60 protein-coding genes (2 of these 60 running past the window's edge) are annotated in these 55658 nt (G+C 72.5%); 14 read left to right on the top strand and 46 right to left on the bottom strand.

The genetic code is table 11. The features are described from left to right. Nucleotides 1-142: the 5' end (the start) of a proline--tRNA ligase gene (locus BAY60_RS12940; RefSeq protein WP_112281192.1), read on the bottom strand. The gene continues 1607 nt to the left of window position 1, outside the view; only the first 142 of its 1749 coding nucleotides appear in the window; its start codon is at nt 140-142; its stop codon lies beyond the left edge, outside the window. Between the two features lie 190 nt (nt 143-332). On the opposite strand from BAY60_RS12940, the gene yaaA reads away from it, so the two are divergent. Beyond that, the gene (yaaA, locus tag BAY60_RS12935; protein WP_112282349.1) at nt 333-1076 is read left to right on the top strand and encodes a peroxide stress protein YaaA; all 744 of its coding nucleotides are present in this window, start codon (nt 333-335) and stop codon (nt 1074-1076) included. Here yaaA and BAY60_RS12930 read toward each other — a convergent pair. Next, nucleotides 1063-2187, bottom strand: a complete 1125-nt coding sequence (locus BAY60_RS12930; protein WP_112281191.1) for an NAD(P)/FAD-dependent oxidoreductase — start codon at nt 2185-2187, stop codon at nt 1063-1065. The two genes, yaaA and BAY60_RS12930, sit on opposite strands and share 14 nt — an antisense overlap. 232 nt (nt 2188-2419) lie before the next feature. On the opposite strand from BAY60_RS12930, the gene BAY60_RS12925 reads away from it, so the two are divergent. After that, nucleotides 2420-3379, top strand: coding sequence for a serine protein kinase RIO (locus BAY60_RS12925; protein WP_112281190.1), 960 nt, complete (start codon nt 2420-2422; stop codon nt 3377-3379). Nucleotides 3380-3575: 196 nt separating this feature from the next. Beyond that, nucleotides 3576-4928 carry a DEAD/DEAH box helicase gene (locus tag BAY60_RS12920; protein WP_112281189.1) on the top strand — a complete coding sequence of 451 codons (1353 nt, stop codon included), beginning with the start codon at nt 3576-3578 and terminating at the stop codon, nt 4926-4928. A gap of 12 nt (nt 4929-4940) precedes the next feature. Here the strand turns inward: BAY60_RS12920 and BAY60_RS12915 are convergent, their stop codons facing one another. Next, a complete protein-coding gene (locus BAY60_RS12915) occupies nt 4941-5678 on the bottom strand; it encodes a PIG-L deacetylase family protein (protein ID WP_112281188.1) in 738 nt (245 codons plus the stop codon). A gap of 44 nt (nt 5679-5722) precedes the next feature. Between BAY60_RS12915 and BAY60_RS12910 the strand changes: the two genes are divergently transcribed. After that, the gene (locus BAY60_RS12910) at nt 5723-6910 is read left to right on the top strand and encodes an 8-amino-7-oxononanoate synthase (protein WP_112281187.1); all 1188 of its coding nucleotides are present in this window, start codon (nt 5723-5725) and stop codon (nt 6908-6910) included. A 10-nt stretch (nt 6911-6920) separates the two neighbouring features. Here the strand turns inward: BAY60_RS12910 and BAY60_RS12905 are convergent, their stop codons facing one another. Together BAY60_RS12905 and BAY60_RS12900 are read right to left on the bottom strand one after the other, a co-directional pair. Beyond that, nucleotides 6921-7940, bottom strand: coding sequence for a hypothetical protein (locus tag BAY60_RS12905; protein WP_112281186.1), 1020 nt, complete (start codon nt 7938-7940; stop codon nt 6921-6923). 2 nt (nt 7941-7942) lie between these two features. Then, nucleotides 7943-8455: a SigE family RNA polymerase sigma factor gene (locus BAY60_RS12900; RefSeq protein WP_112281185.1), complete on the bottom strand. Its 513-nt coding sequence runs from the start codon at nt 8453-8455 to the stop codon at nt 7943-7945. Between the two features lie 153 nt (nt 8456-8608). On the opposite strand from BAY60_RS12900, the gene BAY60_RS12895 reads away from it, so the two are divergent. Next, nucleotides 8609-8812, top strand: coding sequence for a DUF3072 domain-containing protein (locus tag BAY60_RS12895; RefSeq protein ID WP_112281184.1), 204 nt, complete (start codon nt 8609-8611; stop codon nt 8810-8812). Nucleotides 8813-8935: 123 nt separating this feature from the next. Here BAY60_RS12895 and BAY60_RS12890 read toward each other — a convergent pair whose 3' ends face one another. Both BAY60_RS12890 and BAY60_RS12885 read right to left on the bottom strand, forming a co-directional pair. Then, complete coding sequence (locus BAY60_RS12890; RefSeq protein WP_112281183.1) at nt 8936-9382, bottom strand: GNAT family N-acetyltransferase; 447 nt, start codon at nt 9380-9382, stop codon at nt 8936-8938. Between the two features lie 12 nt (nt 9383-9394). Beyond that, the gene (locus BAY60_RS12885; RefSeq protein ID WP_112281182.1) at nt 9395-10171 is read right to left on the bottom strand and encodes a S1 family peptidase; all 777 of its coding nucleotides are present in this window, start codon (nt 10169-10171) and stop codon (nt 9395-9397) included. A 91-nt stretch (nt 10172-10262) separates the two neighbouring features. On the opposite strand from BAY60_RS12885, the gene BAY60_RS12880 reads away from it, so the two are divergent. Beyond that, entirely contained in the window at nt 10263-11756 is a 1494-nt protein-coding gene (locus tag BAY60_RS12880; protein WP_112281181.1) for a cobyric acid synthase, read from the top strand. Here the strand turns inward: BAY60_RS12880 and BAY60_RS12875 are convergent. Next, nucleotides 11741-12757 carry a CobW family GTP-binding protein gene (locus BAY60_RS12875; RefSeq protein WP_112281180.1) on the bottom strand — a complete coding sequence of 339 codons (1017 nt, stop codon included), beginning with the start codon at nt 12755-12757 and terminating at the stop codon, nt 11741-11743. The two genes, BAY60_RS12880 and BAY60_RS12875, sit on opposite strands and share 16 nt — an antisense overlap. Nucleotides 12758-12837: 80 nt before the next feature. Between BAY60_RS12875 and BAY60_RS12870 the strand changes: the two genes are divergently transcribed. After that, nucleotides 12838-14223, top strand: coding sequence for a mycothione reductase (locus BAY60_RS12870; RefSeq protein ID WP_112282348.1), 1386 nt, complete (start codon nt 12838-12840; stop codon nt 14221-14223). Between the two features lie 10 nt (nt 14224-14233). Here BAY60_RS12870 and BAY60_RS12865 read toward each other — a convergent pair whose 3' ends face one another. Continuing rightward, complete coding sequence (locus BAY60_RS12865; protein ID WP_112281179.1) at nt 14234-15469, bottom strand: CynX/NimT family MFS transporter; 1236 nt, start codon at nt 15467-15469, stop codon at nt 14234-14236. 75 nt (nt 15470-15544) lie between these two features. Here BAY60_RS12865 and BAY60_RS12860 point away from each other — a divergent pair, with 75 nt between their 5' ends. Then, nucleotides 15545-16228: a FadR/GntR family transcriptional regulator gene (locus BAY60_RS12860; RefSeq protein ID WP_112281178.1), complete on the top strand. Its 684-nt coding sequence runs from the start codon at nt 15545-15547 to the stop codon at nt 16226-16228. 82 nt (nt 16229-16310) lie between these two features. Here the strand turns inward: BAY60_RS12860 and BAY60_RS12855 are convergent, their stop codons facing one another. The 11 genes from BAY60_RS12855 to BAY60_RS12810 all read right to left on the bottom strand — a co-directional run bounded on the left by BAY60_RS12855 (nt 16311) and on the right by BAY60_RS12810 (nt 26861). Next, nucleotides 16311-18122 (bottom strand): helix-turn-helix domain-containing protein, encoded by a 1812-nt coding sequence (locus tag BAY60_RS12855; protein WP_112282347.1) that lies wholly within the window; start codon nt 18120-18122, stop codon nt 16311-16313. Between the two features lie 5 nt (nt 18123-18127). After that, nucleotides 18128-19480, bottom strand: coding sequence for an MFS transporter (locus tag BAY60_RS12850; protein ID WP_112281177.1), 1353 nt, complete (start codon nt 19478-19480; stop codon nt 18128-18130). Nucleotides 19481-19535: 55 nt separating this feature from the next. Continuing rightward, entirely contained in the window at nt 19536-20288 is a 753-nt protein-coding gene (locus BAY60_RS12845) for a 3-hydroxybutyrate dehydrogenase (protein WP_112281176.1), read from the bottom strand. An 87-nt stretch (nt 20289-20375) separates the two neighbouring features. Then, nucleotides 20376-21233, bottom strand: a complete 858-nt coding sequence (gene map, locus BAY60_RS12840; protein WP_112281175.1) for a type I methionyl aminopeptidase — start codon at nt 21231-21233, stop codon at nt 20376-20378. Then, a complete protein-coding gene (locus tag BAY60_RS37065) occupies nt 21212-21373 on the bottom strand; it encodes a hypothetical protein (RefSeq protein WP_170160394.1) in 162 nt (53 codons plus the stop codon). The genes map and BAY60_RS37065 overlap by 22 nt, the downstream gene beginning before the upstream one ends. Further along, nucleotides 21370-21567: a type II toxin-antitoxin system Phd/YefM family antitoxin gene (locus BAY60_RS12835; protein ID WP_112281174.1), complete on the bottom strand. Its 198-nt coding sequence runs from the start codon at nt 21565-21567 to the stop codon at nt 21370-21372. Before BAY60_RS12835 ends, BAY60_RS37065 begins: the two co-directional genes overlap by 4 nt. Nucleotides 21568-21585: 18 nt before the next feature. Further along, nucleotides 21586-23403: a penicillin-binding transpeptidase domain-containing protein gene (locus tag BAY60_RS12830; RefSeq protein WP_342769770.1), complete on the bottom strand. Its 1818-nt coding sequence runs from the start codon at nt 23401-23403 to the stop codon at nt 21586-21588. 161 nt (nt 23404-23564) lie between these two features. Further along, nucleotides 23565-24419, bottom strand: coding sequence for a GNAT family N-acetyltransferase (locus BAY60_RS12825; RefSeq protein ID WP_112281173.1), 855 nt, complete (start codon nt 24417-24419; stop codon nt 23565-23567). A gap of 87 nt (nt 24420-24506) precedes the next feature. Then, nucleotides 24507-24830 carry a VOC family protein gene (locus tag BAY60_RS12820; protein ID WP_342769769.1) on the bottom strand — a complete coding sequence of 108 codons (324 nt, stop codon included), beginning with the start codon at nt 24828-24830 and terminating at the stop codon, nt 24507-24509. After that, entirely contained in the window at nt 24806-25771 is a 966-nt protein-coding gene (locus BAY60_RS12815; RefSeq protein WP_112281171.1) for an AraC family transcriptional regulator, read from the bottom strand. Before BAY60_RS12815 ends, BAY60_RS12820 begins: the two co-directional genes overlap by 25 nt. A 40-nt stretch (nt 25772-25811) precedes the next feature. Next, nucleotides 25812-26861 (bottom strand): LLM class flavin-dependent oxidoreductase, encoded by a 1050-nt coding sequence (locus tag BAY60_RS12810; RefSeq protein WP_112281170.1) that lies wholly within the window; start codon nt 26859-26861, stop codon nt 25812-25814. 318 nt (nt 26862-27179) lie between these two features. Here BAY60_RS12810 and BAY60_RS12805 point away from each other — a divergent pair, with 318 nt between their 5' ends. Continuing rightward, nucleotides 27180-28241: an IS110 family RNA-guided transposase gene (locus BAY60_RS12805; protein WP_112281169.1), complete on the top strand. Its 1062-nt coding sequence runs from the start codon at nt 27180-27182 to the stop codon at nt 28239-28241. Between the two features lie 65 nt (nt 28242-28306). Here BAY60_RS12805 and ispG read toward each other — a convergent pair whose 3' ends face one another. From ispG to dxr, 3 genes are read right to left on the bottom strand one after another with little or no spacing between them, the layout of a single operon-like run. Next, nucleotides 28307-29458, bottom strand: coding sequence for a flavodoxin-dependent (E)-4-hydroxy-3-methylbut-2-enyl-diphosphate synthase (ispG, locus tag BAY60_RS12800; protein WP_112281168.1), 1152 nt, complete (start codon nt 29456-29458; stop codon nt 28307-28309). 47 nt (nt 29459-29505) lie between these two features. Then, nucleotides 29506-30711, bottom strand: coding sequence for a M50 family metallopeptidase (locus BAY60_RS12795; RefSeq protein ID WP_112281167.1), 1206 nt, complete (start codon nt 30709-30711; stop codon nt 29506-29508). 3 nt (nt 30712-30714) lie between these two features. After that, nucleotides 30715-31920: a 1-deoxy-D-xylulose-5-phosphate reductoisomerase gene (gene dxr / locus BAY60_RS12790; protein ID WP_112281166.1), complete on the bottom strand. Its 1206-nt coding sequence runs from the start codon at nt 31918-31920 to the stop codon at nt 30715-30717. An 89-nt stretch (nt 31921-32009) separates the two neighbouring features. Here dxr and BAY60_RS12785 point away from each other — a divergent pair, with 89 nt between their 5' ends. After that, nucleotides 32010-32270: a DUF2631 domain-containing protein gene (locus BAY60_RS12785; protein WP_170160392.1), complete on the top strand. Its 261-nt coding sequence runs from the start codon at nt 32010-32012 to the stop codon at nt 32268-32270. Nucleotides 32271-32430: 160 nt separating this feature from the next. On the opposite strand, the gene rlmN is transcribed toward BAY60_RS12785, so the two are convergent. Continuing rightward, nucleotides 32431-33552 (bottom strand): dual-specificity RNA methyltransferase RlmN, encoded by a 1122-nt coding sequence (gene rlmN, locus BAY60_RS12780; RefSeq protein ID WP_112281164.1) that lies wholly within the window; start codon nt 33550-33552, stop codon nt 32431-32433. 96 nt (nt 33553-33648) lie between these two features. On the opposite strand from rlmN, the gene BAY60_RS12775 reads away from it, so the two are divergent. Beyond that, the gene (locus tag BAY60_RS12775) at nt 33649-34254 is read left to right on the top strand and encodes a PadR family transcriptional regulator (RefSeq protein ID WP_112281163.1); all 606 of its coding nucleotides are present in this window, start codon (nt 33649-33651) and stop codon (nt 34252-34254) included. On the opposite strand, the gene BAY60_RS12770 is transcribed toward BAY60_RS12775, so the two are convergent. After that, complete coding sequence (locus tag BAY60_RS12770) at nt 34215-34997, bottom strand: class I SAM-dependent methyltransferase (RefSeq protein ID WP_112281162.1); 783 nt, start codon at nt 34995-34997, stop codon at nt 34215-34217. The genes BAY60_RS12775 and BAY60_RS12770 overlap by 40 nt on opposite strands. Before the next feature lie 91 nt (nt 34998-35088). Here BAY60_RS12770 and BAY60_RS12765 point away from each other — a divergent pair, with 91 nt between their 5' ends. Further along, nucleotides 35089-35934 (top strand): VOC family protein, encoded by an 846-nt coding sequence (locus BAY60_RS12765; protein WP_112281161.1) that lies wholly within the window; start codon nt 35089-35091, stop codon nt 35932-35934. Nucleotides 35935-35939: 5 nt separating this feature from the next. Here BAY60_RS12765 and BAY60_RS12760 read toward each other — a convergent pair whose 3' ends face one another. Next, complete coding sequence (locus tag BAY60_RS12760; RefSeq protein WP_112281160.1) at nt 35940-36872, bottom strand: LysR family transcriptional regulator; 933 nt, start codon at nt 36870-36872, stop codon at nt 35940-35942. A 130-nt stretch (nt 36873-37002) separates the two neighbouring features. On the opposite strand from BAY60_RS12760, the gene BAY60_RS12755 reads away from it, so the two are divergent. Next, complete coding sequence (locus BAY60_RS12755) at nt 37003-38289, top strand: MFS transporter (RefSeq protein WP_112281159.1); 1287 nt, start codon at nt 37003-37005, stop codon at nt 38287-38289. Here BAY60_RS12755 and BAY60_RS12750 read toward each other — a convergent pair. The 5 genes from BAY60_RS12750 to rpsB all read right to left on the bottom strand — a co-directional run bounded on the left by BAY60_RS12750 (nt 38202) and on the right by rpsB (nt 42206). After that, the gene (locus tag BAY60_RS12750) at nt 38202-39092 is read right to left on the bottom strand and encodes a phosphatidate cytidylyltransferase (RefSeq protein WP_112281158.1); all 891 of its coding nucleotides are present in this window, start codon (nt 39090-39092) and stop codon (nt 38202-38204) included. The genes BAY60_RS12755 and BAY60_RS12750 overlap by 88 nt on opposite strands. After that, nucleotides 39092-39649: a ribosome recycling factor gene (frr, locus tag BAY60_RS12745; protein ID WP_112281157.1), complete on the bottom strand. Its 558-nt coding sequence runs from the start codon at nt 39647-39649 to the stop codon at nt 39092-39094. The genes BAY60_RS12750 and frr overlap by 1 nt, the downstream gene beginning before the upstream one ends. A gap of 2 nt (nt 39650-39651) precedes the next feature. Continuing rightward, nucleotides 39652-40401 carry a UMP kinase gene (gene pyrH / locus BAY60_RS12740; protein ID WP_112281156.1) on the bottom strand — a complete coding sequence of 250 codons (750 nt, stop codon included), beginning with the start codon at nt 40399-40401 and terminating at the stop codon, nt 39652-39654. A gap of 106 nt (nt 40402-40507) precedes the next feature. Beyond that, nucleotides 40508-41323: a translation elongation factor Ts gene (tsf, locus tag BAY60_RS12735; RefSeq protein WP_112281155.1), complete on the bottom strand. Its 816-nt coding sequence runs from the start codon at nt 41321-41323 to the stop codon at nt 40508-40510. A gap of 43 nt (nt 41324-41366) precedes the next feature. Beyond that, nucleotides 41367-42206 (bottom strand): 30S ribosomal protein S2, encoded by an 840-nt coding sequence (gene rpsB / locus BAY60_RS12730; RefSeq protein ID WP_112281154.1) that lies wholly within the window; start codon nt 42204-42206, stop codon nt 41367-41369. A gap of 368 nt (nt 42207-42574) precedes the next feature. Between rpsB and BAY60_RS12725 the strand changes: the two genes are divergently transcribed. After that, entirely contained in the window at nt 42575-43162 is a 588-nt protein-coding gene (locus tag BAY60_RS12725; protein ID WP_112281153.1) for a murein hydrolase activator EnvC family protein, read from the top strand. An 18-nt stretch (nt 43163-43180) separates the two neighbouring features. On the opposite strand, the gene BAY60_RS12720 is transcribed toward BAY60_RS12725, so the two are convergent. The 15 genes from BAY60_RS12720 to BAY60_RS12650 all read right to left on the bottom strand — a co-directional run. Further along, the gene (locus BAY60_RS12720; protein WP_245992466.1) at nt 43181-44230 is read right to left on the bottom strand and encodes a FliA/WhiG family RNA polymerase sigma factor; all 1050 of its coding nucleotides are present in this window, start codon (nt 44228-44230) and stop codon (nt 43181-43183) included. After that, nucleotides 44202-45215 carry a tyrosine recombinase XerC gene (locus BAY60_RS12715; RefSeq protein WP_112282345.1) on the bottom strand — a complete coding sequence of 338 codons (1014 nt, stop codon included), beginning with the start codon at nt 45213-45215 and terminating at the stop codon, nt 44202-44204. Before BAY60_RS12715 ends, BAY60_RS12720 begins: the two co-directional genes overlap by 29 nt. A 132-nt stretch (nt 45216-45347) precedes the next feature. Next, complete coding sequence (gene dprA / locus BAY60_RS12710; RefSeq protein WP_112281152.1) at nt 45348-46493, bottom strand: DNA-processing protein DprA; 1146 nt, start codon at nt 46491-46493, stop codon at nt 45348-45350. Next, nucleotides 46490-48001: a YifB family Mg chelatase-like AAA ATPase gene (locus BAY60_RS12705; RefSeq protein WP_112281151.1), complete on the bottom strand. Its 1512-nt coding sequence runs from the start codon at nt 47999-48001 to the stop codon at nt 46490-46492. The genes dprA and BAY60_RS12705 overlap by 4 nt, the downstream gene beginning before the upstream one ends. Further along, entirely contained in the window at nt 48001-48393 is a 393-nt protein-coding gene (locus tag BAY60_RS12700) for a YraN family protein (RefSeq protein ID WP_112281150.1), read from the bottom strand. Before BAY60_RS12700 ends, BAY60_RS12705 begins: the two co-directional genes overlap by 1 nt. 206 nt (nt 48394-48599) lie before the next feature. Beyond that, nucleotides 48600-48923: a DUF2469 domain-containing protein gene (locus tag BAY60_RS12695; protein WP_112281149.1), complete on the bottom strand. Its 324-nt coding sequence runs from the start codon at nt 48921-48923 to the stop codon at nt 48600-48602. Then, entirely contained in the window at nt 48924-49730 is an 807-nt protein-coding gene (locus tag BAY60_RS12690; protein WP_245992464.1) for a ribonuclease HII, read from the bottom strand. It lies immediately after the preceding gene. Between the two features lie 4 nt (nt 49731-49734). Next, nucleotides 49735-50676: a signal peptidase I gene (gene lepB, locus BAY60_RS12685; protein ID WP_112282342.1), complete on the bottom strand. Its 942-nt coding sequence runs from the start codon at nt 50674-50676 to the stop codon at nt 49735-49737. 42 nt (nt 50677-50718) lie between these two features. After that, on the bottom strand, nt 50719-51078 hold the full coding sequence (gene rplS / locus BAY60_RS12680) for a 50S ribosomal protein L19 (protein WP_112281148.1): 360 nt from the start codon (nt 51076-51078) through the stop codon (nt 50719-50721). Nucleotides 51079-51215: 137 nt separating this feature from the next. Further along, the gene (gene trmD, locus BAY60_RS12675; protein WP_112281147.1) at nt 51216-51965 is read right to left on the bottom strand and encodes a tRNA (guanosine(37)-N1)-methyltransferase TrmD; all 750 of its coding nucleotides are present in this window, start codon (nt 51963-51965) and stop codon (nt 51216-51218) included. A gap of 1 nt (nt 51966) precedes the next feature. Continuing rightward, the gene (gene rimM, locus BAY60_RS12670; RefSeq protein ID WP_112281146.1) at nt 51967-52479 is read right to left on the bottom strand and encodes a ribosome maturation factor RimM; all 513 of its coding nucleotides are present in this window, start codon (nt 52477-52479) and stop codon (nt 51967-51969) included. A 16-nt stretch (nt 52480-52495) separates the two neighbouring features. Further along, nucleotides 52496-52735, bottom strand: a complete 240-nt coding sequence (locus tag BAY60_RS12665) for an RNA-binding protein (RefSeq protein ID WP_091800064.1) — start codon at nt 52733-52735, stop codon at nt 52496-52498. After that, on the bottom strand, nt 52732-53250 hold the full coding sequence (gene rpsP / locus BAY60_RS12660; RefSeq protein WP_112281145.1) for a 30S ribosomal protein S16: 519 nt from the start codon (nt 53248-53250) through the stop codon (nt 52732-52734). Before rpsP ends, BAY60_RS12665 begins: the two co-directional genes overlap by 4 nt. A 154-nt stretch (nt 53251-53404) precedes the next feature. Then, nucleotides 53405-54934 carry an aldehyde dehydrogenase (NADP(+)) gene (locus BAY60_RS12655; protein ID WP_112281144.1) on the bottom strand — a complete coding sequence of 510 codons (1530 nt, stop codon included), beginning with the start codon at nt 54932-54934 and terminating at the stop codon, nt 53405-53407. Next, on the bottom strand, nt 54858-55658 hold the 3' portion of the coding sequence (locus BAY60_RS12650) for a tripartite tricarboxylate transporter permease (RefSeq protein WP_112281143.1). Its footprint extends 777 nt past the window's final position; the window shows 801 of its 1578 coding nt (coding positions 778-1578); the start codon falls outside the window, past its right edge; the stop codon is at nt 54858-54860. The genes BAY60_RS12655 and BAY60_RS12650 overlap by 77 nt, the downstream gene beginning before the upstream one ends.

Genomic DNA, 55658 nt, shown 5'->3' with positions numbered 1-55658 from the left:
CCAGCGGCAGCCAGGAGTAGCCGCCCGGGGCGACCCGGCGGACGTAGCCCGCGCGCACCAGCAACTTGTGGCTGGGCACCTCGGCGTCCGCCGGATCCTCACGCAGCGTGCGCAGGAACAACGACGACATCCTGGTGATCACGGTGTGCTCCTAGGAAGAAGGCAGGCGTTGAACGAAGGGTAGTCAACCCCTCCCGAACTGCTCCAACCGGTATTTGCCGGCCCCGTCACCACCCGTCCGCCCGCGAGCCGAAGGGCACCTCGGGTACCTGCCGTGTACCCACGGTGCCCTTCGGCTCGCTCGTGGTGGCGCCGCACTACCCTTGTCCGGCGTGCTCGTACTGCTGCCACCGTCCGAAACGAAGGCCGACGGCGGGGACGGACCGCCGCTGGACCTCGGCGAGCTGTCCTTCGCCGAGCTGAACCCGGTGCGGCGCAAGCTCGCCGACGCCCTCGTCGACCTCGCCGCGGACGTGCCCGCCAGCCTGGCCGCCCTCGGCCTTTCGGAGCGGCAACGCGACGAGGTCGAGCGCAACGCCCGGTTGTGGACGGCGCCGACGATGCCCGCCCTGCGCCGCTACACCGGCGTCCTCTACGACGCGCTGGACCCCGGCGCGTTCGGCAGGGCGCAGCTGGCGCGGGCAGGCGAGCGGCTGGCCGTGGCGTCTGCGCTGTTCGGCGTGGTGCGCGCGCTCGACCCGATTCCCGCCTACCGGCTCTCCGGCGGCAGCAGCCTGCCCGCGTTCGGCTCGCTGCGGTCGCTGTGGCGGCCGGTGCTGGAACCGGTGCTCGCCGAGGTCGCCGGCCTCGTGGTCGACCTGCGCTCCGGTCCCTACGCGGCGCTGGCCCGCGTGCCGGGCGCGGTGACGGTGCGTGTGGTCACCGAGGACGCCTCGGGGCGGCGCAGGACCGTCAGCCACCACAACAAGGCGCACAAGGGCAGGCTCGCCGCCGTGCTCGCGACGAGCCGCACCGATCCCTCCACAGTGGACAAGCTGCTGACCGTGGCCCGCAGGGCGGGGATCGCGCTGGAGCGCACCGGCGAGCGGGAGCTGGAGCTGGTCACCGGTTCGTGAACCGCTCGGGGCGCAGTGGTGTGAGGTCCACCTCCGGCCGCTGCCCCAGCGCGACGGCCGCCGCGAGGTGTGCCGCCAGCGGCCCCAGCGTCAGACCGGCGGGCCCGAAGCCACCGCACACCACCAGCTCGGGATGGCCGTCCAGCGCGCCGAGCAGCGGCAGGCCGTCCGGCGTCGCGGGCCGGAAGCCGATCCGGGTCTCCAGCAGCGTCGCGTCCGCCAGCCCCGGTGCCACGGCGAGCGCCTCCCGCAGCACCTCCTGCTGCCCCGCCGCCGTCACCCGGTAGTCGAAGCCGGAGCCGTCCTCCCTTGTCGCGCCCGCCACCACGCGGGAGCCGGGAAAGGCAAGCAGGTAGTGGCTGGACGGCGGCAGCACCACCGGCCAGGACGTGGTGTCGACGCCCGGCAGCTCGAAGTGGCTGATCTGGCCACGTTGCGGCTCGACGGCAAGGCGCACGCCGAGCGGGGCGAGCAGCTCGGCGCTCCACGCGCCCGCCGCCACCACCACCGCGTCGGCGTCCACGGTGTCCTCGGTGCCCTCGCCAACGCGTACCCCGGCGACGCGATCGCCACTCACGCGCAGTTCCGCCCTGCCCTCCAGCAGCCGGGCGCCCCGTCCTTCGGCGGCCGCGAGCAGGCAGTCGCGCAGCGCGCGCCCGTCCACCCGGCCCGCACCGGACACGTGCACCGCGCCCAGCTCCGGTGCCAGCGCGGCGAACAGCGTCCCGGCCTGCGCCGGGTCCAGCCTGCTCACCACGCCCGCCTCCGGCCACGCGTCGGCCCGTGCGTTGATCCGCTCGTGCACCTCCGCCAGCTCGGCGGCGTCGGCGGAGACGACCATGCCGCCGACCACCTCGAACGAGGAGTCCGTGCGCCCGTCCTCGGCCAGCAGCTCGACGAGCGTGCGGTAGTAGGCCGCCGCACGCGCGGCGAAGGCAAGCTCGGTGTCGTCGAGCCTGCGCGAGGTCCACGGCGACACGATGCCCGCGCCCGCGGCCGTGGCGGCGCCGGACAGGGCGGCGTCCACCACGACCACCTCGGCACCCGCGCGGGCCAGGTGATACGCCGTGCCTGCTCCCGCGATTCCCGATCCGATGACGATGATCCGCATGGGGCCAGCTTGCCGTATCGGAGGCGGGCGCGACGGGCGCGTAATTCGCTTGCCCGGACAGGCCGCTCCCGGCGACGCTGTGACCTGAGCAGTTCGGTGCCGCGCAGCGGCGGAGTCGAGGAGGTGCCCGATGTCCAGCCCGGTCCCGGGTGCCGTCCGCGCCCGCCGTTCCGCCCCGCCGCGCTGACGCATCCGCCTGGCGGGGCCCCGTTTTCGACGAGGAGTCTCTCCAGTGCGACACCGCGACATCGATCCGTTCGACGCTGTCCCCGACCGCCCGGTGCGGCGCAGGCCACGCAGGCCGCGCTTCGACGACGAACCCGAGCCTGCCCGCGGCGGGCGGCTCACCGAGGACGAGCGGCATCGCCTCGCCCGCCTGCGCGAGGACGCCTACACGGAGACGGCACTGCCCGGCGGCGCCGATCGCTGGTCCACCTGGGACATGGGCGGGCACGGTCCCGCACCGCATCCAGCCTGGGTGGTCACCGACCTCGGCGCCCTCGACACCGAACTGGGCCTGCTCAGGACCGGCAAGGAGGCCGACGTCCACCTGCTGCGCCGCGGGTTGCCCGACGGCTCACGGGAGTGCCTGCTCGCCGCCAAGCGCTACCGCGGCGACGAGCACCGGATGTTCCATCGCGACGCGGGCTACCTCGAGGGCAGGCGCGTGCGGCGCTCGCGCGAGATGCGGGCGATGCGCAACCGCAGCGCATTCGGCCGCAACCTCATCGCCGAACAGTGGGCGACCGCCGAGTTCGCCGCACTGAGTCGCTTGTGGACGATCGGGGCGCCGGTGCCGTACCCGGTGCAGCGGGTGGGAACCGAGCTGCTGCTGGAGTTCGTCGGTGACGCCGACGGCACGGCCGCACCCCGGCTCGCCGAGCTGCGTCCCACCGGCGCAGAACTGCGCGCGCTGTGGCACGACCTGACGGCCGCGCTCGAGGTGCTGGCCGGTGAAGGGCTCTGCCACGGTGACCTCTCTCCGTACAACGTGCTCGTCCACGATGGACGCCCGGTGCTCATCGACCTGCCGCAGGTGGTCGACGTGGTCGGCAACCCCGGCGGCGCGCGCTACCTCGCCCGGGACGTGCACACGATCGCGCGGTGGTTCGCGGCCCGGGGGCTCGGTGACGACGTGCTCGCTCCCGGCGAGGTGCTCGCCGGGCTGCGCGCCGCCGCGCGGCTGCCCTGAGGTAGACTCGTCGGAGCACCGCCACCAACCGGACGGCTCAACCTCGTGCGGTGCTCCACCCATCAGTCGGCGCGCGGTCCCCGTCCGTGCCCTGCGCCGGGTTCGTCCCTGTGAACGCCCATCGCACCACCATCGCGACCTGCCCGGACCCGGGCAACGGGCCTCCTTGTGACGTGCCACGTCCGAGAGGCATTGAGTGACCACGACTTTGTCGACATCGTTCGCCGACCTGAACCTTCCGAAGCCGCTGCTGCGCACGCTGCAGCAGGCGGGCATGACGGAGGCCTTCCCGATCCAGGCGGCGACCCTGCCCGACGCGCTGGCAGGCCGGGACGTGCTCGGCCGCGCGCAGACGGGCTCCGGCAAGACCCTCGCCTTCGGCCTCGCGCTGCTGGCCAGGCTCGACGGCGGCGCGGCGCGGCCCAAGCAGCCACGCGCCCTCGTCCTCGTTCCCACCCGCGAGCTGGCCATGCAGGTCGCGGACGTGCTGATCCCGCTGGCGAAGTCGCTGGGCCTGTGGTGCCGCACGGCTGTCGGCGGCATGGCCTTCGGCCGCCAGTCCGAGGCGCTGGCACGGGGCGTCGACCTGCTGATCGCCACGCCCGGCCGCCTGTCCGACCACGTCCGGCAGGGCACCTGCCGGCTGGACCAGGTCCAGTTCGTGGCGCTCGACGAGGCCGACCAGATGGCCGACATGGGCTTCCTGCCACAGGTGCGGGAGATCCTCGACCTGACGCCGCGTGACGGCCAGCGCCTGCTGTTCTCCGCGACGCTGGACGGCGACGTCGAGCGGCTGGTCAAGGCGTATCTGACCAACCCGGTGACGCACTCGGTGGCGCCGGTCACGGCGAGCATCGACACGATGGACCACTACCTGATCGAGGTGGCGCACGAGCACAAGCAGGGCGTCATCACCGAGATCGGAGCGCGTGAGGGCCGCACGATCATGTTCGTGCGCACCAAGCACCACGCCGACCGGCTCACCAAGAAGCTGCGCTCGCAGGGCGTGGCCGCGGGCGCGCTGCACGGCGGCAAGACGCAGGGACAGCGCAACCGGGTGCTCGCCGACTTCAAGGACGGCCGGACTCCGGTGCTGGTGGCCACCGACGTCGCCGCGCGCGGCATCCACGTCGACGACGTGAGCCTGGTGCTGCACGTCGACCCCGCGGCCGACCACAAGGACTACCTGCACCGCGCGGGGCGCACCGCGCGGGCCGGGGCGTCCGGCACGGTGGTGACCCTCATTACGCGTGACCAGCGGCGCACCGTGCGCCGGATGACCGACAAGGCGGGGGTGCGCCCTCGCCAGCTCGCGGTCATGCCGGGCGATGCCGAGCTGGCCCGCGCCACCGGCGCCCGCAGGCCCAGTGGCATTCCGGTGGCCGAGCACCAGCCGTCCCGGCACTCAGGGGCGCCCCAGCACCCCGGCCGCCGCGCCGCCCAGGGGCGCGGAAGGCCCCCGTTCGGCGGGCGCAGGGAGCCGGGCGCGGGCGGGCAGAAGGGCCGCCAGCAGCGGCCGGGGCGCCGCCCGTCCCGCGCGCACGCCTGACGCACGCGTCGGCTACATCGGGATCAGCTCGAACGCACACGCCAAGCCGCCGCCGAACCGCTTGCCGGTCTCGGCGGCGGCTTCGCGCAGGAAGGTGTCCGGGTCGGCCATCGCGTTCTCGCCCAGCCCGGCGAGATAGGCCCTGTGCTCGCGCAGCGAGTCGACGGCCCTGTCGATGGTGGTGGTGATGTCCACGGCGTGCGTGGCCTCCGGCGAGGCGACGACGGCGACCCAGCGCACGCCCTGCCACGGCTCGAGGCCCTCGTCGAGCAGGTCGCGGAACACCCACCGGTTGGCGGCGTCGCGCACGGCGTCGAGTGTCGCCTGCCCGACGTGCCGGTGGTCGGCCATGTTGAGCCACTGACCGCCAGGCCAGGTGTCGTGGTGGTTGGTCATCACGACGAGCTCCGGCCGATGCCTGCGGATGGCGGCGGCGATGTCCCTGCGCAGCGGCAGCCCGTACTCGATCATGCCGTCGGCATGGTCGAGGAACTCGACGGTGTGCACGCCCACCACGGCCGCGCTGGCGACCTGCTCGCGTTCGCGCAGCGGGCCTGCCTCCTCGGGCGTCATGCCGTCGATCCCGGCCTCGCCGCGCGTGGCCAGTACGTAGGCCACCTCCCGGCCCTCGTCGGTCCACCGCGCGATGGCGCCCGAACCGCCGTACTCCAGATCGTCGGGATGCGCCACCACCGCCAGCGCGCGCGTCCAGCCGTCAGGCATCTCGGCAAGTCGTGCGTCCTGTGTCACCCTCGCTCCCCCTCCTCGATCGGCCCGGTGCGAGACTGCCAGGCGTGAACGCACCCGGTCCAGCTTTCCCCGCACTCCAGCCCGACGAGGTTTTCGACTGGCTCGACGCCGAGGCGGCCAGGCGCTCCGAGGCCGGCCTGGTGCGACGGTTGCGGGCTCGCGGGCCCAGCACCGACGAGCTGGACCTCGCGGGCAACGACTACCTCGGGCTGGCGCGGGACAAGCGCGTGGCGGGCGCCGCCGCGGCGGCCTCGCTGCGCTGGGGCGCGGGATCCACCGGGTCCCGGCTCGTGACCGGCTCCACGGAACTGCACGCCGAGCTGGAGCACGAGCTGGCCCGGTTCTGCGGCACGCAGGCGGCGCTGGTGTTCTCCTCCGGCTTCACCGCGAACCTGGGCGCCGTGACGGCCCTGTCCGGTGCCGAGTCGGCGATCGTCACCGACAAGTACATCCACGCCTCGCTCATCGAGGGCTGCCGCCTTTCCCGCGCCGACATCGCCGCCGTCGGCCATGCCGACCCGGCGGCCATCGCCCACGCACTGGCCACCCGCCGCAAGCAGCGGGCGCTGGTGGTCACCGACTCGGTGTTCTCCGTGGACGGCGACGTCGCGCCGCTGCGTGAGCTGTCCGAGGCCTGCCGCACGCACGGCGCGGCGCTGCTCGTCGACGACGCGCACGGCTTCGGTGTGCTCGGCGACGGCGGCCGCGGCGCCGTGCACGACGCCGGCCTCGCCGGGGAGCCGGACGTCGTCACCACGATCACGCTGTCCAAGGCGCTCGGAGCGCAGGGCGGTGCCGTGCTGGGCCCCCGCAGGGTCATCCGGCATCTCGTCGACACGGCGCGCAGCTTCGTCTTCGACACCGCGCTGGCACCGGGCAGCGCGGCGGCCGCACTGGCGGCGCTCGGGGTGCTGCGCGAGGAGCCGGGACTGGCCGAGCGGGTGCTCACCGTGGCGGGCTCGCTGGCGCACGGCCTGCGCGAAGCGGGGTTGCAGGTCAGCGGCTCCGGTGGCGCGGTGGTGTCGGTGCGGGCACCGGGCCCCGGCGAGGCTCAGGCGTGGGCAGGCGCGTGCGCCGAGCACGGCATCCGGGTGGGCTGCTTCCGCCCGCCGTCGGTGCCGGACGGCGTCTCCCGACTGCGGCTGACCGCGCGCGCCGACCTCGCCGAGTCCGATGTGGACCGCGCCGTGAAGGTGGTCGCCGAACTCGCCCCGCCCGGCGCCCGGGGCTGATGGCGGCCGCTCAGCCGATGACCGTCGTGGTCCAGTCCCGCTCGTCGGGACCGAGCAACGTGATCCGGTCCAGCAGGCCCTGAGCCCCGCCGATCGAACCGAGGTCCGCGGCGTTCGGGCGGTCGATCCGGACACACGCCCGCAGGGAGTTCTCCGTGGTGCACACCGGCTCACCCCTGCCGTCCGGCGCGCCGCCGCCCTCGGGGCGGACGTCGATGACCACGTTGGCGCCGTTGACGGTGTAGAACAGCTGCATGGTCCACGGAACGCCGTCCTGCGAGGGCCGGCGCGACAGCAGGCCGTCCGCGAGGTGGAAGCCACCGGGCAGGCCGGAGATGCGCAGCGGAAGCGGCACCGGATAGTCCCCGACGGTGACGCCCTCGGCGACGCGCAGGAGCGTCTGCCGCACGTCCGGGATGTCGAGGTAGTACGCGTTGAGCTCCGCCCAGCGGCCGTCGCCGGTGCGCCAGCGCAGGTACGAGTCGCCGCCGTTGAGCGGGTCGGCGGGGTTCACCGTGACCCAGTAGCCGTCCCGGTCGCCGACTTTGGTGGGGACCTTGACGGCCTCGCCGCCCATCTCGCCGAGCCGGTCGGCAGGAGGCTCCTTGTCGTACACCGCCAGCCAGATCATGGCCGGGTACTGCCCGTCGCCGATGGCCAGCGTGTAGTCGCCGTGGGCGCCGACGCCGTACTCGACGCCGCGGATCACCTCCGGCAGCCAGCCGAACCCCGCCTTGGCGATCATCGGGTTCGCTCCTGCGGCGGTCTTCGCGGTGGGCACCGGCGGCCGCGCCGGGTCGCTGGGACTGGAGGCCTGCGGTGCGGGGCTGGGACCGTCCAGCAGCGGCGGCAGCACCACGCTCGCCGCCACGATCACCGCGGCGCAGCCACCCGCGGCCGCGGACACGCGGAACCTGCGCCTGCGCCGCCCTGCCCTCTTCGCGGCATCCAGGTCGAGCGCCATCGGCGGCGCGGGGCTCTCCGCCAGTTCCCTGAGGCGGGTGGCGAGATCGGTCGTTTCCTCGGTCATGGCTACCCCTCCGGTGTGCCGATGGGCTCGCTGCGCAGCCGCGCGCGCAGCGTCTCGATGGCGTGCGCCGTCTGGCTCTTGACGGTGCCCGCGGAGCAGTCGAGCGTTCTGGCGACCTCGGCCACCGGCAGGTCGCAGAAGTAGCGCAGGACCACCGTGGCCCGTTGCCGGGGCGGTAGCTCGCCGAGCGCCGCCCGCAGGTCGAGCACCGCGTCGTGGTCGCTCTCGCGGGCGACGAGTTCCTCCTGGCTGTGCCGGAGGTCGACCAGCCTGCGCCAGGCCGTGCGCTGCTCGGCCAGGAACGTGTTGACGACCGTCTTGCGGGCGTAGCCGTCGAGGTTCCACGCCGTGCTGGCCCGGTGCCAGTTGGTGTAGAGCTTGGTCACGCCTGTCTGCACGAGGTCGTCGGCCCGGTGCCAGTCGCCACACAGCAGGTAGGCCACCTGGCGCAGCCACGGTGCCCGTGCCGTCACGTACTCCGTGAACTCCGCGTCGCGCCCGCGCCCGGTTCTCATCGGCGGCACCGTCCCTCCAGTTGTGCTCCAGCGCGCCCGTCACCGGGTAGATGCCGTCAGCCGCACGATCGGTTGCATGCCGGGCGCCAGGCATGGCGACGCGCCCGGCCGGGTACCACCGGAATCGAACACATGCTCGACGAAAGGTGTGCCATGAGCGAGGAGCAGGGTTTCCAGAACCCGGAGAAGGACCGCGGCGACTGGGTGACCGGCGACGAGGCGATGACCGGCCCGCAGCGGTCGTACCTGCAGACACTCGCCCAGGAAGCCGGCGAGGACGTGCCGGACGACCTCACCAAGGCGCAGGCGTCCGAGCTGATCGACAGGCTGAAGAACCGAACCGGCAGGGGCACGTAGCCGCCCGGCACGCAGCCAAAGCTCCCCAATGCGGCATTGGTGGCGTTGAACGCTACGAATGCCGCATTGGGGAAGTTGAGCGCTACGAATGTGGCATTGGGGAGCTTGGGGGCGGCGGGTCGGCTACCGCGGGGTGCGGGCTGGGCGGCGCATCCGGATGTGCGGGATGCCGTCCTCCTCGTACACCTCGCCCTCGGGCGCGAAGCCGAACCGGGCGTAGAAGCCCTCCGCGTAGGTCTGGGCGTCGAGCACGCACTCGGCGTCGCCGACGTACTCCATCGCGGCCTCCATGAGCCGCGCGCCGAGCCCGGTGCCACGCGCGGAGGGTGCCGTGCACACCCGGCCGATACGCCGCACCCCGCCCGGGTCGGCGAGCACCCGCAGACACCCCGCGACGCCGTCCTCGCCGGGTGCCCAGATGTGGTACGTGCTGGGCAGCAGATCTTTGCCGTCGATCTCGGCATACGGCGCCTCCTGCTCGACGACGAACACGTCGACACGCAGGCGCAGCAGGTCGTGCAGTTCGGCAGCGGTCAGCTCAGGACCGGGGCGGGCCAGCAGATCGGTCACCCGCCATGCCTATCAGACGCCGGAGAGCGACCCCGCATAGGTGGCCACGCGGGTGTAGACGCCGGGCTTGCCCGGGGCGGCGCAGCCCTGCCCCCACGAGACGATGCCGATCAGCGTGTTGCCCACCATGAGCGGCCCGCCCGAGTCGCCCTGGCACGCGTCGACGCCGCCCTCCGGATACCCCGCGCACACCATGGTGTGCGGGTCGTAGGTGCCGTAGGCGGTGCCGCACGTGCGGTCGTCGACCAGCGGCACCTGGGCGCCGCGCAGCGTGTCCGACCGGGGGCCGCCGTCGGACAGCCTGCCCCAGCCGAGCACGGTGGCCATCGTCCCCGGCGCGTACAGCGCCTGGTCGGCAGGCCCGGCCATCCGCGCAGGGCGGTACGGCAGGTCCCGCGCGAGCTCGAGCACGGCGATGTCGTTGCCGGTGGTCGGGTCCTCGTACTCGGGGGCGACCGACACGCGGCGCACCGCGGACTCCATGCCGTCGGCCGCGTCCTTGTCCTGCCGCCCCGCCACGACGCCGAGGTCGGAGCTGTCGACGGCCACGGCGCAGTGCGCGGCGGTGAGCACGGTGTCCGCCGCGACGAGCGTGCCGCCGCAGAACTGGTTGCCCCGTCCGTCCACGAGGAACACCGCGTACGGGTGGTCGGCGACCGCAACCTCCTTGCCGCCCACGATGTTCGGCTGCACTCCGCTCGAACGGCCCTGCATGGCGAGCGGCACGAACACCGCGGCCAGCAACAGCACGGCGCCCGCGACCAGGCCGTGACGGAGCTTTGTCGACATGCGCTTCCCCCTCGTCGGACAGACCACGCCCACCCTAGGCCGGACCTGCCCGGATCCGGGGTCACTGGATTGGGTGGTTTACGTTGAGGCCATGGGAGGCGGGCTGCTCATCGCCGGGACGACGTCGGACGCCGGCAAGTCGACGGTCGCCGCCGGGCTGTGCCGCTGGCTCGCCCGCCGCGGCGTGCGCGTGGCGCCGTTCAAGGCGCAGAACATGTCGAACAACTCCATGGTGTGCCCCGACGGCGCGGAGATCGGCAGGGCGCAGTGGCTGCAGGCCGTCGCCGCGGGCGCCGTGCCCGAGTCGGCGATGAACCCGGTGCTGCTCAAACCCGGTGGCGACCGGCGCAGCCACGTCGTGCTGCACGGCGAGCCGTGGGGCGAGCTGCGGGCGGGTGAGTGGGCCACAGGGCGGGCCGCACTCGCCGAGGCGGCCCACGCCGCGCTCGCCGACCTGCGCCGGCGCTACGACGTGGTGATCTGCGAGGGCGCGGGCAGCCCCGCCGAGATCAACCTGCGCGACGGCGACTACGTCAACCTCGGGCTGGCGCGGCAGGCCGGGCTGCCCGTGGTCGTGGTCGGCGACATCGACCGGGGCGGGCTGCTCGCCGCGCTCGCGGGCACCGTCGCCGTGCTCGACAAGGACGATCAGGCGCACGTCGCGGCCTTTCTGGTCAACAAGTTCCGCGGCGATGCCGGGCTGCTCGCGCCCGGCCTGCGCACGCTGACCGAGCTGACCGGCCGCCCGGTGCTCGGAGTGCTGCCGTGGCTGCCGGACGTGTGGCTCGACTCCGAGGACGCGCTCGCCATCGCGGGCTGGGACGGCCACCGCCGCGGCGCCGGGGCGACGCTGCGGGTGGCGGCCGTGCGGCTGCCCCGCGTGTCCAACGCCACCGACCTCGACCCGCTGGCCGCCGAGCCGGGCGTGGCCGTGACCGTGACCGCCGACCCGGACGTGGTGGCCTCCGCCGACCTCGCCGTGCTGCCCGGCACCCGCTCCACCGTGGAGGACCTGGCGTGGCTGCGCGAGCGCGGCATCGCCGACGCGATCGCCCGCCGCGCCGAGACCGGGCGTCCCGTCCTGGGCGTGTGCGGCGGCTACCAGATGCTGGCCCGCACCATCCACGACGACGTCGAGTCGGGGGCGGGTGCGGTGCCCGGGCTCGGCCTGCTGCCGCTGACGGTCCGGTTCTCCGCCACGAAGTCCCTCGGCACCCCGGCGGGCAGCTGGCGGGGGCATCCGGTGACCGGCTACGAGATCCACCACGGCGTCGCCGAGCTCGACACCGGCGCCGAGCCGTTCCTCGACGGCACGCGCCGCGGCGCGGTGTGGGCGACGATGTGGCACGGTGTGTTCGAGCACGACGCCTTCCGCCGGTCCTGGCTCACCGAGGTCGCGCGGCAGGCCGGGGTGGCGTGGGAACCGGCCGACGCGCCCGGGTTCACCGCACGGCGGGAGGCGATGCTCGACGGCCTCGCCGACGCCGTCGAGTCGCATGTGGACACCGCGGCGCTGTTGGCGCTCATCGAGGGCGGCGTGCCGCCCGGACTGCCGTGGGTGCGGCTCGGTCAGGACTCCGCGTAGCGCAGCACCGGCAGCATGCTCTGCGCGTCGACACTGCCGGGGTCGGGCTCGGCGCACGCGTCCAGCTCGGAGCGCAGCTTCTGGGCATCGAGGCCGGCGCCGATCAGCACCAGCTCGGTACGTCGCTTCTCGGCCGCGGCCCACGGTGCCGTGGTGAACCGCACGTAGCCGCCGACGGTGTGCAGCACGTGCTTCTCCTCGTGGCCGTCGACTCCGAAGTAGACGCAGCCCTTCATCCGGTACAGCCCGGAGGGCCTGCCCTCGAGGAACCGCGCGAAGCGGCGCGGATGCAGGGCCTCGGCGCTGAAGGTGAGCGTGTCGTAGACGGCGTGCGCGTGCTCGTGGCAGTCGTCGTGCTCACGGAGGTCGTCGAACGACAGCTGCCGGGGGCCGCCGTCCTGGTCGCGCTGTCGCCGCGGCTCGAACAGCAGTTCCGGGTCCACGCGGCCGTGCACCGCGGGCAGCACGGGGGTGGCGCCCGCGATGTCGCGCACCAGCTCCACCAGCCGCGTTTCGTCGGCGACGCGGTCGGTCTTGTTGAGCACCACGAGGTCGGCCATCCGCAGGTGCTCGTCCAGTTCGGGGTGCCGCTGCCGGGTGTGCTCGAACTCGGCGCCGTCGACCAGCTCCACCAGCCCCCCGTACTCGAGGCCGGGGTTCTCGCCGGCCAGCACCAGCCGCACCAGGCTGCGGGGCTCCGCCAGCCCGCTCGCCTCGATGACCACCAGATCCAGGTCGGTGCCCGGCCCGGTGAGCTTGCCGAGCATCGCGTCGAGGCCACGGGCGTCGACGGCACAGCACAGGCAGCCGTTCTCCAGCGACATCATCGAGTCGACCTGGCCCGCCACGCTCAGCGCGTCGACGTTGACGCTGCCGAAGTCGTTGACCACCACCCCGATCCGGCACCCCCGCGTGTTGCTGAGAAGGTGGTTGAGCAAGGTGGTCTTGCCCGAGCCGAGGAAACCGGCGACGACCACGACCGGGACACGCTGCTTCGCCAAGGCCACACCTTCCGGGAACAACCGCACTGCCACCTGGGTTGGCCGAAGGGCAGCCAACCACCGTCGTGAAGGGTAACGCCGTGCCGCACTACGACCTCGTGATCGTCGGGACAGGGTCCGCGAACTCGATCCTCGACCAGCGCTTCGCGGACCGGAAGGTCGCGATCGTCGAGAAGGGCACCTTCGGCGGCACGTGCCTCAACGTGGGCTGCATCCCCACCAAAATGTTCGTGCACACCGCCGACCTGGCCGCGGCGCCCGCCGCGGGCGCGCGGCTCGGCGTCGACGCGGAACTGACCGGCGTGCGCTGGCGGGAGATCCGCGACCGGATCTTCGGCCGCATCGACCCGATCGCCGCCGGTGGCCGCGAGTACCGCATGGAGCACGACGACAACGCCAACGTGACCGTGTACGAGGGCGCGGGCCGCTTCACCGGCCACAAGGAGCTCACGGTGACCATGGCGGGCAGGCAGGAGACGCTCACCGCCGACGAGTTCGTCCTGGCCGCGGGCGGGCGGCCGGTGGTTCCGGACGTGCCCGGGCTGGAGGAGACCGGCTACCACACCTCCGACACGATCATGCGGATCGACGAGCTGCCCGAGCGCATGGTCATTCTCGGCAGCGGCTTCATCGCCTCGGAGTTCGCGCACATCTTCGGCTCGTTCGGGGTGGACGTCACCGTCGTGGCCCGCTCGGGCGCGCTGCTGCGCATGGAGGACGACGACGTCAGCAGGCGGTTCACCGAACTGGCCGGGCAGCGCTTCGACGTGCGCCTCAACCGCAGGACGGTGCGGGTCCGCCGCGGCGGCGCCGGGGTGGTGCTGGACCTGGAGGGCCCTGGCGGGCCGGAGACCGTCGAGGGTGGTGTGCTGCTCGTGGCCACCGGCAGGCGGCCCAACACCGACCTGCTCGACGTCGGCAGGACGGGCGTGACCACCTCGCCCAGCGGGCATGTCGAGGTGGACGCCTACCAGCGCACCGGCGTGGACGGCATCTACGCGCTCGGCGACCTCTCCTCCTGGCACGAGCTCAAGCACGTCGCCAACCACGAGGCCCGCGTCGTGCAGCACAACCTGCTGCACCCGGACGAGCCGATCGCCGCCGACCACCGGTTCGTGCCGCACGCGGTGTTCACCTCGCCCCAGATCGCGTCCGTGGGGCTGACCGAGCAGGACGCCGCGGCGCGCGGCGTGCCGTACGTGACGGCGACGCAGGACTACGCGGGCATCGCCTACGGCTGGGCGATGGAGGACACCACCGGCTTCGCGAAGCTGCTGGCGGACCCGGAGACGGCGCAGCTCATCGGCGCGCACATCATCGGCCCGCAGGCGCCGACGCTGATCCAGCCGATCGTGCAGGCGATGAGGTTCGGCCTCGACGCGCGGTCGATGGCGCGCGGCCAGTACTGGATCCACCCGGCGATGCCGGAGCTGATCGAGAACGCGCTGCTCAACCTGCCGCTGTGAGCGCCGGGCCTCAGACGTAACGCGGTTTGCCCGCGAACCAGCCCAGCACCATCTGCCCGGCCACCACGGTCAGCAGCATCGCGAACGGCACCGTCCAGTCGCCGGTGACGTCGCGCAGCAGGCCGAACAGGAACGGGCCGAGCGCGGCGAGCAGGTAGCCGAAGCCCTGCGCCATCCCGGAAAGGCTCGCCGTGTCCGCGCTGGTGCGCGCCCGCAGCGCGATGGTGCCGATGGCGAGGGAGAACACGGCCATGCCGATGCCCACGAGCACCGACCACAGCAACGGCGCCGCCGACGGTGCCACCATGAGCCCGGCGATGCCCACGATGCCGAAGGCGCCGAGGCCGACGATCCAGTGGCTCTGGCTGTCGGACCGGGCGGCCAGCGGGGGCACGACCAGGCTCACCGGGAGCCCGATGAGCGAGACCAGGCCCACCATCAGCCCGGCGCCGGTGCGGCTGACGCCGGCGTCCATGAGCACCTGGGGCAGCCAGCCCATCATGATGTAGGCCAGGCACGCCTGGGTGCCGAAGAACAGGGTGACGATCCAGGCGAGCCGGTTGCGCAGCAGCGAGCGGCCGCGGCCGGACGTGCCGGGCGCGGTGATGCTCGGCGAGTTTCTGCGTGGCGCCGCGACCAGCCACAGCACCAGCGCGGCCGCGGCGAGGACGGCCCAGCTCGCCAGGCCCGCGCGCCAGCCGCCGAGTGCCTGGTCCAGCGGCGGGGTCACCGCGGAGCCCGCCGCTCCCCCCGCCTGCAGGGCGGCGGTGTAGATGCCGGTCATCAGCCCGATCCGGGTGGCGAAGGACGACTTCACCACCACCGGGATCAGCACGTTGGCCAGTGCGATGCCTGCGCTGGCCACGAGCGTGCCGCCCAGCACGACGAACGGGCCGTTGAGCACCCGCACCACCAGCCCCGCGGTGAGCACGGTCAGCGCCACCGCGACGGAGGCGTTGACCCCGATGCGCCGCGCGAGCAGCGGCGCCGCCAGCCCGGCGACGGCGAAGCACAGACCCGGCATGGTGGTCAGCGCCCCGGCCCAGGTGGCCGACGCGCCGAGCGTCTCCCGCATCTCGCCGAGCACGGCGCCCACCGAGGTGACCGACGGCCGCAGGTTGAGCGCCGCCAGTACCACGGCGACGGTGAGCAGCAGCCCGCCACCGAGCATCGTGGTGCGGCCCGCGGCCGGGCCGTCGCCCGCGCGCACGTCCTCGTCCAGAGAAGCCCCACGGTCGGTCGCCATGACTCTCAGGCTAGCAAAAGGTAGGATGATGGGCTCAACGGACAATTGTCGCAGCATCGAGACCTGGGAGTAGTTGTGCCGCTGGCCGCGACCCGCCGATCCGGACTCGTCGACCAAGTGATCAGCCAGCTCCGCGAGGCCATCCGGCGGGGCGAGTGGCCGGTCGGCGAGCGCATCCCCACCGAGGCCACGCTCGTCGCCGAGCTCGGGGTCGGGCGGAACACGGTGCGCGAGGCCGTCCGCGCGCTCGCGCACAGCGGCCTGCTGGAGGTGCGCCAGGGCGACGGCACCTACGTGCGCGCCACGAGCGAGGTGTCCGGCGCCATCCGCAGGCTGTGTGGCCAGGAGCTGCGCGAGGTGCTGCAGGTGCGCAAGGTCCTCGAGGTGGAGGGCGCGCGCCTGGCCGCGGGCTGGCGCAGCGAGGAGGAGCTGCGTGAGCTCGCCGCGCTGCTCGCCCGGCGCGACGAGGCCTGGGCGCAGCGGAACTTCGACGAGTTCGTCCGCGTGGACGCCGAGTTCCACCTCGCCACCGTGAAGGCAGGGCACAACGCGCTGCTCACCGAGCTGTACCGCGGGCTGACCGAGGTGGTCACCGCCAGCGTCGCCACCACGACGCAGGCCGACCTGTCCCAGACCGACCCGATCGGCCACCACGGCTTGCTCGACGCGATCGCCGAGCGCGACCCCGACCGCGCCGCCGCCGAGGCGGGTGGCTTCCTCGGCGAGCTGATCGCCCGCGCGGGCGACGATCTCGGCTGAGCCGCAGGGCCGAGCCCAAGGTGCCCTTCGGTACACCATGCGTGCCGAGGGTGCCCTTCGGCTCGCCGCCGGCCGCCGTCGTTCAGGCGCCCTGGCCCGTCAGGTCGTGCAGGCGCAGCGCCAGTTGCAGCTCCAGCGCGCGCTCCGGTGCCTGCCAGCCGGCGCCGAGCAGCGACGAGATCCGTTCCAGCCGCTGCGTCACCGTGTTGACGTGCACGTGCAGCTCGTCCTTCGCGCGCGTCAGGTTGCCCGCGCACGCGAAGTAGGCCCGCAGGGTCCGCAGCAGCTCGGTGCCGCGGGCCTCGTCGTAGTCGAGCACGGGGCCGAGTGTGGCTCTCACGAACTCCGGCACGTCGGCCCGGTCACCCAGCACCAGCCCGACGAACCCCAGGTCGGTGGGCGTCGCGCCGTGGCCCTGCCTGCCGAGCGCGAGCAGCGCCCGCACGCAGCGCACCGCCTCGGCGTGTGCCCTGGCCAGGGCGGCGGGACCGCGCGCCGGTCCCGCCGCCCCCACCGTCACCGGGCAGCCGAGCAGCCGCGTCAGCTCCGCGGCCGTCGCGTTCGCGAACTCGCCCGGCGATCCGGTGTCGGCCAGCAGCACCACCTGCTCGGCGAACACGCCCGCGAGCGCGGCCCTCCGGGCGGCCACCGACGCGAGGCGCGTCCGCGACACGCCCTCGGCATGCAGGGTGAGCACGGCGTGCGGCGCGGCGAGGTCGATGCCGAGCCTGCGGCCGCGGTCGAGCAGCGTCGCCGGGTCCCGGTCCGGGTCGGTGAGCAGGTCGGCCACCAGCTCGCCGCGCACGCGGTCCTCGGCCTCGGCCGCCGAGCGGCGCAGCAACAGCAGCAGGGCGGTCACCACGCTGGCCCGCTCGAACAGGCGACGGTCGGCGTCGGCCAGGTCCGGCCGCCCAGTAAGGGTGATGCTGCCGAGCACCTCGGGGCCGGCCATCACCGCGCACAGCCAGGATCCCCCGTCGGCGACCGCGCGCCCCGCCGCCCGCGACGACGCCAGGGCATGCGGCGAGCGCTGAGCCGGGCCACTGCCCGCCCGGCCCAGCTCGGCGCCGTCGGCGTCGTGCACGACGATGCCGCCGCCGAGCACCGTGGCGACGGCCGCGGCCACCTCGGGCACGTCGGCACCGCCGAGCACCAGTTCGGTGAGCCGGTCGTGCGCGTCCTGGGCCCTGGCGATGCTCTCGTTGTGCGCCTTGATGGTGGCGTTGGCGGCCTCCAGCTCGCGCAGCGCGGCGGCGGTGGACTCGATGAGCCGCGCGTTGTCGATCGCGATGGCCGCGTGGTCGGCGAACGACGACAGCAGCGCCACCTCGTCCGGGGAGAACGTCCTCGGCCGCCGGTCCGAGGCGTACAGCACGCCAATCACCTGCTCGCCGAGCGCGAGCGGCACCCCGAGGATGGCGACGAGACCCTCGTCGGCCACCGCCCTGTCGATCGGCGTGGTGTGCTCGAACCGGGTGTCGTTCGGGTAGTCGGCCGTGGCGTAGGGGCGGGCCGTCTGCGCCACCAGCCCGCCGAGCCCCTCCCCCAGGCCCAGCCGCAGCTGCTGGAACAGCGCCGACGCCGACCCGTCGGTGACCCGCATGTAGGTGCCGCCGTCGTTGTCGTTGAGGCTGAGGTAGGAGACGTCCACGTGCAGCAGCGAACGGGCCCTTCGCACGATCGAGCGCAGCACCGCGTCCAGATCGCGCAGCCGTGCCAGGTCGCTCGCGGTGTCGAACAGGGCGGCCAGCTCGGCCTCCCGCCTGCTGTGCGCGTCCAGCGTGCGGCGGATGCGCACCGCGAGCTCGATCAGGCCGCTGTCCGCGGGAACACGAGCCAGCTCGTCGCTGCTCGCGCCCGCGGACAGCAGTTCCAGCAGCCGGTGGGCGGGGATGTCGGTCACCCCTTCATGGTCACACTCGCGTCCGTGCGCGGGCCCGCGTCGGCCAGCGAGGTCCCGCGGGTCTCCTTGGCCACGAACACCGCGACGATCGTGACCACGCAGGTGGCGGCGACGTACACCGAGATCATCAGGCTGCTGCCGGTGCTGCTGAGCAGCGCGGTGGCGATGAGCGGGGCGATGCCGCCCGCGATGATCGAGGCCAGCTGGTAGCCGATGGAGGCACCGGAGTACCGCACCCGCGTGCCGAACAGCTCGGAGAAGAACGCCGCCTGCGGGCCGTACATCGCGCCGTGCAGCACCAGGCCCACCGTGACGGCGACCATCGTGCCGAGCGCCGACTCGGTGTCGAGCATCGTGAAGAACAGGAAGCTCCACACGAGCATCCCGGTGGCGCCGAACAGGTAGACGGCCCTGCGGCCGATGACGTCGGACAGCCAGCCCCAGAACGGGATCGTCACGAAGTGCACGGCGGAGCCGACGAGCACGGCGTTGAGGCCGACCGACTTCGGCAGGTCCAGGTGACTGGTGAGGTAGACGAGCACGAACGCCGTGATGACGTAGTAGGAGACGTTCTCGGCGAAGCGCGCGCCCATGGCGATCAGCACCTCGCGCCAGCTGTGCCGCAGCACCGTGACGATCGGTGCCTTCTCCGGGGCGGGCTTGTCCCCGGCCTGCTTGACGGCCTCCAGGAACACCGGCGACTCGGCGACCGCGAGCCGGATCCACAGGCCGATGCCGACGAGCAGGCCGGAGAGCAGGAACGGGATGCGCCAGCCCCACGCCTCGAAGGCCGCGTCGCTCTGCACCCCGGCGAGGATGGCCAGCACGGCCGTGGCGAGCAGGTTGCCGCCCGGCACGCCCGCCTGTGGCCAGGACGCCCAGAAGCCGCGCCGTCGTTGGTCGCCGTGTTCGGAGACGATCAGCACGGCGCCACCCCACTCGCCGCCGACCGCGAAGCCCTGCACCAGGCGCAGGAAGACCAGCAGCAGCGGCGCGGCCACGCCGATGGAGGCGTAGGTGGGCAGCAGGCCCATGGCGAACGTGGCGCCGCCCATGAGCAGCAGGCTCAGCACGAGCAGCTTCTTGCGGCCCAGCTTGTCGCCGTAGTGACCGAACACCAGGCCGCCGAGCGGGCGGGCGACGAAGCCGATCGCGTAGGTCGCGAACGCCAGCAGCGTGCCGGTGAGCGGGTCGGCGTCCGGGAAGAAGAGCTTGTTGAACACGAGCGCGGCGGCCGAGCCGTAGAGGAAGAAGTCGTACCACTCGACCGTGGTGCCGATCATGCTGGCACCGACGACCCGCTTGATGGACCGGGATTCGGACCTGGATTCAGGCCTGGACTCAGACATGGGCTCACCACTCCGTTGTGTGTGCGGATGGGGACGGGAACGGGTTGCGCCGCCCTCAGCTGGCGGTCCAGCCGCCGTCGAGGGGAATCGAGGCGCCGGTCAGGTAGGCGGCCTCGGCGGAGCACAGCCACCGGACGAGCGCGGCCACCTCGCCGGGCTCGATCAGCCGCTTGAGCGCGGTGCGATGGAGAAACACCTCACCGAGAACGTCGGCCTCCGCGATGCCGCGGGCCCGGGCCTGGTCGGCCACCTGCCCCTCGACGAGCGCGGTCCGCACGTAGCCGGGATCGACGCAGTTGCTCGTCACCCCGTGCGGCGCGCCCTCGAGGGCGGCGACCTTGCTCAGCCCCTCCAGCCCGTGCTTGGCCGCGACGTAGGCGGCCTTGTGGGGGCTCGCCCGGACGCCGTGCACGCTGGAGATGTTGATCAACCTGCCCCAGCCCCGTTCGTACATGGCGGGCAGGCAGTGCCGCATGAGCAGGAACGGCGTGGTCACCATCAGCTGCTGCATCGCGGCGAACCGGCCGGGCGGGAAGTCCTCGATCGGCGCGATGTGCTGGACGCCCGCGTTGTTGACGAGGATGTCCACGGCGGCGGGCAGCCCGGGGACCGAGCCCGGATCGGTGAGGTCGGCGACATGGGCGAGGGCGCCCGTCTCCCGCGCGGTCGCCGACGCCGCCGCCTCGTCGTGGTCGACGAGGTGGACCTTGGCGCCCGCGGCGGCCAGTGCGGCGACGCACGCGCGGCCGATGCCGCTGGCCCCACCGGTGACGAGGGCGGTTCTGCCCTCCAGCGACGTGCTGGTCATGACAGCCGACCGTAGAAGCAGGCCACTCGGGCGGCCATGGGTGAGCAGCCTACAACTCTCCGGCACACTATGTGGCCGGTTCACATGTCACGGCAGGGTGAGGATCTCCGCGCCGTTCTCGGTGACCAGGATGGTGTGCTCGAACTGGGCGGTCCACTGCTTGTCCTTGGTGGTGACCGTCCAGTCGTCGTCCCAGACGTCGTAGTCGATCGTGCCGAGGGTGATCATCGGCTCGATCGTGAACGTCATGTTCTGCTCGATCACCGTGGTGACCGACGGCTCCTCGTAGTGCAGCACGGTCGGCGCGGTGTGGAAGGCCGGGCCGACGCCGTGGCCGGTGAAGTCGCGGACGACGCCGTAGCCGAAGCGCTTGGCGTAGGACTCGATGACCCGTCCGATCACGTTGAGCTGCCTGCCGGGGCGCACCGCCTTGATCGCGCGTGTCGTGGCCTCACGGGTGCGTTCGACGAGCAGCCGCGCCTCCTCGGACACGTCCCCGGCGAGGAAGGTCGCGTTGGTGTCGCCGTGCACGCCGCCGATGTAGGCGGTGACGTCGATGTTGCAGATGTCGCCGTCCTCGATCACGGTCGAGTCCGGGATGCCGTGGCAGATGACCTCGTTGAGCGAGGTGCAGCACGACTTCGGGAAGTTGCGGTAGCCCAGCGTCGACGGGTAGGCGCCGTGGTCGAGCAGGAACTCGTGGACGACCTTGTCGATGTCGTCGGTGGTGTTGCCCGGCTTGACCGCCTTGCCGCCCTCCTCCAGGGCCTGCGCGGCGATCCGGCCGGCCACCCGCATCGCCTCGATCACCTCGGGCGTGCGCACGCCGTTGCCGGTGTCGCGGCGCGGGACGGCCTTGCCGACGTACTCGGGGCGGGCGATCGAGGAGGGAACGGGACGGCGTGGCGACTGCACGCCGGGCTTCAGCGGGGCACGAACGGGCATGCCCCCAGCCTACGACCCGCCCGGAGCGGCGGCCGGGAGACCGGCGGCACCGCCAGCGACCCGGCGGTATCGAGCAGTGCCGGTCTCCTCGGCAACTGCAGGATGTCGCCGAGGACCAGCTCCGAACGCAGGTAGGTCACGTCGCCGCCTGGCGCACCGCCCCGGGCAGCTCCACTCTGGCGAGCATGTCAGCGATCACGCCGGACTCTCCGGTCGGCCGCAGCTCGGCGACCGGCGCGCCACGGTCGGTGACGGTGAACGACTCCCCCGCGGCGACGCGGCGCAGGTAGACGCTCGCGTTCTGGCGCAGGTCGCGGATGCCGATCGACTTCATGTGCTACCTGGTAGCACTTCAGCGCAGTGCGGACAGGAACCGCTGCGTCGCCTCGACGGCGGGGCCGGACGAGTCCGCCCGCGCCAGCAGGACGGCGAACGCGACGTCGTCCTGGTACCCGGCGAACCAGCCGTGCGAGTGGGTGCCGTCGCCGAACTGGGCGGTGCCCGTCTTGCCGTGCACGCCCGGCAGCCCGGCCAGCCGCCGCGCGGTGCCGTCGGTGACCACCTCGCGCATCATCCTGCGCAGGCTGGCCAGCACCTCCTCGTCCAGCCGCCCGCCCTTCTGCGTCACCTGCGTCCTCATGCCGCGCAGCAGGCTCGGCACGGGCGTCTCGCCGGAGGCGACGGTGGCGGCGACGAGGGCCATGCCGAACGGGCTTGCCAGCGTCTTGCCCTGGCCGAAGCCGTTCTCGGCGCGCTGCACGATCGGTTTGGCTGGCGGCACCGAACCGGTGATGGTCGTGATGCCGGGCACCACGAAGTCGGCGCCGATGCCGAGGTCCTGCGCGGTGACGGTCAGCGCGTCGGGCGGAAGCTCGGCGGCCAGCTTCGCGAAGGTGGTGTTGCAGGAGCGCGCGAACGCGGTGTGCAACGGCACGGTGCCCAGGTCGAAGCGGTGGTCGTTCGGCACGAGCCTGCCCTCGATGACCGTGGTGGCCGGGCACTCGACCTTCGAGTTGGGGGTCACCGTCTTGGCCGACAGCGCGGCCGCGGCCGTGACGATCTTGAAGGTCGAGCCGGGCGGGTAGCGCCCGGTGAGCGCGATCGCGCCCTGCGGGTCGGCCCTGGGGTTCTGCGCCACGGCGAGCAGCTCGCCGGTGGAGGCCTGCATCGCCACGATCGCGCCGGGCACGCCGACCCCGGTCAGCGCGTCCTCCGCCGCCTGCTGGGTGCCGACGCTGAGCGTGCTGGTGACCGCGTCGGCAGGGCGTGGCGCCTCGCTGTGCAGCTCGGCGATCTCGGCGCCGGTCGCGTCCACCGTCACCACGCGCCAGCCCGCGCGGCCGGCGACCTGGTCGGCCACGGTGCCGCGGATGGCGGGCAGCACCTGGCTGCCGAAGTCACGGCGCGTGGACAGCAGCCGTTCCTCGCTGGTGAAGTGCACCCCGGGCAGGTCGTAGATCGCCGGCTTCACGGCCTGGTAGTCCGCGGAGCGCAGGGTGGCCGCGAGGTAGCTGCCGCCCTTCTCCGTGCCGTTGATGCCGTCGAGCAGGGACTGCCTGGTGATGCTGGCCTCGAGCGGGTTGAGCTGCCTGGCCAGCGTGCCCACGACGTGGTCGAGCCGCTCACCGGCCTTCTCCTTGTCGACCAGGACGTGCACCACCGTGCCCGCCTGCAGCAGCGGGTTGCCGTCCCGGTCGAGCACCGGTGCGGGCGCGGGTGTCTCCACCTGCAGGGCCAGCGACTGCTGCGCGCCGAGATCCGGATGGATCAGTTCGGGTGTCCAGCGCAGCCGCCACTGCCCGTCCACCGTGTGCAGCTGTGCCGAGGCGGCGTAGCCCCAGCGCCTGCCCTCGCCGAGCCGCCAGTCGAGCCGGTACCTGGCGGTGGCCTGCTCGTCGCTCGCGCCGTCCTCGACACCGGTGACCTGGGTGCCGAGCGACTTCGGTTTCAGCGCGCCCCGGGCCTGGTCGAGCACGGCCTTCGCGACCTTGGGCGAGTCGGTGAGCCCGGCGGCCCGCGCCGTGTCACCGCGCGCGAACGCGCCCAGGAACTCGCCGGTCACGTCGTCCGGCCCGCTGCCGCTGTCGAACACGCTGCATCCTGTCAGCACCAGCACAGCACTCAGCAGCGCCGCGGCGATCCGGTATGTCCCCTGACGTCCTCCCAGCACACCGAGCAGACTATGCCGACGCCTGCCCGGCCGTGCTCAGGGGCAGGCCCGTGTCGGGCGCCGGGTTCCGGTGACGATCCGTGGCGAGGCTGCCGCCGAGCCCGAGGGCACCGTGGGCACGACCTGTGTACCCACGGTGCCCTTCGGCTCGTCGCCGGAGGTCAGAACAGCACGGTGGCGTAGCGGCCGACCTGGCGGAAGCCGACCTTGCGGTAGACGGTCAGCGCCGGGGCGTTGTAGGCGTTGACATACAGGCTGGCGATGCGGCCCATGCCGTGCACAAGGCGCGCCGCCACGGCGGCGGTGCCTGCGGCGCCGAGCCCCTCGCCGCGCCGGTCGGGATGCACCCACACCCCCTGGATCTGCCCCACCGACTCCGACAGCGCGCCGATCTCCGCCTTGAAGACCACCTCACCGTTCTCGAAGCGGGCGAACGCCCGGCCGCCCGCGATCAGCTCGGCCACCCGCGCGCGGTAGCCCGCGCCGCCGTCGCCTGCGCGCGGGTCGACGCCGACCTCCTCCAGGAACATCGAGATCGCGGCGGGCAGGTAGCGCTCCAGTTCGGTGGGACGGACGGGCCGGACGAGCCGGTCGGCCGGCAGCGCGGGCTGGCGGTCGAGCGCCATCAGCGGCTGGTCGGCGCGCACCTCGCGGGCGGGCCCCCACTCGGCGGCCAGCTCGTCCCACAGCCCGAGCACCTGGTCGGCGGGCCCCACGAGCGAGGAACACGTCCGGTGCTTGCGCAGCGCCCGGTCGGCGAACGAGCGCAGCGCCGCGGCGTTGCCGCGCAACGGGATCAGGTTCGGGCCGGAGAAGCACAACCCGCGCAGCTCGCCGGTGCGGCCATGCCGCCCGTCGGCACCCCACAGTTCACCGCCGAGCCGCCATGGGTCGAGCCCAGCCACTTCCACGCGCGCGGAGACCATGCAGCTACCCACCGGGTCGGCGGCCAGCGCCGCCCGGACCGCCGGGTAGTCCTTGTCGTCGAGCAGCCGCGCACCAGCAAGCCGCAACACGGCTCCAGCCTGCCAGATGAACGCCGGTAACGGAAAAAACCGCACCCGGTGCGGAGGGTGCACGGCCCCGTCCCGGCCGCCCCGGGATCACGGCGCAGGCGCCCCCGCATAGGTGCCGAAGATCCACACGTGGCCCTCGGGATCGGCGATGCCGACGTTGCGGGAGCCGTAGTCGGTGTCGTACGGCTTGTCGGTGATCGTCGCGCCGGCCTCGACGGCCCGCCGGTACACCGCGTCGGGATCGGCGGTCACCACGTAGAGCGTGCCTGCGCCGCCCTCCTCGCTGCCGCCGTGGCTGGTGCCCCGGGTTCCGTACATGACCCCGCCGCCCTCGGGCCAGAGCAGCTCGGCATGCTCGATCGTCGTGCCGTCCTCGCCGCGCACCGTCATGGTCTCGGTGAACCCGAGCACGGCGGTGAGAAAACGCCGGGCCGTCTCGGCGTCGCGGTACAGGACACTCGGCCACACTCCTGGGTTGTTGATGCGGTCGAGTCTTCCCGGCCGTCGGCCGCGGAGTCTTGGAGAAATGGGAGCTGCCCGAGCTCCTCGGCGAGCCACGTGCCCGGCGAGCACCCGGCGAGCGCGCGCCACTCGTGGTTCAGGTGGGCCTGGTCGGAGTAGCCGCACGCGACGGCGAGGTCGGCAAGCCGGATGCCGGGCCGGGCGCGCAGCAGCCGGGTGGCCCGCTCGAACCGCAGCACCCTGGCCGCCTGCTTGGGGGACACGCCGAGCTCGGCGCGAAACCGGGTGAGCAGGTGCCTGCGGCTCCACCCGATCTCGTCGGCCAGCGCGCCCACCCGCATCTCGCCCCCGGTGCCGAGCAGTCGCCGCCAGGCCCAGCCGACCTCGGGGGCGGCCGGGGCGGCGTCGCCGAGCCGCGCGAGCAGCGCGTCGTCGAGCAGGGCGAACCGCCGCGTCCAGCCGGGCGCGGCGGCGAGCCGTTCCGGCAGCGCGGCGAGCGCGGGAGCGCCGAGAGCGGCGAGGTCCACGACGTAGCCGCTCAGGTCGGCGGCGGGCAGGCCCAGCAGCGTGCGCGCGCCCAGCGGGTTCAGCTCGAGGTGCACCCCTGACTGGTAGGCGTCCTGCGCGATCAGCGCCGGTGCAAGGTGAATGCCGCCGACCAGACCGGCGAATGCCCCGGGCGCCTCGCCCTCGCGAGGCATGCCGACCACCCGCACCGGGCCGGCCAGGCTGAGGATCAGCGTGACGTGCCTGCTGGGCAGGCCGCGGTGCACGGCGAGCGTCGTGCCGCGCTGGGTGTAGCCGATGTAGCGGGTGACGAACGGCCGCAGAAGCGGGTGCGGCTGCCGCACCGCCCAGTCGGCACCGTCCCCGCCGTCACCGTCGGCCATGTGTCCAGCCTGCGAGCGGCGCGGCCCGGCCGCAAGCTCCTCAGCCGTGCGCGGCGAGTTCCCTGCGCACCACGGGCGCCACCTCGGTGCCCAGCAGCTCGATCGCCTTGAGCGTGTCCTTCTGCGGCACGCCGCCGAAACCCAGCTGGATGAGCAGCCGCTGGTGCCCGAACAGTTCGTGCTGGTACAGGATCTTGTCGATGATCTCCTGCGGGCTGCCCACCACCAGCGCGCCGCGCGGCGAGGCCTGCTCGTCGTAGGCCTCGCGGGAGGTGTGGAAGCCGCGCCCGCGTTCGTGGAAGTTCTCCAGCATCCCCCGGTTGAAGTACGGGTACGACAGCTCCCGCGCCTGCCTGCTGGTGGGCGCGACGAAGCCGGGCGAGTTGATGCTCACCGGCAGCGCGTCCGGGTCGTGGCCCGCCTCGCGGGCCGAGTTGCGGTAGAGCGCCGCGAAGGGAGCGAACCGGAACAGCGAGCCACCGATGATCGCCAGCGCCAGTGGCAGCCCGAGCCGCGCGGCCCGCACCACCGAGGGTGGCGCGCCGCCGACCGCCACCCAGACCGGCAGCCGCTCCTGCAGCGGGCGCGGGGCCACGTCGGCGTCCCGCAGCGCGGGGCGGAACCGGCCGGACCACGTGATCGGGTTCTGCTCGCGCAGTGCCAGCAGCAGCTCCAGCTTCTCGGCGAACAGCGCATCGTAGTCACCGAGGTCGTAGCCGAAGAGCGGGAACGACTCCAGGTAGGACCCGCGGCCCGCGATGATCTCGGCGCGGCCGCCGGAGAGGAGGTCGAGCGTGGCGTACTGCTGGAACACCCGCACCGGGTCCTCGGAACTGAGCACGGTGACGGCGCTGGAGAGCCGGATGTTCTCGGTGCGCTCGGCCATGGCGGCGAGCACCACCGACGTCGCCGAGACGGCGAAGTCGCCGCGATGGTGCTCGCCGAGCGCGAACACGTCGAGACCCACCTGGTCGGCGACCGTGGCCTGCTCGACGTAGTCGCGCAGGCGCTGCCGCGCGCTCGGCGCCTGCCCCGTGAACGGGTCCGGGGTGATCTCACCGAACGAGTAGACCCCGAGTTCGAACGCCACGAACAGTCCTCTCGTGTGCCGACCCATCGGCGCCGCCGCGAGCCCACGGTGACTCAGTGTCAGCGTGGGTGTAGTCGCTGGTTGTGAGCGGCTAGGGTCCGGCCCTGATCGCGTGGTGACTCGCACGGTGCCTGCCGCCCCGGGTGGGGTTGGCTTGCCAAGGAATTGTCCAGCGTGGTCGGGGTGCGGGCCGGCTGGCCTGACTTGATAGAAGCGTGGGCTATACGCGTCCAACCTCGACTGAGGTGTGTTCGACCAGCCGACCCGTACCGGATGCCTGTCACCTCTGGTTGGGAAGGGAAGGACACCCGGTTGTCTATGGTGGTCGTGGGGATCGATCCGCACAAGCGCAGTCACACCGCTGTTGCTGTTGACGAGGCCGGCCGCAAGCTGGGTCAGCTGACGGTCAACGCGGATGACGAGGGGTTTCTGCGGTTATGGGCGTGGGCGGCCCGCTACGGCACCCAGCGGCAGTGCCTGGTGCGCTGGGCGGTCGAGCACGGCCGTGGCGTGGCCGGGCGGCTGGTGCGTGCGCTGGTGGGGCAGGGCGCGGCCGTGGTGTGGGTGCCGCCGAAGCTGATGGCCCAATGCCGTGCCTCGGCGCGCACGCGGGGCAAGTCCGACCCGATCGACGCGCTCGCGATCGCGCGGGCCGCGATCCGCGAGCCGGACCTGCCGGCCGTGCAGCTCGACGAGACCGCCGCCGAGTTGCGGCTGCTCAGCGACCGCCGCGAGCACCTGGTCCGCTCCCGCACCGAGCTGATCAACCAGCTGCGCTGGCGCCTGCACGACCTCAACCCCGCGCTCGACGCGGGCGCCACCGCGCTGACCGGGCCCCGGACGCTGACCCACCTCGCCTCGGCGCTGGCCGTGCTGCCCGCCAGCGTGAGCTGCCAGCTCGCCGCCGACCTGGTCGCTGACATCGCCCGGCTCGGCGAGCAGATCCGTCATCTCGAACGCCGCCTGCACGCCCTGGTCACCCCGCTCGTGCCGGCCCTGCTGGCCATCGTCGGGATCAGCACCGTCACCGCCGCGAAGATCCTCGGCGAGGTCGGCGGCATCACCCGTTTCCGCAGCCCAGCCGCGTTCGCCCTGCACAACGGCACCGCCCCGATCCCCGTCTGGTCCTCCGGCAAGCCGCAATACCGGCTCAACCGCGGCGGCAACCGACAACTCAACGCCGCCCTGCACCGCATCGCCATCACCCAACTCGCCCACCACCAACCCGCCCGTGACTACCGCGACCGCTGGAAAACCCACCACCCCCACGCCACCACCAAAGCCGCCATCCGCGCCCTCAAACGCCACCTCAGCGACGTCATCTACCGCGCCCTCCTCACCGACCACCTCCAACAACACCCAACCCCACCCACAACTTGACATAGAAGCTTCCTTGGGCACACACCGGGTACCCACGGTGCCCTTCGGCTCGCCGCCGGCGCGCGCTAGCTGACCGTCACGACCGGCTCTCCGGCGCCGCCCGCCTCGCCGGTCTCCTCGGCGATGCGCATGGCCTCCTCGATGAGGGTCTCCACGATCTGGTGCTCGGGCACGGTCTTGATCACCTCGCCCTTGACGAAGATCTGCCCCTTGCCGTTGCCGGAGGCCACTCCGAGGTCGGCCTCCCGCGCCTCGCCGGGACCGTTCACGACACAGCCCATGACGGCCACGCGCAGCGGCACCTCCATGCCCTCCAGGCCCGCGGTGACCTCGTCGGCCAGCTTGTAGACGTCCACCTGCGCGCGCCCGCACGACGGGCAGGAGACGATCTCCAGCTTGCGCGGGCGCAGGTTCAGCGACTGCAGGATCTGCGCGCCGACCTTGACCTCCTCCACCGGCGGCGCCGACAGCGACACGCGGATGGTGTCGCCGATGCCCTGGCGCAGCAGCGCGCCGAAGGCCACCGCCGACTTGATGGTGCCCTGGAAGGCGGGACCCGCCTCGGTGACACCCAGGTGCAGCGGGTAGTCGCACTGCTCGGCGAGGATCTCGTAGGCGCGCACCATGACCACCGGGTCGTTGTGCTTGACCGAGATCTTGAGGTCGTGGAAGTCGTGCTCGGCGAACAGCGACGCCTCCCAGAGCGCCGACTCGGCGAGCGCCTCGGGCGTGGCCTTGCCGTACTTCTCCATCAGCCGCTTGTCGAGCGAGCCCGCGTTGACCCCGATGCGGATCGGGGTGCCGTGGTCCTTCGCCGCGCGGGCGATCTCGGCGACCTTGTCGTCGAACTTCTTGATGTTGCCGGGGTTGACCCGCACCGCGGCGCAGCCTGCCTCGATGGCGGCGAAGACGTACTTCGGCTGGAAGTGGATGTCGGCGATCACCGGGATCTGGGACTTGCTCGCGATCGCGGGCAGCGCCTCGGCGTCGTCCGCGCTGGGACAGGCGACCCGGACGATGTCACAGCCCGCGGCGGTCAGCTCGGCGATCTGCTGCAGCGTGGCGTTGACGTCGGCGGTGTTCGTGGTGGTCATCGACTGCACCGAGATCGGATAGTCGCTGCCCACCCCGACCGGGCCGACGTGCAGCTGGCGGGTCTTGCGGCGTTCGGAGAGCACGGGAGGTGGAGTGGCGGGCAAACCCAGGTCGACGGTCATCGAATCCTCTGCTAACTCCTCAGCTGCGTGGTCACTTCAACGATACGTCAGCGCATGAGCCGGATGGGGTTGACGATGTCAGCCGTAACGGTGAGCAGCACGACCGCGCCGCCGATGACCACGAGCACCATCGTGACGGCGTTGAGCCTGGTGTAATCGACCGGGCCCGCGGGCACCTTGCCGCGCAGCTTGCGCAGCCAGTCGCGCACCCGCTCGTACCACGTGACGGCGATGTGCCCGCCGTCGAGCGGCAGCAGGGGCAGCAGGTTGAAGATGCCGACGAAGAAGTTCAGGCTCGCCAGCAGGAAGAGGAAGACCTCCCACAGTCCCTGCTCGACGGCCTCGCCGCCGATCCGGCTGGCGCCGACCACGCTGATCGGTGTGTTCGGGTCGCGTTCGCCACCGAAGATGGCCTCGACCACGGCCGGGATGCGCTCGGGGAACTCCAGCAGCCGCTGCCAGGTCTCGGCCACCAGCTCCCCGGTGAAGGCGGCGGTGCCGCCGAGCGCCGCGACCGGCCCGTGCGGCACCAAGCTCGACGGGGCGACGCCGATGGCGCCGGCCTGCTCGGTGCCCCCGTTCTCGGCGGGGCGCGTGACCTGCGGCACGTCGACGGTCAGCTGGACGCGCTCGCCGTCGCGCAGCACGGTCATCGGGGTCGGGCCCTCGGCGCCCTGCACGGTGCGGAGCAGGTCGCTCCACTCGCGGATGGGCGTGGAACCGACGGCCACGATCTCGTCACCCGGCTGGATGCCCGCGGCCTTGGCGGGCGCCGGGTCACCCGGCCTGCACCGGGGGTCGTTGACCTGCTGGACCGTCGTGGCGTTGGTCACGCAGTCGGAGACCTCGGACACCACGGGCCGGTTGTCCAGGTTCGGCAGGCCCATCGTGATCGCCATCAGGTAGAGCACGATGAAGCCGAGGACGAAGTGGGTGAACGAGCCCGCGGAGAGCACGACGGTGCGCTTCCACGTCTTGAACCGGTACATCGCCCGCGGCGCCTCGTCGGGGGTCACCTCGTCGAGCGCGGTCATGCCCGCGATGTCGCAGAACCCGCCGAGCGGGATCCACTTCAGCCCGTACTCGGTCTCGCCACGGCGGAACGAGAACACCGTCGGCCCGAAGCCCACGAAGTAGCGCCGGACCTTCATCCCGAAGGCCTTGGCGGTGAGCATGTGTCCCGCCTCGTGCAGTGCGACCGACACGCAGATGCCGAGTGCGAAGAGCACGACTCCCAGCAGGTAGACGAGCACGCGCTACTTCCCTCCAGAACCGATGGCCAGGGCGCGCTCCCGCGCCCACTCTTCCGCGGCGAAGACGTCCTCGACGTCGCGAGGCTCGCGACGCCACTCGTCGGCGGCCTCCACCACGCTACTGACAGTGTCCACGATGGACGTGAAGCTCGCGTTCTGCGCCAGGAAGGCGGCCACGAGCTGCTCGTTCGCGGCGTTGAACACGGCGGGAAGGCAGCCGCCCTCGGCGCCGGCATGCCTGGCCAGCTCCACGGCGGGGAACGCGGCGTTGTCCAGTGGCTCGAACGTCCACGCCGAGGCCTCGTCCCAGCGGCACGCGGGCGCGGCGCCAGGCACCCTGGCGGGCCAGTGCAGGGCGAGCGCGATGGGCAGCCGCATGTCGGGCGGGCTGGCCTGGGCGATCGTCGACCCGTCGACGAACGTGACCATCGAGTGCACGATCGACTGCGGGTGCACCACGACGTCGATCCGCTCGCACGGGATGCCGAACAGCAGGTGCGCCTCGATGAGCTCGAGCCCCTTGTTCACCAGGGTGGCGGAGTTGATGGTGACGAGCGGGCCCATGGCCCACGTGGGATGGGCCAGGGCGTCGTCGACCGTGACGTTCGCCATCTGCTCCCGGGTCCTGCCGCGGAACGGCCCTCCGGACGCGGTGAGCACCAGCCGGTCGACCTCGTCGGCCCGGCCGCCGCGCAGGGCCTGCGCGAGCGCCGAGTGCTCGGAGTCGACGGGCACGAGCTGTCCCGGCCTGGCCGCGGCGAGCACGAGCGGACCGCCCGCGATCAGCGACTCCTTGTTCGCCAGCGCCAGCGACGCCCCGGTGCGCAGCGCGGCCAGCGTCGGCGCGAGCCCCTGGGAGCCGGGCATGCCGTTGAGCACCACGTCGGCGGGCACCGCGTCGATCAGCTCCACCACGGCGTCGGCGCCCGCGAAGATGCGCGGCAGCCGGAACCGGCCCTGCGCGTACCCGCGCCGCTGCGCCTCCGCGTAGAGGGCGAGCTGCAGGTCCTCCACCGCCGTCGGTTTGGTGACGGCGACGGCCTCCACCTGGAAAGCGAGGACCTGGGCGGCCAGGGCCTGCGGGTCGGAACCGCCCGCGGCGAGTCCCGCGATGCGGAACAGGCCGGGGTTGCGGCCCGCGACGTCGAGCGCCTGGGTGCCGATCGACCCTGTGGACCCGAGCACGAGCACGGTGCGTGGTGAACTCATCGGTGACCATTGTCGCGGATGGCCCCGGCGAGCCGGGGAGTGGCATGTGGGATCATGCCGGTGCAGGAGTTGGCAGGTGAGGAGTGATCGTGGCAGGCAAGGCGGTCGAGAAGCGTCCCGGCACCGAGGTCGACCCGCGCGACGAGCCGTCGGCGGAGTGGGGCTGGCACGGCGGCTTCCCGAAGGCCACCCGGTTCGCGGGCTGGTTCACCGTGCTCGCCCTGCTGGCGATGCTGATCGGCAACCACGAGAACAACACGGAGAACGTGTGGCTCGTCGGGATCGCCATCGCCGTGGCGATCGGCCTGCTGCTCGACATGCGCCGCAGGCGCACCGCCTGGCGCCGCTGAGCCGTACCGTCGGCTGCGCCGTTCGCGGGACGTGCCCGGGTGCCTCGGGCGTTCAGGGCCGCACGTTCCACAACGAGAACGGCCAGAGTTCGATGATCTCCAGACGCCCAGCACTGGCCCAGCACCCGGCGCAGGCCTGAGTCCCCGTCCCGCAGCCAGCTCAGGCCTCGGCGGCCAGCTGCCCGCAGGCGGCGGCGATCTCCTGGCCCCGGGTGTCGCGCACCGTGCACGCCACTCCCCCGGCGTTGACCCTCCGCACGAACTCGCGCTCGACCGGCTTGGGGCTCGCGTCCCACTTGCTGCCCGGCGTCGGGTTCAGCGGGATCACGTTGACGTGCACCAGGTGGCCGAGATGCCGCCGCAGGCGCTTCGCCAGCAGGTCCGCCCGCCACGGCTGGTCGTTGATGTCGCGGATCAGCGCGTACTCGATCGACACCCGCCTGCCGCTGGTCTCGGCGTAGTAGCGGGCCGCCTCCAGCACCTCGTCGACGGGCCAGCGGTTGTTCACCGGCACCAGGGTGTCGCGCAGCTCGTCGTCCGGGGTGTGCAGCGACACGGCCAGCCGCACCTGCATCCGCTCGTCCGCGAGCCTGCGGATCGCCGGGGCCAGCCCCACGGTCGACACCGTCACCGACCGTTGCGAGATGCCCAGCCCCGCCGGGGCCGGGTCGGTGATCCTGCGCACCGCCGCCACCACCCGCTTGTAGTTGGCCAGCGGCTCGCCCATCCCCATGAACACGATGTTGGACAGCCTGCCGGGGGCGGGCGTGCCGTCGGCGCCGGGCAGCAGCCCGTCCCGCATGACGGCGGCCGCCGCGCGCACCTGGTCGACGATCTCGGCCGTCGAGAGGTTACGGTCGAGGCCGCCCTGCCCGGTCGCGCAGAACGGGCAGGCCATGCCGCACCCCGCCTGGCTGGAGATGCACAGCGTCGCCCGGTCCGGGTAGCGCATCAGCACGCTCTCCAGCAGCGTGCCGTCGTGCGCGCGCCACAGCGTCTTGCGCGTGCTGCCCTCGTCGCAGGCCACGGCCCTGACCTCGGTGAGCAGCGAGGGCATCAGCTCCTCGACGAGCCGCTGCCGGGACGCGGCCGGGATGTCGGTCATCGCGTCCGCGTCGGTGGTGAGCCGGGAGAAGTAGTGGTGGGACAGCTGCTTGGCGCGGAACGGCTTCTCGCCCAGCTCCGCCACCGCGTCGGCCCGTTCGGTGAGCGAGAGGTCGGCGAGGTGCCGCCGCGGCATGCCACGGCGGGGCGCATCGAAAACAAGGGGAAGGGCAGTCATGACGTCCTCCAGTGTCCCACGAGCCGCCGGGCTGCACTCCGACTGTTTACGATATATCGTGAGTCTATCGAGATAGCTCACGAAAGGATCGAGATCATGAGACCACCCTTTGCTCACGAGTTCGGAAGGCCCGCCTTCGGCCCGCGGGGCCGCGGCGGGTTCGGTGACCTGCCTCCCGGCTGGGGCCCGCACGGACCAGGCAGGCGCGGACGGCCGATGCCGCGGCCTGGTGGCCCCGGTGGCCATGGCAGGCGCGGACGGCGCGGGGACGTCCGCGCGGCGATCCTCGCCCTGCTCGCGGAGAAGCCCCGGCACGGCTACGAGATCATCGGCGAGATCGGCGAGCGCAGCGGCGGGTTCTGGCGGCCGAGCCCCGGTTCCGTCTACCCGACCCTGCAACTGCTCGCCGACGACGGCCTTGTCCGCAGCAGCGAGGACGGCGGCAAGCGGCTCTTCGAGCTCACCGACGAGGGCCGCGCCGCGACGGAGAAGCAGGGCAGCCCCCCGTGGGAACAGTTCACCAGCGACGTCGATCCCAGCGAGGTGGCGCTGCGGGAGGCCACCGGTGCGCTCATGGGCGCGGCCCAGCAGGTGTCGCAGGTCGGCACCAGCGCACAGAAGACCAGGGCCGTCGAGGTGCTCGACGAGGCACGCCGCGCGCTCTACGGCATCCTCGGCGAGCCCTCCACCGAGCAGGAGTGAAGCAACCCGGACGGCTTCGCGCGCACCAGCACGCGATAGCCGACCGGCAGCACGAACTCGCCGGAGCCCCGGCCCGCGTTGCGCCGCACGGTCTCCGCGACGGCCCGCTCGGCGACCTTCGCGCTGAACTCGATGCGCAGCACCGCTTCCATGCTCGCCCTGTCGGGAAAGCGCCAGCGGGTCTCCACCCGGCGGCACGCGAACCCCGCCCGCGCGAAGAATTCGTCCACTTTGTCCGGATCGTAGTGCGGCAGGTCGGCGAGCATCCAGTCACCGTAGGGCGCGTGCCGGGTGTCGAGGTCGACGATCGCGAGCACCCCGCCCGGGCGCAGCACCCGATCGGCCTCGGCAAGGCCCGGCTCGCAACCGGGACCGAAGAAGTACGCGGTGCGGGCATGGACGAGGTCCACGCTCGCGTCCTCGACGGGCAGCCGCTGGGCCGTGCCACGCCGCACGCTCACGCCGGCAAGGCCCGCCGTTCTCCGCTCGGCCCTGTGCACGAGCGGCGCGTGCGGTTCCACACCGGTCACCGAGCGCGCCGTCTCGGCGAAGCGGGCCAGGTGGAAGCCGTCGCCGCAGCCGACGTCGAGGACGTCCCGTCCCGCCCACGGGGCGTCCTCGGCCAAGGCCGCCCAGATCGCGCCGCCGGCGTCCTGCGCGCGGTTCTCCCGTTCGTACGCCTCGGGGTGGTACCAGATGTTCGGGCTCGGAACGACGTCCACCTTGCGCACGAACCTTCTCACGGTTTCCAGGGTATCGAGGCGGCTTGCTGGCGTACGATCATCGCGCATCCGCGCCCGCGATCGCAGGCACTCGTCGCCAGGGAGCCGCGTCATGTCCGTCGACACACCAGGCCAGTCCGCGCTCCTGCCCGCGGGAACCCCGTGCTGGATCGAGCTTGCCACCACCGACGAAGCGGTGGCCTGCGAGTTCTACGGCCGGCTGTTCGGCTGGGAGTTCTCCGTCAAGCGCGACCCGGCGACGCCGACGAGGCGCTACACGATCGCCACGCTCGGCGGGTATCAGGTCGGCGGCCTCTACCAGGCGGCGCGTGACCAGCCGACGGGCTGGACCGTGCACCTCGCCGTGGCCAACACCACCAGCACGGCCGACTGGGTGGAGCACCTCGGTGGCACGCGCACCCTCGGCCCGGTGGACATTCCCGACCGCGGCAGCGTGCTGCACGCGATCGATCCGAGCGGGGCGCCGGTGGTGTTCTGGGCCCCGCCGGAGGACTGGGCGTTCACGGTGGGGATTCCCGGCTCGTTCAGCGGTGTCGATCTCAACACCCACGACGGCGAGAGCGCGGACGCGTTCTACTGCCGGCTGTTCGGCTTCGCCAGCGAGCAGATCGGCGAGGGCGGCATCGACTACACGGAATGGCGGATCGGCCCCGAACCGGTGATGTACCGCTACGCGATGAACACCCAGGCCGAGTCCACCATCCCTCCACACTGGATGATCTACTTCACCGCCGACCCGGCTCGCGGCACCGACGCGATGGCCGGTCAGTCGATCATGCTGGGCGGCAGCGTGGTGACGCCGCCGTTCGACACACCGTTCGGGCGCACCGCGATGCTCGCCGACCCCGGCGGATCGCTGTTCTCCGTCATCGACCATTCGCGGCCCGTCGACACCGGCGCGGGCAGGGCGGAGGTCGACGACCCCTACGACGACTGAGGGCCTCACGGCGCCGCCCAGCCGGGGGTCCAGCGCCGTGCACCACCGCCCGCGGGCCGCGCCCCCGCGAGGTGCTCGCGAAGCAGCGCCAGCGCGGGATGCGCGTTGTCGGCACGCCACAGCAGGCAGTGCGGATACACCGGCACCGGGTCGCGCAGCGAGATCCGCCGCAGGTCGTAACCTGCGGGCGCGAGCAGCCGGGTGCGCTCACCGACGAAGGTCGCCACGGCCGGGGAGTCGGCGAGCGCGTCCAGCAGCGGCTCGATGCCGAAGTTCGGCCCGACCGCGTCGATGCTCAGCCCGAACACCGTGGCCAGCTCGGCGTAGAAGGCGGCCCACTCGGTGCCCGCGACGATGCCGGGCATCCAGATCCGGTGCCCGGTCAGCGCGGCGGGCCGCACCTCAGCGACCGGGGCCAGCGCGTGGCCGGGCCCGGTGAGCAGCTCGATGGGTTCGTCGAAGACGCGGACGGCCTCGACGTCCCCGGGCAGTTCGTGCCCGGGTGCCGTGACGGCGCGCACGGCGGCGTCGATGGTGCCCGCCTGCACCGCGGCGACGGCGGCGCGGGCATCGGCGAGGGTGACGATGTCGAGCTCGATTCCGGGCTGGGCGTGGTGGAACTCCCGCAGCAGACCCGCTGGGGCGAGCTGCCTGCCCACCACGTCGACCCGCAACGCGCGGCGGCCGGGCCGGACGGACGCGACCGCCCGCTCCTGCGCCTCCAGCAGGCCCCGGGCGTGGGGCAGGAACGCCTGCCCGTCGAGGGTGAGCCGGGCTCCACGGTGGGTGCGCGCGAACAACCGCACGCCGAGCTCTCGCTCGAGGGCGGCGATCCGCTTCGAGACGGCCTGCTGGGTGACCGACAGCTCGGCGGCGGCCTGGAGGAACTGACCGGTGTCGGCCACGGCGACGAACGTGCGCACGGCGGCGAGATCCACCCACCGACCCTAGAGCGCCGCGGCGACAACCATTCGTTGTGGCACGCCGTGCGCGACGTTGTTTGCGCACCGGTGCGGCCCCCGCTTGGATCGCGCAGGGCAACGGGCGGTTGTGCGGGGAGGGGTGCGCGTGGGCGGGAGACGCTCGCTCGGGCGGCAGTTCGGGTGGTTCTGGGCGGCCTACACGGTCAGCACGGTCGGGACCAGGGTCGCGTTCGACGCGTTCGGGCTGATCGCGATTCTCGTGCTGGGCGCAGGGCCCACCGCGGTGTCGCTGCTCGCCGCGGCCGGGCTCGCCGCGGGCGCGGCGGTGGCCGTGCCGCTGGGAGCGTGGCTGGAGTTCCGCCGCAAACGCCCGGTGCTGATCACGCTGGACCTGCTCCGGTGCGCCGCACTGCTGAGCGTTCCCCTGGCCTTCGCGTGCGGGCTGCTCGGATTCGTCCAGCTGCTCGTCGTGTCGGTGGTCGTCGCCGCGGCGGGCATCGGGCACAGGGCTGCGAGCGGGGCGCTGCTGAAGGGCCTGCTGCCCCGGCACGACCTGCTGGCGGCAAATGGCCGGCTGGAGGCGACCAACTGGACGGCGACCGTGGTCGGCCCGCCGCTCGGCGGCGCCGCGGTCGGGCTGCTCGGTCCCGTCACCACGGTGGTCGCCGATGCGCTCAGCTACCTGCTCTCGGCGGCGGGCATCCGCGCGATCGCGGACGAGGAGCCGCGGCCCGCGCGCAGCGGCCCGCGGCTGCGGGGGCGCGACGTGCTCGAAGGGTGGCGCTTCGTCCTGACCCACCCGGTCCTGCGTCCGCTGCTGGTCAACACGGTCCTGGTCAACGGCCTCATCATGGCCACCGCGCCGCTGCTCGCGGTGCTGATGCTGGGCGAGCTGGGATTCCCGCCGTGGCAGTACGGGCTGGCGTTCGCCGTGCCGTGCCTCGGCGGTCTCGCCGGGGCTCGCCTGGCTCCCCGGCTGGTCGCGCGGTTCGGGCAGCGGCGGGTGCTGCTGTGTGCCGGGACGCTGCGCGTGTGCTGGTCGCCCGCGCTCGCGCTGGTGGGCCCCGGAGTCGCCGGGCTGGCGCTCGTCATGGTCGTCGAGTTCGCGCTGATCACGTGCATGGGCGTGTTCAACCCGGTGTTCACGACCCACCGGCTGGAGCAGACGCCCGACGACCGGGTGGCCCGCACGCTGTCGGCGTGGTCGGTCACGAGCAACGCCACCGTCGCGGCCCTGACCGCGCTGTGGGGACTGCTGGCCGCGCTGACCGGCGCCCGCGCCGCGCTGGCGATCGCGGGGCTGCTGCTCCTGGCGACGCCGCTGTTGCTGCCGCGGCGCGGTGGTCAGGACGGCAGGAACGCGCTGAGCAGGAGCCAGGACACCACGGCCGACGGCAGCAGCGAGTCGAGCCGGTCCATGAGCCCGCCGTGACCGGGCAGCAGGTTGCCCATGTCCTTGATGCCGAGGTCGCGCTTGATCAGCGACTCCATCAGATCGCCGAGCGTCGCGGTGAGCACGATCGCCGCGCCGAAGATGACGCCCTGCCACGCCTGGCCGTCGAGCAGGAACGCCAGTGACAGCGCACCGGCGCCGATGCCCGCGGCCAGCGAGCCCCCGAAGCCCTCCCAGGTCTTCTTGGGACTGATCGACGGCGCCATCTTGTGCCTGCCGCGCAGCACCCCGGCGGTGTAGCCGCCGGTGTCGGAGGCCACCACCACGATCATGAACGCCAGCACCCTGCCCACGCCGTCCTCGGGCGGCACGAGCATCGCCGCGAACGAAGCGAACAGGGGCAGGTAGGCGGCGGCGAACACCGACGCGCCCACGTCCCGCAGGTAGCCGTCGGCGCCGCCGCGCAGCCGCCACAACAGGCAGGTCAGTACGGTCAGCACGAACGCCGTGAGCGCACCCTCGCGGCCGAACGGCCACGCCAGCCAGATCATCGCCTGGCCACCGACCAGCACCGGGACGAGCGCGACCCGGATGCCGGCCGACTTGCGCAGCGCCGTGGCGAACTCGATGGTGCCCACCGCGATCGCCGCGGCGACGATGCCGATGAACAGGTACCGGACGGTGAACAGGGACACCAGGATGGCTGCCCCCAGCCCCACTCCGACGGCGATCGCCGCGGGCAGGTCACGGCCGGCCCGGGACGGCTTCTTCGCCGGTTCGGGTAACCCTCCAGGCTCGGCCGTGCTCTCGCGTTCCTCCTGGTGGTCGCTCACCTTCGTCATCAGACCTCGAGGAGCTCGGATTCCTTGTGCTTGACGAGCTCGTCGACCTGATGCACGTACTTGTCCGTCAGGTTCTGCAGTTCCTTCTCGGCCCGCGCGACGTCGTCCTCACCTGCCTCGCCGTCCTTGGCAATGCGGTCGAGCTCCTCCTTGGCCTTGCGGCGCACGCTGCGGATCGAGATGCGCGCGTCCTCGCCCTTGCTCTTGGCGACCTTCACCATCTCCTTGCGCCGCTCCTCGGTGAGCTGCGGGATGACGATGCGGATGATGCTGCCGTCGTTGCTCGGGTTCACACCGAGGTCGGAGTCCCTGATCGCCTTCTCGATGGCGCCCAGCTGCGAGGCGTCGTACGGCTTGACGATCGCCATGCGGGCCTCGGGGATGTTGACACTGGCGAGCTGGTTCAGCGGGGTCGGCGCGCCGTAGTACTCGACGACGATGCGGGAGAACATGGCGGGCGTGGCCCGGCCGGTACGCACCGACGACAGATCCTCCTTCGCGACGGACACCGCTTTTTCCATCTTCTCCTCGGCATCGAAGAGGGTCTCGTCGATCACGGCTACTCCAGGTGTGTGGGTGTACTGACCAGTGTGCCGATCCTCTCACCACTCACCGCGCGGGCGATGTTCCCCTCGGTGAGGAGGTTGAAGACGATGATCGGCATGTTGTTGTCCATGCACAGGCTGAAGGCGGTGGCGTCCGCGACCTTGAGCCCGCGCTCGAGGACCTCGCGATGGCTGATCTCGTCGAACAGCTTGGCACCGGGGTCGCTCCTCGGGTCGGCGGTGAAGACGCCGTCCACGGCCTTGGCCATGAGCACCACATCGCAGCCGATCTCGAGCGCCCGCTGGGCGGCCGCCGTGTCGGTCGAGAAGTAGGGCATCCCCGTGCCGGCGCCGAAGATGACGACCCGCCCCTTCTCCAGGTGGCGCTCGGCCCGGCGCGGGATGTAGGGCTCGGCGACCTGGCCCATGGTGATCGCCGTCTGGACCCTCGTCGGCACGCCTTCCTTCTCCAGGAAGTCCTGCAGGGCGAGCGAGTTCATCACCGTGCCCAGCATGGCCATGTAGTCGGCGCGGTCACGGTCCATGCCGCGCTGGGACAGCTCGGCGCCGCGGAAGTAGTTCCCGCCACCGATGACCACGGCCATCTGCACGCCGTCGCGCACGACGTCGGCGATCTGCACCGCCACGGAGTGCACGACGTCGGGATCGACGCCGACGGCGCCCCCGCCGAACATCTCGCCGCCGAGCTTCAGCAGCACCCGCCGGTAGTTGCCAGTGGACCTGTCGGTGTCGTCCTCGTTCATGTCGCCTCCACCCGTTCAGGTGCTGCTCTGCGCCGTTGCGGCTTCCCACAACTGTGCCCCGCCTCCAGAACTGGCGGGAGACGGGGCACAGGTGCCGATCATGGGGTTACGGCTGGCCGACCTCGAACCGAGCGAACCGGGTCACGGTGACACCGGCCTCGTCGAGCAGGGCCTTGACCGTCTTCTTGTTGTCGGTGACCGATGGCTGCTCCAGGAGCACCACGTCCTTGAAGAACGCGTTGACCTTGCCCTCGATGATCTTGGGCAGAGCCTGCTCCGGCTTGCCCTCCTCGCGGGCGGTCTGCTCGGCGATCCGGCGCTCGTTCTCCACCACGTCGGCAGGCACCTCGTCGCGGCTCAGGAACTTCGGCCTGAGCGCGGCGACCTGGAGCGCGGCGCCGCGAGCGGCGTCGGCGTCGCCACCGGTGTACTCCACCAGCACGCCGACGGCCGGGGGCAGCCCGGCGCCACGGCGGTGCAGGTAGGTCGAGACCTCGCCGTCGAACACGGCGACCCGGCGCAGCTCGAGCTTCTCGCCGATCTTCGCCGACAGCTCCTGGATGAGGTCGTTGACGGTCTTGCCGTCGACCTCGGCCAGCTTGAGCTTCTCGACGTCGTTGGTGCGCAGCTTCTTGGCCGCCTCGACGATGGTGTCGGCGAGCTGCTGGAACTCGTCGTTCTTGGCGACGAAGTCCGTCTCGGAGTTGAGCTCGATCAGCACGCCACCGTCGCCTGCCACGAGGCCCTCGGCCGTGGCGCGCTCGGCGCGCTTGCCCACGTCCTTGGCGCCCTTGATGCGCAGGATCTCAACGGCCTTGTCGAAGTCGCCTTCGCTCTCGTCCAGCGCCTTCTTGCAGTTCATCATGCCGGCGCCGGTCATCTCGCGGAGGCGCTTGACGTCTGCCGCGGTGTAGTTCGCCATCGTGCGTTGTCCGTTCTTTCTCGCGGTGTGCGCAGGTGGTCGGTCAGGAAGCGGTGGTCTGCTCGGCCGAGGCCTCCGAGCCGCCGGAGGCGCCTGCGTCAGCGCCCGCGAGCAGCTCCTGCTCCCACTCGGCCAGCGGCTCACCGGAGGCGACGTCCGGCTTGTCCTGGCCCTCGGGGGCCGAGCCGTTGCGGCCCGAACGGGCCATCAGGCCTGCGGCGGCGGCCTCGGCGACGACCTTGGTCAGCAGCGCGGCCGAGCGGATCGCGTCGTCGTTGCCCGGGATCGGGTAGTCGACCTCGTCCGGGTCGCAGTTGGTGTCGAGGATCGCGACGACCGGGATGTTGAGCTTGCGCGCCTCGCCGACGGCGATGTGCTCCTTCTTGGTGTCCACCACCCACACGGCGCTGGGCACCCTGGACATGTCGCGGATGCCGCCGAGGGTCTTCTCCAGCTTGTCCTTCTCGCGGGTGAGCGTCAGGATCTCGCGCTTGGTCAGGCCCTGGAAGCCGCCGGTCTGCTCCTGCGACTCCAGCTCCTTGAGCCGCTGCAGGCGCTTGTGCACGGTCTGGAAGTTGGTGAGCATCCCACCGAGCCAGCGCTGGTTGACGAACGGCATGCCGACTCGCAGCGCCTCGTTGGCGATGGCCTCCTGGGCCTGCTTCTTGGTGCCGACGAACAGGATCGTGCCGCCGTGGGCGACCGTCTCCTTCACGAACTCGAAAGCCCGGTCGATGTAGGTCAGCGTCTGCTGCAGGTCGATGATGTAGATGCCGTTGCGCTCGGTGAGGATGTAGCGCTTCATCTTCGGATTCCAGCGGCGGGTCTGGTGCCCGAAGTGCACGCCGGAATCGAGCAGCTGCTTCATGGTGACGACGGCCATGGCCGGATTCGCACCTCTTCTGTGTTGGCGCGCCGGGTGCAGGCTCGGCGCGCGGGGCCGGTTGCCGCGGCTGGCCGGGTGGCCAGTCGCCCTGGTGCCGTGCCGATGTCCGGACTCGTTGGTGTTGCGTTGTACCGCGGAGACCGCCGGGCATCGTCCGCTCCGTCCACCGACCGGCGGACGGGGCGCGCACATGCACGCGAAGTCAGCCTGTGAGCACACAGACCGCGCCCAATAGTGTACGCCGACCCGCCTGCGCTTCTCGAATCGGCAACCCCAACGGACGCCGGTTGTCCACAACGACCCGAGTTGTCCACAGATTTCCCGCCGCCACTCCCCGGGCCCGCCCGAGCCGTCACGCTGGGTGGATGACCGATCTCGCACCGCCACCGGCTCGTGCGGGCACGCCGGGCACCCGGCGCCCCCTCGCGCGGCTCGTCGCCGGGCTCGGCCTGCTGCTCGCCGTCCTGCCGTCCGCGCCGCCGGTGACGGCCGCCGAGGCCGCCGGCGCCTCCGTGCCCGCCCTCGCCGCGGACGAGCCACGGTTCGGCTGGCCACTGTCGCCGACGCCGGCGGTGGCCCGGCCGTTCCGGCCACCACCCAGCGCCTACGGTGCCGGGCACCGCGGGGTCGACCTCGCCGCGCGCCCCGGCCAGGACGTGCTGGCGGCGGGGACCGGGTTCGTGGTCTTCGCGGGCACCCTCGCCGGGCGCGGCGTCGTGTCGATCGAGCACGACGGCGGGCTGCGCACCACCTACGAGCCGGTGGCTCCCACCGTGGCCGCGGGCGAGCAGGTGTACGAGGGTCAGGTGATCGGCACGGTCGCCGCCGGGCACGCGGGCTGCGCGGCGGCCGCGTGCCTGCACTGGGGCGTGCGGCGCGGCGAGGAGTACCTGGATCCGCTGCGGTTGGTGCGCGTGAGCATCGTGCTGCGGCTCAAGCCGTGGGAGGCGTGAGGCGCGTGGCCCCGGCGCTCAGACCGTGGCCTGCTCCTGGAGCTTGGCCCGCAGCCTCAGCACCGCGCGGGTGTGCAGCTGGCTGACCCGCGACTCGGTGACGCCGAGCACCTTGCCGATCTCGGCGAGGGTGAGGCTCTCGAAGTAGTAGAGGCTCACCACCACGCGGTCCCGTTCGGTGAGCTGGGCGATGGCCTCGGCCAGCTGGCGGCGGTTGTCGCGGTCCACGAGCACGGCGGCGGGGTCGACGGCGTCCTCGTCGGGCAGCGAGTCGACGAGCGAGCCGCTGTCCCGCCCCGCGGCGACGAGGTCCTCCAGCGCCACGACGCTCGTCAGCTGCAGCTGGCCGTAGAGGTCGCGCAGCTCGTCGAGCGTGATGCCCAGTTCGGCGGCCAGCTCGGCATCGGTGGGCGTGCGGCGCAGCCGCGCCTCCAGCCGGTCGATGGCGCGCTCGGCCTCGCGGGCCCTGCTGCGGACGACCCTGGGCACCCAGTCCTGCGAGCGCAGGTCGTCGAGGATCGCGCCCCGGATGCGCTGCATGGCGTAGGTCTCGAACCGCAGCCCGCGCTCCGGGTCGAACTTCTCGATGGCGTCGACAAGGCCGAAGATGCCGGACTGGATCAGGTCCGCGACGTCGACGTGCGCGGGCAGCCCGGTGCCGACCCTGCCCGCCACGTACTTGACCAGCGGCGCGTAGTGCAGGACGAGCCGGTCGCGGACCCGCTGGCTCGGCGAGGTGGTGAACTCGCGCCACAGGGCCTGGATGGCGGTCTCGCCCTCGCCGGACTCGTCGCCTTCCGATGCGCCGGTGCCGGCGCTGTCGGCGCGCTCATCGCCGGGGGACGCACCGGAACCGGGCTCCCTTTCACCCCCCGGATGGGGGATGGCATGATGGGTGTCGGCAACGGAGCCGGGCGCACTGCCGGCGCTCGCGTCCCCGGGACGCGGGTTCTCATCGGCAAGCTGCGTGGTCACCTGACTGCCGTTCTCGACGCGGCGGCCGGCCTGGCCGACCGCACGGGCCGAATCTCCACCGATGTCATTGGGCACGGGGGTGGGTTCGGTCATGGATCGCCTTCAGCCGCTCGACGGTCACGTGGGTGTAGAGCTGCGTCGTGGCTAGCGTAGCGTGACCGAGCAGTTCCTGAACGCTGCGAAGGTCCGCCCCGCCTTCGAGCAGGTGTGTCGCCGCCGAATGACGCAGGCCGTGCGGGCCCATGTCGGTGGCGCCCGGCACAGACTCTACGGCCTGGTGCACGACTCGTCGCACCGTCCTCGGGTCGATGCGCTTGCCTCTGACGCCGAGGAACAAGGCCGCGCCCGATGACTCCGTTGCCAAGGCGGAGCGACCCCCCTCGATCCATCGACGCAGGGCACGTTCCGCGGGTTGCCCGAACGGGACCATTCGTTCCTTGTTCCCTTTGCCGAGCACGCGCGCCACCCTGCGGTCGAATTCGATGTCGTCGACGTCCAGCCCACACAGCTCCGATACCCGCACACCCGCCGCGTACAGCAGTTCCAGCAACGCATGATCACGCACCGCGACCGGGTCGCCTTCGCCCGCCCCCGAGCCGGAGGAGGTCAGCAGGCTGCGCGCCTGCTCCGGTCGCAGGACGCCGGGCAGCGTGCGGTGTGCCTTCGGCGCCACCAGCCGTGCGCCGGGGTCGGTCGGCAGCACGCCGGTGCGGTGTGCCCAGGCCGTGAAGGTTCTGGCCGCCGCCGCCCGCCGGGCCAGCGTGCTCCGGCTGTGCCCCTCGCCGCGTTGGCCGGCGAGCCAGGCCCGCAGCACGCCGACGTCCAGCCCTGCGGCGCCGTCGCTCGGGGCCTGGTCGCGGCCCTCGTGGAGGAAGCCGAGCAGGGACACCACGTCGCCGACGTAGGCGCGCACCGTGTGCCCGGACAGTCCCCGTTCGGCCCGCAGGTGACGCTCGTAGGCGGCGACCAGATCGTGCGCCGGGGCAGGCAGTGCCTCCCGCGCCCGCGCCAGATCCGCGCGCCGCGGAGCGGGCCGCGGCCCCCGGCCTGACGCACCGCGAACCGATGATGACGCCATGCCGTTGACGCTGCGGTACGCAGCGCGGATGGTCAAGCATCGCCACGCCAGCATGATCAAGCCGAGACCCGCACCCGGTCCCCTGCCGCGTGCTGGCGCCCGGGTCGGTGTGCTGGCCGGCGGGTGCGCGGGTCAGGACCGGGGTGGCGGGGTCCGGGCCCGGCGCCAGCCGGTCTCGCAACGCTCGCTGAGACCGTCCAGTTCCAGCGCGGGCAGCAGGGCCCGCACGCGAGGCAGCGGCACCCCGGATTCGGCGGCGATGCCCTCCGGCGACTTGCCGCGTCGCTCACCCAGCGCCTCGTGGACCCGCAACGCCTGGGGACCGAGGCCGTCGGTGCGGCGGCGCGGGCTTCGCGGCTGCGGCGCGTCGCCCGTGCCGAGCCTGCCGACGGTCTCCAGCACGTCGGCCGCCGAGGCCACGAGCGTGGCGTGGGCGTCGCGGATGAGCCGGTGGCAGCCCACCGACATCGCGGAGCCGATGGGCCCCGGGACGGCCATCACCACCTTGCCGAGGGCACCGGCCGTCGCGGCGGTGTTGCGGGCACCGCTGCGCGCGCCCGCCTCGACCACCACGGTGCCCGCCGTGAGCCCGGCGATGAGCCGGTTGCGCACGAGAAACCGGTGCCGGGCAGGCGGCGTGCCCGGCGGGTACTCGCTCACGACGGCACCGCGCCGCGCGATGCGGTCGTAGAGGCCCACGTGCCCGGCGGGGTAGCCGGCATCGAGCGCGCAGCCAAGCACGGCCACCGTGACACCGCCCGCGATGACGGCTCCCCGATGCGCCGCGCCGTCGATGCCGTACGCGGCGCCGGAGAAGACGGCGACACCGTGTTCGGCCAGGGCATACCCCAGCTCGGAGGAGACGTGCTGGCCGTACTCACTCGCCGCCCGCGCTCCGACGATCGCGACGGCCTCGTCGGCCGCCTCGTCGAGCCGCGCGGCGCCGCGCACCCACAAAGCGAGTGGCGCCGCCACCCCCTCGGCACCCCGGCCGGTCGCGACGTCCAGCGAGAGCAGCGGCCAGGCAGGCCATTCGTCGTCCTCCGGGATCACCAGCCGGGCTCCCGCCTCCCGCGCCCCGGCGAGATCGCGCTCGGCCAGGTCGATCTCCCGGCGTGCGCTCGTCTCCTGCAGCACGGCCTCCGGCACCTCGCCTCGCCGCACGGCCTCCGCCGCGCCGACCGGACCGTGCTCGGCCACGAACGTCAGCAGTGCGGGCGCGGGCGGCTCGGCCACCCGCAGCAGGTAGGCCCGCGCCAGTCGCTCCGGGCTGGTCACGCCGCCCTCCGATCCCGGAACTCCAGAGCGGCCGCCACCTGGTCGGCGTCCGGCTCGTCGTCCCCGGCCAGATCCGCCAGGGTCCACGCGACCCGCAGGCACCGGTCCGCGCCGCGCGCGGTGATGGCACCGCGGTCAAGACTCCGGTCGAGCAGCGCCGTGGCCGGGCCGGGCAGCGCGAACTCCCTGCGCAGCGCGGGACCGGGCACCTCGGCGTTGGTCTGCCAGCCGTGCGCCGCCCACCGCGCGGCCGCCCGCTGCCTCGCCAGTTCCACCCGCTCGCGCACCTGCTCGGTGCGCTCCGGCTGCCCCGCGTCGCGCACGCTCAGCGCCGTGATCGGGCGCAGCCGCACCCGCAGGTCGACGCGGTCGAGCAGCGGCCCGGACAGCCTGCTCTGATACCGGCGCCGGGCCGCGGGCGTGCAACAACAGTCCACCTCCCTCGGTGGTGCGCACGCGCACGGGTTGGCGGCCAGCACCAGCTGGAACCGCGCCGGGTAGCGCACCACGCCCCGCGAGCGGGCGATGCGCACCTCCCCCTGTTCGAGCACCGTGCGCAGGGAGTCGAGCCGCTCCCCGCCGAACTCGGGGGCCTCATCGAGGAAGAGCACCCCGCAGTGGGCCATGCTGATCGCCCCCGGCATGGCCAGCCCGCTGCCGCCGCCCACGAGCGCCGCCACCGAGATGGTGTGGTGCGGTGACACGAACGGCGGCACCCGCACCAGAGGCGCGTCCGCCTCCAGCGAGCCCTCGATCGAATGGACGGCCGTGACCTGCAACGACTGCTCCAGCGACAACCTCGGCAACAGCCCGGGCAGCCGCGAGGCCAGCATCGTCTTGCCCACCCCGGGCGGCCCGGTGAGCAGCAGGTGGTGTCCGCCCGCGGCGGCGACCTCCAGTGCCCAGCGTGCCTCCGGCTGCCCCAGCACATCGGCGAGGTCCGGCACCGTGGGCGGCTCCGCCTCGGCGGGAACGGCCGCCTCGGCCAGCGGCTGCTCGTCCCGTAGCCAGCCGATCACCTCGTCCAGCCGCGCCGCGCCGGAGACCTCCACGCCGTCCACGAGCGCGCCCTCGACGAGCGACTCCACGGCGACGACGGCCCGCTTGTAGCCGCGGCCCCGCGCCGCCAGCAACGCGGGCAGCACGCCCCGCACGGGCCGCACCCTGCCGTCGAGCGCCAGCTCACCCAGCAGTACCGTGCCGAGCAGCTTGGTCGCGGGCACCACCCCGGACGCGGCCAGCACGGCGACCGCGATGCCCAGGTCGTACCCGGAGCCCACCTTCGGCAGGTTGGCGGGCGACAGACCCAGCGTGACACTGGTCTCGGGCCACTTGTGACCGCTGTTGCGCACGGCCGCCCGGACCCGGTCCTTCGCCTCGCGCAACCCGGGATCGGGCAGCCCGACGAGCTTCGTGCCCGGCAGTCCCGCGCCGATGTCCGCCTCGATCTCCACCAGCCGCCCGTCGATGCCGAGCAGGGCGACCGACCACGCGCGCGCGAGCGGCATCAGAACGCCCCCTCGATGTGCCGGACGAAGGCGCCCCCGCCAGGAGGCCAGTCGATGGCGATCACGTCGAAGCGGATCTCGCACCAGGCGACCCGGTGGTCGGTCAGCCACCGGCCGGCGAGCCGCCGGATCCGCGAGCGCTTGTCCGCGGTCACGGCCTCCGCGGGCTGCCCGTAGGCGGGACCGGAGCGGGTCTTGACCTCACAGACGATCAGCGTCCTGCCGTCCGTGGCCACCAGGTCGAGCTCGCCCTCGCGGCACCGCCAGTTGCGGCTGAGCACCACCAGCCCCCGCTGCCGCAGGTGCTCGGCCGCCAGGTCCTCCCCCCGCCTGCCGAGTGCCAGCCGCGATCCGTGGCTCCCCCTCTGCGCGCAGCGCGCCACGCCGTTCACTCACTCCACCCCCTCGGTCGTCGGGCCGGTGCTCCCTCACCGGTCCGTCCCGGCCGACGCTGCCAGCCGCGGACAGGCCGGAGCCAGGCCCGAGCAGGCCGGCTGTGGACAGAAGGGGTGCTGTGGACAATTCCCGCCGGCGCACGCGGCGAAGGACGACGACTGTCAGGGGGTGCTGCTACGGCGCGGACGGCGCCGGGGTGTGCTCAGCCGCCGAACGGGCCGTCCTCGGGCAGCCGCAACTCGGGTTTGTCCAGCTCTTCGACGTTGACGTCCTTGAAGGTGATGACCCGGACGTTCTTGACGAACCGCGCGGGGCGGTACATGTCCCAGACCCACGCATCCGACATCCGCACCTCGAAGTACACCTCGCCCGCACCGTCGCGGACCTGCACGTCGACGGCGTTGGCCAGGTAGAACCGCCGCTCGGTCTCCACGACGTACGAGAACTGGCTGACGATGTCCCGGTACTCGCGGTACAGCGACAGCTCCATCTCGGTCTCGTACTTCTCGAGATCCTCTGCGCTCATCTAATCCGCGCCCCTCCTCGCAAGCCTTTTCTCGGCGGAAGGTCCATTCTGACTCACGACCTCGTCCTCGGCACGCATCGGCGCACGGGCGTGCAGCGCCGCGGCGGTCAGCATCACCTTGTGCGGTGGTCGCTTGCCGTGTGCCTCGCCGGCGAGGGCGACGTTCGTGTAGGACCAGCGGTGCACCGCGCACGGTCCGTGCCGGGTGAGCGCCTCCCCGTGCTCGGCCGTGGTGTACCCCTTGTGCACGTCGAACCCGTACATCGGGTGCTCGTCGTGCAGGTCGGACATGATGCGGTCGCGGGTCACCTTGGCCAGCACGGACGCCGCCGCCACACAGGCCACCGCCCGGTCGCCCTTGACCACCGGCACGCTCGGCGCGGGCAGGCCGGGCACCTTGAACCCGTCGATCAGCACGTAGCCCGGCCGCACGCCCAGCGCGGCGACCGCACGCCGCATCCCCTCGATGTTGGTGACGTGGATGCCCAGCGAGTCGACCTCCGCGGGCGGGATCACCACCACGGAGTAGTCGACGGCGCGCTGCAGCACCCGCTCGTACACGCGCTCCCTGGCCGCCGGCGTGAGCAGCTTCGAGTCGGTCAGCTCGGTGAGCCGGGCACCGTCACCGGGCCGCAGGATGCACGCGGCCACCACGAGCGGGCCCGCGCAGGCTCCCCTGCCCGCCTCGTCGACGCCCGCGACGGGACCGAGCCCACGCCGGTCCAGCGCCGCCTGCAGCCCCCAGGACGTCTCGCCCCGGATGACGACCCGGGGCGGAATCAGAACTCCGGAGCGTCCAGCCCTCACTCGGCTACCGTCCCTGTCTGACCGTCCCGCTGACCGCGGCGCCGAGCCGGCGGCCCAGCCGGACGGTGGGCCAGGCGGCCACCACGCCCACGCCCAGTGGCAGGCCGTCCTGCCAGGCAGGCGCGTTCGGCATCGACGCGGCCTGCGCGGGGGTGCCCTGCTGCGGGTTGTGGTCGCTCACCACGCCCCACCGCGACGGCGGCAGCACGATCAGCCTCGCCTTGCCGATGATGTTGTCCACCGGCACCGCGCCGTCGTCGGGCGTCTTGCCCTGGTACCGGGAGTCCATCGAGTTGTTGCGGTTGTCGCCCATGACCCAGACGTGGCCCTCGGGCACCGTGACGGGGCCGAACTCGTCCTGCCGGTGCTCGCCGACCCAGTGGATGTAGGGCTCGTCGAGTGGCTGGTTGTCGACCATGACGCGGTTCTGCGCGTCACAGCACTCGACCGTCTGCCCGCCGGTGGCGATGATCCGCTTGACGAAGTCCCGCTCGTCGGGCGGCGCGAGACCGAAGACCGAGCCGATGCTCTGGAAGAAGCGGGCGACAGCGTTGCCGGACTGCTGGGTCGGCACCTCGCCCTCGATCCACGCCGGTGGCCCGCGGAACACGACGACGTCACCGGGGCTCGGGTCGGTGAAGTCGTAGGTGATCTTGTCGACGAGGATGCGGTCGGGCGTGCAGCCCGGGCACCCGTGCAGCGTCTCCTCCATCGAACCCGACGGGATCATGTAGACCCGCGCCAGGAACTGCTGAATCAGAAACGCCAGCACGAGCGCGACCACGATCAGGATCGGCAGCTCTTTCCAGAACGAACGCTGCTTCTTCTTCGGCTGCCGCTTGGCCCGTGGTTCGCGCGGCTCCGACTCAGGCGATCCGGCGTCGGAGCGCTCCTTCGGATCGTCCTCAGGGCGCTCCGGCTCGTCTCCCGCGGCGTAGGAAGGCACAGGTTCGACCACGTGGCCAGGCTACGGTAACGGCCTGATCACTCAGCGGGCAGAGGGGGTCTCGCGCCGCTCCTTGATCTTGGCGGCCTTGCCCCGCAGCTCACGCAGGTAGTAGAGCTTGGCCCTGCGGACGTCGCCGCGCTTGTCGACCTCGATCTTGGCGATGTTCGGCGAGTGCACCGGGAAGGTGCGCTCCACGCCGACACCGAAGGAGATCTTGCGCACGGTGAAGGTCTCGCGGATGCCACCGCCCTGGCGGCGGATGACCACGCCCTGGAAGACCTGGTTGCGCTCGCGGTTGCCCTCGATAACGCGGACGTGAACCTTCAACGTGTCGCCCGGGCGGAAGTGCGGAATGTCGGAACGCAGCGACTGAGCGTCCAGCGCGTCCAGGGTGTTCATCGGTGGTCCGTCCTCGTCTGTGGTGGCTTCTCACGTACGTCCGGGCGCGCGCCTGCCTGACAGCAGGACGACCCGGGAGCTGTGGCGGCGCGTGATCGCCGCGCCAACCGGTCAAGTATTACAGACGCGCGGGCCGGCTAGTCATCCGGCTCCCCGCGCAGGAGGCGCAGGACTCGCCGGTCGTGCTCGTCCAGGCTACCCTCGCCGAGCCGTTCCAGCAGGTCCGGCCTGCGGTGGTAGGTGCGGGCCAGCGCCTGGTCACGGCGCCAGCGGTCGATCAGGGCGTGGTTGCCGGACCGCAGCACCTCCGGCACCGCGAGGTCGCGCCACACCTCAGGGCGGGTGTAGCTGGGGCCCTCCAGCAGGCCGTCGGAGAACGAGTCCTGCTCGGCCGACACCGGGTTGCCCAGCACCCCGGGCAGCAGCCGCACCACGGCCTCGACGATCACCAGCACGGCCGCCTCGCCGCCGACGAGCACGTAGTCACCGATGGACACCTCGTCCACGGGCATCCGCCTCGCCGCGTCGTCGATGACCCGCTGGTCGATGCCCTCGTAGCGGCCGCAGGCGAACACCAGGTGCCGCTGTCCGGCGTAGGCCCGCGCGAGATCCTGGGTGAACGGCCTTCCGGCCGGAGTGGGGACGACCAGCCGGGTGTCGTCACCGCACACGTCGTCCAGCGCGTCACCCCAGACCTGGGGCTTCATCACCATGCCGGGCCCGCCGCCGTACGGCGCGTCGTCCACGGCGCGGTGCACGTCGTGGGTCCAGTCCCGCAGGTCGTGCACGCCGATCTCGATGAGGCCGCGGTCGAGCGCGCGGCCGAGCAGCGCGGCACGCAACGGCTGCAGGTACTCGGGGAAGATCGTGACGACGTCGATCCGCATGTCAGGCGTCCAGCAGGCCCTCGGGCGGATCGAGCACCACGCGGCCACCCGCGACGTCGACGGTCGGCACGATCGCGCGCACGAACGGCACGAGCACCTCCGAGCCGTCCCGGTCCACGGAGAGGAGCTCGCCGCCCGGCGAGTGCACGATCTCCCGCACGGTGCCCACCGGTGTGCCGTCCGCGAGCTCGGCCCGCAGGCCTTCCAGCTCGTGGTCGTAGAACTCGTCCGGATCCTCCAGCGGCGGAAGGTCCCCGGTGTCGGCGAGCAGCAGCACACCCCGCAGCTCCTCGGCGACCGTGCGGTCGGGCACCTCCGCGAACCGCATGAGCAGCCGCCCGCTGTGCCAGCGGGCGGCTGCCACGGTGAGCCGCGTCGTGCTGCCGTCGCGCGCCTGGCCGGTGAGTACCGTGCCCTCCGCGAACCGTTCCTCCGGCGAGTCGGTGCGCACGTCGACCGTGAGCTCCCCACGGATGCCGTGCGGCTTCGCGACCCGGCCGACGACGACCTGCACGATGGAGCTTTCTTCGCTAACGATCGGTGTCGATGACGTCCACACGGACGCCCCGGCCACCGATGGAACCCATCACCGTGCGCAGCGCGGTGGCGGTGCGGCCACCCCGGCCGATCACCTTGCCGAGGTCGTCGGGGTGCACGTGCACCTCGAGGGTCCGGCCCCGGCGGGTGGTGATCAGCTCGACCCGGACATCGTCCGGGTTGTCGACGATGCCGCGCACCAGGTGCTCGAGCGAGTCGGCCAGGAAGCTCACGCCTCGTCGGCCTTCTTCTCGGCCTCGGGCTGCTCGGCGTCGGCCTTCTCGGTCTTCTCGGCCTTCTCGGTCTTCTCGGTCTTCTCGGTCTCGGCCTTGTCGGACTTGTCCGCCTCGGCCTTCTTGCCACCGCCCCGCTTCTTCGGCGTGGTCGCCTCGGCGGTGGGCTCCTCACCGGCGGCGGCCAGTGCCGCGTTGAACAGGTCCTGCTTGGAGGGCTTCGGCTCCGCCGTCTTCAGCGTGCCCTCGGCGCCCGGCAGACCCTTGAACTTCTGCCAGTCGCCGGTGACCTCCAGAATCCGCTGCACCGGCTCGGTCGGCTGCGCACCGACCTTCAGCCAGTACTGGGCCCGGTCGGAGTCGACCTCGATGAAGCTCGGCTCCTCCTTGGGGTGGTACTTGCCGATGGTCTCGATGGCCTTGCCATCGCGACGGGTGCGCGCGTCGGCGACGATGATCCGGTAGTAGGGCGCCCGGATCTTGCCGAGGCGCTGCAGCTTGATCTTGACAGCCACGGGTGTGGGTACTCCTGTCGTTCTCGGTACTCGGGTCGGGACACGATCCGAGTGGGGAGCCGGATCCGAGTGCCCGGAGGTTCACGGTCGCCCCGGCACGGTGAGAGGGCCCGTCCGGAGCGGGCAAGCGTCTATTTTGCCAGACCGCCCCGGCTCACTCGCTGCCGGGGAGTGTCAGCACGCCGTCGACCCGCCGCGGGATGTCCGCCGGGCCGTCCCGCAGCTCCTCGGGCAGCGCGGCCTCCGGTGCGCCCTGCCAGGCGTACGGCCGCAGGAACCGGCGGATGGCCGTGGTGCCCACCGAGGTGTGGACGGTGTTGGTCGACGGCCACGGGCCGCCGTGGTGTTGCGCCCAGGACACCGCCACGCCCGTCGGATAGCCGTCGAAGACGAGCCGCCCGGAGAGCCTGCGCAGGCCGTCCAGCAGCTCGGTGCGGCCTCCGGCCTCACCGGTGCCGAGGTGGACCGTGGCCGTGAGCGAGGGCTCCAGCCGCGACAGCGTGTCGAGCAGTTCCTTGTCGTCGGCGTAGCGCACGACGACCACCACCGGCCCGAAGCACTCGTGGGTGGCGGTCTCGTCGAGATCGGCGGCGTCGGCCGTCAGCACCCGCGCCTGGCCGGCGAACCCGGAGACCCCGCTGCCGTCGGCGGGCGCGCCGGTGGCCACGGTGGTCATGCCCGGCAGCCCGGCGAGCCGCTGAGACCCGCTCGCGAACGAGTCGCGGATGCCCTCGTTGAGCAGCACCGGGGGCGCCGAGTCCTCGACCTGGCCCGCCAGCGCGGTCACCACCGCGTCACCGCCCTCGCCGCGGGGCACGAACGCCAGCCCCGGCTTGGTGCAGAACTGGCCGGAGCCGAGCAGGAACGAGCCCGCGAGTCCCTTGCCGATCTCGCCCGCACGCTCGGCGGCCGCCTGCTCGGTGACCACGAGCGGGTTGATGCCGGACAGCTCGCCGTAGAACGGGATGGGGTCGGGGCGGGAGTTGATGAGCTCCAGCAGCGCCTTGCCACCGCCGAGCGAGCCGGTGAAGCCCACGGCGGTGATGTCCGGGTGCTGCACGAGCCGCGCACCGGCCTCCCGGCCGTAGACGACGGAGACGGTGCCCTCGGGCGCGCCGTGCCGGGTGGCGGCGGTCTGCAGCGCCTCGCCGCACAGCCGCGAGGTGAGCGGGTGCGACTCGTGCGCCTTGACCACGACGGTGCAGCCCGCCGCGAGCGCCGACGCGGTGTCGCCGCCGGGCACGGAGAACGCCAGCGGGAAGTTGCTCGCCCCGAACACGGCCACGGGGCCGAGCGGGATGAGCATGCGGCGCAGGTCCGGACGCGGGCCCATGGCGGTGTCGCCCGCGTGGTCGATGGCGGCCTCCAGGTAGCCGCCCTCGGTGACGACCTCGGCGAACAGGCGCAGCTGGAAGCAGGTGCGGGTCAGCTCCCCGCCGAGGCGGGGCTCGCCGAGCCCGGTCTCGGCATCGGCGGTGGCCACGATGTCGGCGCGGCGCGCCTCCAGCTCGTCGGCCATGGCCCGCAGCAGGCCCGCACGCCAGGCCCGGTCGCGACCGGAGAGCTGTTCGAACGCGAGGCGCGCGCGGGTGGCGGCGGTGTCGACGTCATCGGGCGTGCTCTGCCGGATGTTCGTCTCGCTGCTCGTCCCCGTCCTCGGGTTGATGCTCTGCAGGTGTGACATCGGTCTCCTTCTTCGTGGCTGCACGGTGGGTGCGGATCGCCCGCCACAGCGAGAGCAGGATCAGCACCACGATCGCGCCCAGCAAGCTAGCCGCGATCGGCTGGGTCAGAAAGCCGGACAACTCTCCGTCGAAGGTACGCATGGACCGGCGGAACGCCGACTCCAGAATGCCCCCGAGCACGAAGGCCAGCACGAGCGGCCCCGGCTCGAAACCGGTCTTCTTCAGCAGGTAGCCGACCACGCCGAGCGCGATCACCAGGAACATGTCGAAGACGTTGTTGCGGACGGTGTAGACGCCGATCATCGTCACCAGGATCGTCAGCGGTGCCAGGATGGCGGGCTGCACACGCAGGATCCGCACGAAGATCCCGATCAGCGGAAGGCTCATCGCCAGCAACAGCAGGTTGCCGACGTACATCGAGTTGACCACGCCCCAGAACAGCTCGGGCTCCTCGTCGACGAGCAGCGGCCCCGGGGTGACGCCCTGCAGCAGCAGGGCACCGAACATGATGGCCATCGTGGCGTTGGCGGGAATGCCCAGCGACAGCAGCGGGATGAACGACGACGTGGCCGCCGCGTTGTTGGCGGTCTCCGGCCCGGCGACCCCTTCGATCGCGCCCTTGCCGAACCGCTCTGGGCGTTTGGCGGAGCGCTTCTCGACCGCGTAGGCGACCATCGACGACATCGTGGCCCCACCGCCGGGCAGGATGCCCAGCAGGAACCC

It is taken from the genome of Prauserella muralis, from assembly GCF_003202285.1.
Taxonomy (GTDB): domain Bacteria; phylum Actinomycetota; class Actinomycetes; order Mycobacteriales; family Pseudonocardiaceae; genus Prauserella_B; species Prauserella_B muralis.
This window is presented reverse-complemented; position numbering and strand designations above follow the sequence as displayed.

Excerpts from the sequence above, each read along its gene's own strand:
- BAY60_RS12930 (WP_112281191.1), bottom strand. The coding sequence starts at position 2,187 with ATGCGGATCATCGTCATCGGATCGGGAATCGCGGGAGCAGGCACGGCG.
- BAY60_RS12905 (WP_112281186.1), bottom strand. The coding sequence starts at position 7,940 with ATGACCGAGGAAACGACCGATCTCGCCACCCGCCTCAGGGAACTGGCG.
- BAY60_RS12900 (WP_112281185.1), bottom strand. The coding sequence starts at position 8,455 with ATGAGAACCGGGCGCGGGCGCGACGCGGAGTTCACGGAGTACGTGACG.
- BAY60_RS12895 (WP_112281184.1), top strand. The coding sequence starts at position 8,609 with ATGAGCGAGGAGCAGGGTTTCCAGAACCCGGAGAAGGACCGCGGCGAC.
- BAY60_RS12885 (WP_112281182.1), bottom strand. The coding sequence starts at position 10,171 with ATGTCGACAAAGCTCCGTCACGGCCTGGTCGCGGGCGCCGTGCTGTTG.
- BAY60_RS12880 (WP_112281181.1), top strand. The coding sequence starts at position 10,263 with ATGGGAGGCGGGCTGCTCATCGCCGGGACGACGTCGGACGCCGGCAAG.
- BAY60_RS12865 (WP_112281179.1), bottom strand. The coding sequence starts at position 15,469 with ATGGCGACCGACCGTGGGGCTTCTCTGGACGAGGACGTGCGCGCGGGC.
- BAY60_RS12850 (WP_112281177.1), bottom strand. The coding sequence starts at position 19,480 with ATGTCTGAGTCCAGGCCTGAATCCAGGTCCGAATCCCGGTCCATCAAG.
- BAY60_RS12845 (WP_112281176.1), bottom strand. The coding sequence starts at position 20,288 with ATGACCAGCACGTCGCTGGAGGGCAGAACCGCCCTCGTCACCGGTGGG.
- map (WP_112281175.1), bottom strand. The coding sequence starts at position 21,233 with ATGCCCGTTCGTGCCCCGCTGAAGCCCGGCGTGCAGTCGCCACGCCGT.
- BAY60_RS12835 (WP_112281174.1), bottom strand. The coding sequence starts at position 21,567 with ATGAAGTCGATCGGCATCCGCGACCTGCGCCAGAACGCGAGCGTCTAC.
- BAY60_RS12815 (WP_112281171.1), bottom strand. The coding sequence starts at position 25,771 with ATGGCCGACGGTGACGGCGGGGACGGTGCCGACTGGGCGGTGCGGCAG.
- BAY60_RS12805 (WP_112281169.1), top strand. The coding sequence starts at position 27,180 with ATGGTGGTCGTGGGGATCGATCCGCACAAGCGCAGTCACACCGCTGTT.
- ispG (WP_112281168.1), bottom strand. The coding sequence starts at position 29,458 with ATGACCGTCGACCTGGGTTTGCCCGCCACTCCACCTCCCGTGCTCTCC.
- dxr (WP_112281166.1), bottom strand. The coding sequence starts at position 31,920 with ATGAGTTCACCACGCACCGTGCTCGTGCTCGGGTCCACAGGGTCGATC.
- rlmN (WP_112281164.1), bottom strand. The coding sequence starts at position 33,552 with ATGACTGCCCTTCCCCTTGTTTTCGATGCGCCCCGCCGTGGCATGCCG.
- BAY60_RS12775 (WP_112281163.1), top strand. The coding sequence starts at position 33,649 with ATGAGACCACCCTTTGCTCACGAGTTCGGAAGGCCCGCCTTCGGCCCG.
- BAY60_RS12765 (WP_112281161.1), top strand. The coding sequence starts at position 35,089 with ATGTCCGTCGACACACCAGGCCAGTCCGCGCTCCTGCCCGCGGGAACC.
- BAY60_RS12750 (WP_112281158.1), bottom strand. The coding sequence starts at position 39,092 with ATGACGAAGGTGAGCGACCACCAGGAGGAACGCGAGAGCACGGCCGAG.
- pyrH (WP_112281156.1), bottom strand. The coding sequence starts at position 40,401 with ATGAACGAGGACGACACCGACAGGTCCACTGGCAACTACCGGCGGGTG.
- tsf (WP_112281155.1), bottom strand. The coding sequence starts at position 41,323 with ATGGCGAACTACACCGCGGCAGACGTCAAGCGCCTCCGCGAGATGACC.
- rpsB (WP_112281154.1), bottom strand. The coding sequence starts at position 42,206 with ATGGCCGTCGTCACCATGAAGCAGCTGCTCGATTCCGGCGTGCACTTC.
- BAY60_RS12725 (WP_112281153.1), top strand. The coding sequence starts at position 42,575 with ATGACCGATCTCGCACCGCCACCGGCTCGTGCGGGCACGCCGGGCACC.
- BAY60_RS12720 (WP_245992466.1), bottom strand. The coding sequence starts at position 44,230 with ATGACCGAACCCACCCCCGTGCCCAATGACATCGGTGGAGATTCGGCC.
- BAY60_RS12715 (WP_112282345.1), bottom strand. The coding sequence starts at position 45,215 with ATGGCGTCATCATCGGTTCGCGGTGCGTCAGGCCGGGGGCCGCGGCCC.
- BAY60_RS12705 (WP_112281151.1), bottom strand. The coding sequence starts at position 48,001 with ATGCCGCTCGCGCGCGCGTGGTCGGTCGCCCTGCTCGGCATCGACGGG.
- BAY60_RS12695 (WP_112281149.1), bottom strand. The coding sequence starts at position 48,923 with ATGAGCGCAGAGGATCTCGAGAAGTACGAGACCGAGATGGAGCTGTCG.
- rplS (WP_112281148.1), bottom strand. The coding sequence starts at position 51,078 with ATGAACACCCTGGACGCGCTGGACGCTCAGTCGCTGCGTTCCGACATT.
- trmD (WP_112281147.1), bottom strand. The coding sequence starts at position 51,965 with ATGCGGATCGACGTCGTCACGATCTTCCCCGAGTACCTGCAGCCGTTG.
- BAY60_RS12655 (WP_112281144.1), bottom strand. The coding sequence starts at position 54,934 with ATGTCACACCTGCAGAGCATCAACCCGAGGACGGGGACGAGCAGCGAG.